Origin of the sequence: Alloalcanivorax balearicus MACL04 (assembly GCF_025532145.1) — a bacterium.
Lineage (GTDB): Bacteria > Pseudomonadota > Gammaproteobacteria > Pseudomonadales > Alcanivoracaceae > Alloalcanivorax > Alloalcanivorax balearicus.
The window spans coordinates 1-56042 of sequence record NZ_ARXS01000024.1; the positions used below are offsets into that span (position 1 = coordinate 1).

At 61.6% G+C, this 56042-nt stretch carries 56 protein-coding genes, 4 tRNA genes and 1 pseudogene; 15 read left to right on the forward strand and 46 right to left on the reverse strand.

Going from position 1 to position 56042, the window contains the following annotated elements:
- Window positions 1-139 precede the first annotated feature (139 nt).
- From MA04_RS16930 to MA04_RS16955, 6 genes are all read right to left on the reverse strand, one after another.
- Entirely contained in the window at window positions 140-400 is a 261-nt protein-coding gene (locus tag MA04_RS16930) for a bacteriocin immunity protein (RefSeq protein WP_163121504.1), read from the reverse strand.
- Between the two features lie 3 nt (window positions 401-403).
- A complete protein-coding gene (locus MA04_RS16935; protein WP_262461730.1) occupies window positions 404-643 on the reverse strand; it encodes a hypothetical protein in 240 nt (79 codons plus the stop codon).
- A gap of 577 nt (window positions 644-1220) precedes the next feature.
- A tRNA-Ser gene (locus tag MA04_RS16940) sits at window positions 1221-1308 on the reverse strand.
- Window positions 1309-1400: 92 nt separating this feature from the next.
- Entirely contained in the window at window positions 1401-1835 is a 435-nt protein-coding gene (locus MA04_RS16945) for an MAPEG family protein (protein WP_116028043.1), read from the reverse strand.
- Window positions 1832-2290: a thioesterase domain-containing protein gene (locus tag MA04_RS16950; protein WP_262461733.1), complete on the reverse strand. Its 459-nt coding sequence runs from the start codon at window positions 2288-2290 to the stop codon at window positions 1832-1834. The genes MA04_RS16945 and MA04_RS16950 overlap by 4 nt, the downstream gene beginning before the upstream one ends.
- Window positions 2283-2846, reverse strand: a complete 564-nt coding sequence (locus MA04_RS16955) for a nitroreductase family protein (protein WP_080530716.1) — start codon at window positions 2844-2846, stop codon at window positions 2283-2285. The genes MA04_RS16950 and MA04_RS16955 overlap by 8 nt, the downstream gene beginning before the upstream one ends.
- 256 nt (window positions 2847-3102) lie before the next feature.
- Between MA04_RS16955 and MA04_RS16960 the strand changes: the two genes are divergently transcribed.
- Window positions 3103-4650, forward strand: coding sequence for an adenylate/guanylate cyclase domain-containing protein (locus MA04_RS16960; protein WP_163121508.1), 1548 nt, complete (start codon window positions 3103-3105; stop codon window positions 4648-4650).
- Between the two features lie 36 nt (window positions 4651-4686).
- Window positions 4687-6171, forward strand: a complete 1485-nt coding sequence (locus MA04_RS16965; RefSeq protein ID WP_205475324.1) for an AbgT family transporter — start codon at window positions 4687-4689, stop codon at window positions 6169-6171.
- Between the two features lie 129 nt (window positions 6172-6300).
- Here MA04_RS16965 and queF read toward each other — a convergent pair whose 3' ends face one another.
- From queF to MA04_RS16990, 5 genes are all read right to left on the reverse strand, one after another.
- A complete protein-coding gene (gene queF, locus MA04_RS16970; protein WP_163121510.1) occupies window positions 6301-7122 on the reverse strand; it encodes an NADPH-dependent 7-cyano-7-deazaguanine reductase QueF in 822 nt (273 codons plus the stop codon).
- 9 nt (window positions 7123-7131) lie between these two features.
- The gene (locus tag MA04_RS16975) at window positions 7132-7905 is read right to left on the reverse strand and encodes an ABC transporter permease (RefSeq protein WP_014993947.1); all 774 of its coding nucleotides are present in this window, start codon (window positions 7903-7905) and stop codon (window positions 7132-7134) included.
- Complete coding sequence (locus MA04_RS16980; RefSeq protein ID WP_163121512.1) at window positions 7902-8843, reverse strand: ABC transporter ATP-binding protein; 942 nt, start codon at window positions 8841-8843, stop codon at window positions 7902-7904. Before MA04_RS16980 ends, MA04_RS16975 begins: the two co-directional genes overlap by 4 nt.
- Window positions 8844-8949: 106 nt before the next feature.
- Window positions 8950-9567, reverse strand: a complete 618-nt coding sequence (locus MA04_RS16985; protein ID WP_262461735.1) for a histidine phosphatase family protein — start codon at window positions 9565-9567, stop codon at window positions 8950-8952.
- 356 nt (window positions 9568-9923) lie between these two features.
- Entirely contained in the window at window positions 9924-10844 is a 921-nt protein-coding gene (locus MA04_RS16990) for a LysR family transcriptional regulator (RefSeq protein ID WP_163121516.1), read from the reverse strand.
- Between the two features lie 373 nt (window positions 10845-11217).
- Between MA04_RS16990 and MA04_RS16995 the strand changes: the two genes are divergently transcribed.
- On the forward strand, window positions 11218-11940 hold the full coding sequence (locus MA04_RS16995) for a hypothetical protein (protein ID WP_163121518.1): 723 nt from the start codon (window positions 11218-11220) through the stop codon (window positions 11938-11940).
- 56 nt (window positions 11941-11996) lie between these two features.
- On the opposite strand, the gene MA04_RS17000 is transcribed toward MA04_RS16995, so the two are convergent.
- Together MA04_RS17000 and MA04_RS17005 are read right to left on the reverse strand one after the other, a co-directional pair.
- Complete coding sequence (locus tag MA04_RS17000; RefSeq protein ID WP_262461737.1) at window positions 11997-13058, reverse strand: hypothetical protein; 1062 nt, start codon at window positions 13056-13058, stop codon at window positions 11997-11999.
- A gap of 84 nt (window positions 13059-13142) precedes the next feature.
- A complete protein-coding gene (locus MA04_RS17005; RefSeq protein WP_262461738.1) occupies window positions 13143-14069 on the reverse strand; it encodes a LysR family transcriptional regulator in 927 nt (308 codons plus the stop codon).
- 133 nt (window positions 14070-14202) lie between these two features.
- Here MA04_RS17005 and MA04_RS17010 point away from each other — a divergent pair, with 133 nt between their 5' ends.
- From MA04_RS17010 to MA04_RS17020, 3 genes are all read left to right on the forward strand, one after another.
- On the forward strand, window positions 14203-14985 hold the full coding sequence (locus tag MA04_RS17010) for an SDR family oxidoreductase (RefSeq protein ID WP_262461740.1): 783 nt from the start codon (window positions 14203-14205) through the stop codon (window positions 14983-14985).
- Window positions 14986-15139: 154 nt separating this feature from the next.
- The gene (locus MA04_RS17015; RefSeq protein WP_262461741.1) at window positions 15140-15631 is read left to right on the forward strand and encodes a DUF1097 domain-containing protein; all 492 of its coding nucleotides are present in this window, start codon (window positions 15140-15142) and stop codon (window positions 15629-15631) included.
- A gap of 17 nt (window positions 15632-15648) precedes the next feature.
- On the forward strand, window positions 15649-16218 hold the full coding sequence (locus tag MA04_RS17020; RefSeq protein WP_233918070.1) for a DoxX family protein: 570 nt from the start codon (window positions 15649-15651) through the stop codon (window positions 16216-16218).
- Window positions 16219-16338: 120 nt separating this feature from the next.
- Here the strand turns inward: MA04_RS17020 and MA04_RS17025 are convergent.
- A tRNA-Gly gene (locus tag MA04_RS17025) sits at window positions 16339-16414 on the reverse strand.
- Window positions 16415-16443: 29 nt separating this feature from the next.
- Window positions 16444-16519: transfer RNA gene (locus MA04_RS17030), tRNA-Glu, on the reverse strand.
- 308 nt (window positions 16520-16827) lie between these two features.
- Between MA04_RS17030 and MA04_RS17035 the strand changes: the two genes are divergently transcribed.
- Complete coding sequence (locus MA04_RS17035; RefSeq protein ID WP_262461743.1) at window positions 16828-17478, forward strand: glutathione S-transferase family protein; 651 nt, start codon at window positions 16828-16830, stop codon at window positions 17476-17478.
- Here the strand turns inward: MA04_RS17035 and MA04_RS17040 are convergent, their stop codons facing one another.
- The 9 genes from MA04_RS17040 to ccmA all read right to left on the reverse strand — a co-directional run bounded on the left by MA04_RS17040 (window position 17479) and on the right by ccmA (window position 24932).
- Entirely contained in the window at window positions 17479-18009 is a 531-nt protein-coding gene (locus MA04_RS17040; RefSeq protein WP_163121524.1) for a GDYXXLXY domain-containing protein, read from the reverse strand.
- On the reverse strand, window positions 18002-19246 hold the full coding sequence (locus MA04_RS17045; protein ID WP_262461745.1) for a DUF2157 domain-containing protein: 1245 nt from the start codon (window positions 19244-19246) through the stop codon (window positions 18002-18004). The genes MA04_RS17040 and MA04_RS17045 overlap by 8 nt, the downstream gene beginning before the upstream one ends.
- A gap of 274 nt (window positions 19247-19520) precedes the next feature.
- Window positions 19521-21008: a RimK family protein gene (locus MA04_RS17050; RefSeq protein ID WP_262461747.1), complete on the reverse strand. Its 1488-nt coding sequence runs from the start codon at window positions 21006-21008 to the stop codon at window positions 19521-19523.
- A gap of 105 nt (window positions 21009-21113) precedes the next feature.
- Complete coding sequence (locus MA04_RS17055) at window positions 21114-22289, reverse strand: PQQ-dependent sugar dehydrogenase (RefSeq protein ID WP_262461749.1); 1176 nt, start codon at window positions 22287-22289, stop codon at window positions 21114-21116.
- On the reverse strand, window positions 22234-22692 hold the full coding sequence (ccmE, locus tag MA04_RS17060; protein ID WP_063140130.1) for a cytochrome c maturation protein CcmE: 459 nt from the start codon (window positions 22690-22692) through the stop codon (window positions 22234-22236). The genes MA04_RS17055 and ccmE overlap by 56 nt, the downstream gene beginning before the upstream one ends.
- A complete protein-coding gene (ccmD, locus tag MA04_RS17065; protein ID WP_022993976.1) occupies window positions 22676-22873 on the reverse strand; it encodes a heme exporter protein CcmD in 198 nt (65 codons plus the stop codon). The genes ccmE and ccmD overlap by 17 nt, the downstream gene beginning before the upstream one ends.
- A complete protein-coding gene (gene ccmC / locus MA04_RS17070; protein ID WP_014993929.1) occupies window positions 22873-23622 on the reverse strand; it encodes a heme ABC transporter permease CcmC in 750 nt (249 codons plus the stop codon). Before ccmC ends, ccmD begins: the two co-directional genes overlap by 1 nt.
- Before the next feature lie 36 nt (window positions 23623-23658).
- Window positions 23659-24330, reverse strand: a complete 672-nt coding sequence (ccmB, locus tag MA04_RS17075) for a heme exporter protein CcmB (RefSeq protein ID WP_022993974.1) — start codon at window positions 24328-24330, stop codon at window positions 23659-23661.
- Window positions 24327-24932 carry a cytochrome c biogenesis heme-transporting ATPase CcmA gene (gene ccmA / locus MA04_RS17080; protein ID WP_262461753.1) on the reverse strand — a complete coding sequence of 202 codons (606 nt, stop codon included), beginning with the start codon at window positions 24930-24932 and terminating at the stop codon, window positions 24327-24329. The genes ccmB and ccmA overlap by 4 nt, the downstream gene beginning before the upstream one ends.
- A 107-nt stretch (window positions 24933-25039) precedes the next feature.
- On the opposite strand from ccmA, the gene MA04_RS17085 reads away from it, so the two are divergent.
- Both MA04_RS17085 and sugE read left to right on the forward strand, forming a co-directional pair.
- Window positions 25040-25507 carry a CYTH domain-containing protein gene (locus MA04_RS17085; protein ID WP_163121530.1) on the forward strand — a complete coding sequence of 156 codons (468 nt, stop codon included), beginning with the start codon at window positions 25040-25042 and terminating at the stop codon, window positions 25505-25507.
- 307 nt (window positions 25508-25814) lie between these two features.
- Window positions 25815-26129 carry a quaternary ammonium compound efflux SMR transporter SugE gene (gene sugE / locus MA04_RS17090; protein WP_014993925.1) on the forward strand — a complete coding sequence of 105 codons (315 nt, stop codon included), beginning with the start codon at window positions 25815-25817 and terminating at the stop codon, window positions 26127-26129.
- Here sugE and MA04_RS17095 read toward each other — a convergent pair.
- On the reverse strand, window positions 26113-27039 hold the full coding sequence (locus MA04_RS17095) for a LysR family transcriptional regulator (RefSeq protein ID WP_063140128.1): 927 nt from the start codon (window positions 27037-27039) through the stop codon (window positions 26113-26115). The genes sugE and MA04_RS17095 overlap by 17 nt on opposite strands.
- Window positions 27040-27141: 102 nt before the next feature.
- Between MA04_RS17095 and metE the strand changes: the two genes are divergently transcribed.
- Entirely contained in the window at window positions 27142-29430 is a 2289-nt protein-coding gene (gene metE, locus MA04_RS17100; RefSeq protein WP_262461756.1) for a 5-methyltetrahydropteroyltriglutamate--homocysteine S-methyltransferase, read from the forward strand.
- A 338-nt stretch (window positions 29431-29768) separates the two neighbouring features.
- On the opposite strand, the gene MA04_RS17105 is transcribed toward metE, so the two are convergent.
- The 10 genes from MA04_RS17105 to MA04_RS17150 all read right to left on the reverse strand — a co-directional run bounded on the left by MA04_RS17105 (window position 29769) and on the right by MA04_RS17150 (window position 41026).
- Window positions 29769-30929 carry a CmpA/NrtA family ABC transporter substrate-binding protein gene (locus MA04_RS17105; protein ID WP_163121536.1) on the reverse strand — a complete coding sequence of 387 codons (1161 nt, stop codon included), beginning with the start codon at window positions 30927-30929 and terminating at the stop codon, window positions 29769-29771.
- A 2-nt stretch (window positions 30930-30931) separates the two neighbouring features.
- Window positions 30932-31537 (reverse strand): ANTAR domain-containing response regulator, encoded by a 606-nt coding sequence (locus tag MA04_RS17110; RefSeq protein WP_262461758.1) that lies wholly within the window; start codon window positions 31535-31537, stop codon window positions 30932-30934.
- Window positions 31538-31679: 142 nt separating this feature from the next.
- Entirely contained in the window at window positions 31680-32516 is an 837-nt protein-coding gene (locus MA04_RS17115; RefSeq protein ID WP_163121540.1) for an ABC transporter ATP-binding protein, read from the reverse strand.
- Window positions 32517-32524: 8 nt separating this feature from the next.
- Entirely contained in the window at window positions 32525-33526 is a 1002-nt protein-coding gene (locus MA04_RS17120) for an ABC transporter permease (protein ID WP_163121542.1), read from the reverse strand.
- A 16-nt stretch (window positions 33527-33542) separates the two neighbouring features.
- On the reverse strand, window positions 33543-34871 hold the full coding sequence (locus tag MA04_RS17125; RefSeq protein ID WP_240342646.1) for a CmpA/NrtA family ABC transporter substrate-binding protein: 1329 nt from the start codon (window positions 34869-34871) through the stop codon (window positions 33543-33545).
- 511 nt (window positions 34872-35382) lie between these two features.
- A complete protein-coding gene (locus tag MA04_RS17130) occupies window positions 35383-36387 on the reverse strand; it encodes a DUF5924 family protein (RefSeq protein ID WP_262461761.1) in 1005 nt (334 codons plus the stop codon).
- Between the two features lie 45 nt (window positions 36388-36432).
- Window positions 36433-37731, reverse strand: coding sequence for a sodium ion-translocating decarboxylase subunit beta (locus tag MA04_RS17135; protein ID WP_163121546.1), 1299 nt, complete (start codon window positions 37729-37731; stop codon window positions 36433-36435).
- Between the two features lie 3 nt (window positions 37732-37734).
- Window positions 37735-39504, reverse strand: coding sequence for a sodium-extruding oxaloacetate decarboxylase subunit alpha (gene oadA / locus MA04_RS17140; RefSeq protein ID WP_163121548.1), 1770 nt, complete (start codon window positions 39502-39504; stop codon window positions 37735-37737).
- Window positions 39505-39521: 17 nt separating this feature from the next.
- Window positions 39522-39767 (reverse strand): OadG family protein, encoded by a 246-nt coding sequence (locus tag MA04_RS17145; RefSeq protein WP_163121550.1) that lies wholly within the window; start codon window positions 39765-39767, stop codon window positions 39522-39524.
- 308 nt (window positions 39768-40075) lie between these two features.
- Window positions 40076-41026 (reverse strand): SDR family oxidoreductase, encoded by a 951-nt coding sequence (locus tag MA04_RS17150; protein ID WP_163121552.1) that lies wholly within the window; start codon window positions 41024-41026, stop codon window positions 40076-40078.
- A gap of 150 nt (window positions 41027-41176) precedes the next feature.
- On the opposite strand from MA04_RS17150, the gene MA04_RS17155 reads away from it, so the two are divergent.
- Window positions 41177-42121, forward strand: a complete 945-nt coding sequence (locus MA04_RS17155) for an AraC family transcriptional regulator (protein ID WP_163121554.1) — start codon at window positions 41177-41179, stop codon at window positions 42119-42121.
- 290 nt (window positions 42122-42411) lie between these two features.
- Here MA04_RS17155 and MA04_RS17160 read toward each other — a convergent pair.
- Both MA04_RS17160 and bfr read right to left on the reverse strand, forming a co-directional pair.
- Window positions 42412-42488, reverse strand: a tRNA-Arg gene (locus MA04_RS17160).
- 95 nt (window positions 42489-42583) lie between these two features.
- Window positions 42584-43063: a bacterioferritin gene (gene bfr / locus MA04_RS17165; RefSeq protein WP_133490654.1), complete on the reverse strand. Its 480-nt coding sequence runs from the start codon at window positions 43061-43063 to the stop codon at window positions 42584-42586.
- An 85-nt stretch (window positions 43064-43148) separates the two neighbouring features.
- Between bfr and MA04_RS21835 the strand changes: the two genes are divergently transcribed.
- A complete protein-coding gene (locus MA04_RS21835; protein ID WP_449355855.1) occupies window positions 43149-43514 on the forward strand; it encodes a hypothetical protein in 366 nt (121 codons plus the stop codon).
- A gap of 213 nt (window positions 43515-43727) precedes the next feature.
- On the opposite strand, the gene MA04_RS17175 is transcribed toward MA04_RS21835, so the two are convergent.
- Entirely contained in the window at window positions 43728-44447 is a 720-nt protein-coding gene (locus tag MA04_RS17175) for a hypothetical protein (protein WP_262461766.1), read from the reverse strand.
- Window positions 44448-44867: 420 nt separating this feature from the next.
- On the opposite strand from MA04_RS17175, the gene MA04_RS17180 reads away from it, so the two are divergent.
- Window positions 44868-45170: a hypothetical protein gene (locus MA04_RS17180; RefSeq protein ID WP_262461767.1), complete on the forward strand. Its 303-nt coding sequence runs from the start codon at window positions 44868-44870 to the stop codon at window positions 45168-45170.
- 16 nt (window positions 45171-45186) lie between these two features.
- Here MA04_RS17180 and adk read toward each other — a convergent pair whose 3' ends face one another.
- The 5 genes from adk to MA04_RS17205 all read right to left on the reverse strand — a co-directional run bounded on the left by adk (window position 45187) and on the right by MA04_RS17205 (window position 50084).
- Window positions 45187-45843, reverse strand: a complete 657-nt coding sequence (gene adk, locus MA04_RS17185; RefSeq protein ID WP_022996752.1) for an adenylate kinase — start codon at window positions 45841-45843, stop codon at window positions 45187-45189.
- A 288-nt stretch (window positions 45844-46131) separates the two neighbouring features.
- Window positions 46132-47160, reverse strand: coding sequence for a tetratricopeptide repeat protein (locus tag MA04_RS17190; protein WP_262461769.1), 1029 nt, complete (start codon window positions 47158-47160; stop codon window positions 46132-46134).
- Window positions 47157-47564: a cytochrome c-type biogenesis protein gene (locus MA04_RS17195; RefSeq protein WP_262461771.1), complete on the reverse strand. Its 408-nt coding sequence runs from the start codon at window positions 47562-47564 to the stop codon at window positions 47157-47159. The genes MA04_RS17190 and MA04_RS17195 overlap by 4 nt, the downstream gene beginning before the upstream one ends.
- Window positions 47564-48142, reverse strand: coding sequence for a DsbE family thiol:disulfide interchange protein (locus MA04_RS17200; RefSeq protein WP_022996749.1), 579 nt, complete (start codon window positions 48140-48142; stop codon window positions 47564-47566). The genes MA04_RS17195 and MA04_RS17200 overlap by 1 nt, the downstream gene beginning before the upstream one ends.
- Complete coding sequence (locus MA04_RS17205) at window positions 48129-50084, reverse strand: heme lyase CcmF/NrfE family subunit (RefSeq protein ID WP_262461773.1); 1956 nt, start codon at window positions 50082-50084, stop codon at window positions 48129-48131. The genes MA04_RS17200 and MA04_RS17205 overlap by 14 nt, the downstream gene beginning before the upstream one ends.
- Before the next feature lie 564 nt (window positions 50085-50648).
- Here MA04_RS17205 and fabA point away from each other — a divergent pair.
- Both fabA and fabB read left to right on the forward strand, forming a co-directional pair.
- Window positions 50649-51218: a 3-hydroxyacyl-[acyl-carrier-protein] dehydratase FabA gene (gene fabA, locus MA04_RS17210; protein WP_262461774.1), complete on the forward strand. Its 570-nt coding sequence runs from the start codon at window positions 50649-50651 to the stop codon at window positions 51216-51218.
- Between the two features lie 8 nt (window positions 51219-51226).
- Window positions 51227-52444, forward strand: a complete 1218-nt coding sequence (gene fabB, locus MA04_RS17215; protein WP_262461776.1) for a beta-ketoacyl-ACP synthase I — start codon at window positions 51227-51229, stop codon at window positions 52442-52444.
- Between the two features lie 295 nt (window positions 52445-52739).
- Here the strand turns inward: fabB and MA04_RS21810 are convergent.
- The 3 genes and pseudogenes from MA04_RS21810 to mazG all read right to left on the reverse strand — a co-directional run bounded on the left by MA04_RS21810 (window position 52740) and on the right by mazG (window position 56009).
- A pseudogene (locus tag MA04_RS21810) lies at window positions 52740-53666 on the reverse strand (porin).
- Between the two features lie 302 nt (window positions 53667-53968).
- Complete coding sequence (locus MA04_RS17230) at window positions 53969-54997, reverse strand: porin (protein WP_262461780.1); 1029 nt, start codon at window positions 54995-54997, stop codon at window positions 53969-53971.
- Window positions 54998-55214: 217 nt separating this feature from the next.
- Window positions 55215-56009 (reverse strand): nucleoside triphosphate pyrophosphohydrolase, encoded by a 795-nt coding sequence (gene mazG, locus MA04_RS17235; RefSeq protein WP_262461781.1) that lies wholly within the window; start codon window positions 56007-56009, stop codon window positions 55215-55217.
- Between the last annotated feature and the right edge of the window lie 33 nt (window positions 56010-56042).

Genomic DNA, 56042 nt, shown 5'->3' on the forward strand with positions numbered 1-56042 from the left:
TCGAAACGGGTCTGCACGGAGGCCTTCCGGGGCCCTGTTTGACAGGAACGTCAAATAATCCCTGGCTTACACCGCCGCAGCCCTCCCCCACAGCCAGCGACTTACTGTCTGCGACTACGCGCCGGCGCTTTAAGAGTCTTTAATTCTTGAAACCAGGCAACCCCTGCTCAGTGCGCCATCTCTTCACTTCTCCAAGAATCCCTTCCGGTGAATCCTCTACTTCCGGTTCGGGATAGAAGATGACATCTGTCCCGGCAGGATGGCCAGTGACACTTACAAAATGATCAACCAGTTCCAGATGTTCCTCTTCCGTCTCCGTGTCTGAGTAAAAAATGACCCGTATCAGTTCGAGAAATTCAGACTCGGTATAGTCAGAATAGCTGGCTTTCAGACCTTTCATAGATCACCTATGTGTACCGATATGGGACTTGGGTGTCACTACGCCCATATTATCCATGTCATATACTTGACCACCTTCCGATATGGGGTGGCGATGATGAATTTCGTACTTCTCTCGTTTCCCGACAGCATCGTCCTTACGCACAAAAGGCGCGCGCCCCATGGACTGCAGCTGTTCCTCGGTGAGTGTGCCATCACCCATCCGCTGCGGGATCAGCGCCCCGATGACGACCGCGCTGAACATCGTCCCTGCGGTTGTTGCTCCTGCGCCCAATGTTCGGGCCGCCCATGTCCCCAATCCATCCAGCGCCGCCGACGATCCCACCGCGCGACCGAACACTATTGTCCCTGCCGCAGCCCCGGACGGAGCGGCCTGCTCAGCGGCCCGCCGCCATACGTTCGCGAGCCAGTTGCTTTCAAGCTAAGTGCCGCTGAAATGGGTGGCCCGTCAGCTGGGACATTCCGACACGAAGATGATCAAGCGGCACTACGGCCGATGGATTCCTGATGACACTCGGAGCATGGCGGGGATGGTTTCGGAGATGATGGGGTTTAGGGCGTCCGGCGGCGGACTGGGAAACGACGATTCTGCCCCAATTTTGCCCCAATGATCGACACAAAATGAAAAAAGCCCTGAAAAATCAGGGCTTTCTATTTGGCGGTGAGGGAGGGATTGACTCGCTGACGCTCGGGGCTTCGCCCCGTCGCCCAAGGGCGACGTCCTGCGCCGGCCAAGGCCGGCTGGTCGAACCGGAGGGGGCTCATCAAGGCCGCCCACGACCGCCAAACAAAAAACCCCGCGTTAAGCGGGGCTTTTTATTTGGCGGTGAGGGAGGGATTCGAACCCTCGATACGTTTCCGTATACACACTTTCCAGGCGTGCTCCTTCGGCCACTCGGACACCTCACCGGGGAAACTCGTTGTCGTCCCAGCCCGTAGGCTGAGGGCGCGTAGAGTACCGGAGGGGCGCGGGTTAGGCAAGGGTTCGGGGAGGCGACTGCTCAGGGTTTAATCAGATCACAGAGGACCGGGAAGGTGTCCAGCGCCAGCCAGGCCAGCAGCACCATCTGCACCAGTAAAAAGGCGAAGCGGATCTGCACCAGCCAGTGATTCACCCCGATCAGATGAATCAGGCTCTGACCGATACGGGCGGCGAGAATCCAGGGCAAGAGCTGACCGGCCAGGTCGTTGCCAACCGCCATCGCCGCACCGGCGATAACGATCACCACGCCGAGCAGTTCCAGGGTGTTCTGATAGGCGCGCGAGAGACGGCTGAGGAATTCCGCCGGCTCATAGTGATATGGCGGGAAGGCATCGGCACGTCGGCGGCCGGACACCACTTGTAACCCGCGGCCGGCAACCAGAGCAAAGAGCAGGAATAAAGCCCAGCTACCGAAGCCGAGCAGATAGAGCAACGCGGAAGTATCCAGGGTCATGGTTTCAGTATCCGGGCAAGAAAGGTGCCCTGATACTGGCAGACCGGCTGGCCCTGTTCATTGTCCGCCCGCGCCATAATGCGCAGCGAGGCCTTGCCGCGCCGTTGCAGCCGTTCGCGGAAACGTTCCCGGTCAGCGGCTTCGGATTCGGCGGTGATCACCATATCGACGTCGAGCGGCAGCAGATAGTCCAGCGAAGAGGTGACCGCCACCACGTCCACGGCCTGGTCTGGCAGGATCTGCTCGGCCAGCACCGAGGTCAGCGACCAACCGGCCAGAGTCACCAGCGCCGCCTGGCTGCCGGCGAAGAAGGTGCCCTTGTCGTTGTGGTTGGGCTCCAGTGGTGCCCGCAACCGCAGCCGCTCGCCATTGAAGTCCAGGTACTCGAAGGCCAGATGGCGGGTCAGCGGGATCGCCTCGCGAACCTTTCCGGCCAGGGCCGTGAGATCAGTCATCGGGCAACTCCCGCACATACCGATCCGGCGTTTCGTCCGGCAAGGTCTTGAGTGCGCCGGCCGGCGTGCCCAGGTAAATGAACGCTACCACCTGGTCCTTGTCGGCGAAGCCCAGGCGCCGTTTCACCGCTGCGTCCTCGGCGATGGCGCCGGTACGCCACATGGCGCCAATGCCCAACGCATGGGCGGCGAGCATGATGTTCTGAGCGGCGGCGCCGGCCGCCAGTACCTGTTCCCACACCGGTACCTTGTGGCTTTCGGTGACCTCCGCCGCCACCACGATCACCGCCGGGGCCCGCAATGCTTTATTGCGGGCATTGGAAAGGGTGCACGAGTCCGCTTCGGCAAAGGATTCGGCGGCGTGCTGTTCCATGATGTCCGCCAACCGCTCCCGCTGGTCACCGCGCAGCACGATGAATCGCCAGGGCCGCAGCATGCCGTGATCCGGCGCCCGGATCGCGGCCCGCAGCAGCAAATCGATCTGTTCATCGCTGGGGCCGGGGTCGGTGAGCCGCGGCACTGACACCCGCGTGGTCAAGGCGGTGAGGGTATCCATGCAATCTCCTTTCGATATGAGAGCGCTATTGTAGGGCCTGTTCACACTACTTGCATCGCGCCTGCCGGGTGCCCTTTTTGCCTCCAGCGGATACGACAACAGAGCGAGATCGCCTGTTGACGAAAATCATCCTTTTTTCTTATAAAACTTTCTAATAAGCTCGTCTGTTACCCTCAGGACAAGGAGTCGATCATGCGCCGTGCCACCGACGCCCTCGCGGCGTTTTCTTTCCTTCCCATCGGGGCCGTCACCGTCCATGGCTGACACTGCCCTGTCCTCGCGCCAGTACCTGGATCTGAAGGAACAGACCCGCCGGCAAACCCATCTGACCCGGATCCTGGCGTTTCTGGTGGCCAGTGGCATGCTCGGGGCCGGGATCGGATTACAGGTTTATCCGTTCTCGCTGCTCTGGGCGGTGGCGCCGCTGCTGGCCTACCCGTTACTGATCCAGTTACTGGTGATGGTGGCGGAAAAACGCGGTGTGGCGGCGGCCACGTTGTCACAGACGCTATTGCAGGCGGACGCTCTGTGCATCGGCTTCGCCTGTGCCTGCCTGTGGTTCGCGGTGGTGCCCAGTCTGGCGCTGCTGGCCATTGTTCATGCCAACGCCATGAGCCACGGCGGCTGGCGCCCCTGGCTCGGCAGCGTGGCGATGACCGCGCTGGGAGCGAGCGCCGGCGGCGCCCTGTTCTATCTGCTTGATCCCACCTTTGAGCCGGTGCCACAGGCTCCGTTGTCCCTGATCGTCCTCGCCCTGTTGGGTCTGGCGGTGTACATGGGCGCCAGCGCTTTTTTCGCGCAACGGCAGACCCGCTATCTGCGTCTGGCCCAGCAGCAGGTGCGCGAGCAGCAGCGGCAAGCCCTGAATATGTCACGCAAGCTGGCCAAATATCTGCCTCCGCAAATCTGGGGCTCTCTGTTCACCGGCAAAAGGGACGCCAAACTGGAAACCCGGCGCAAGCGCCTCACCGTGTTCTTCTCGGACATCAAGGGCTTCAGCGCGATTTCCGAAGAGCTGCCGCTGGACACCCTGACCGCCATGCTCAATACCTATCTGAGTGAAATGACCCGTATTGCCCTGCGTCACGGCGGCACCATCGACAAGTTCATCGGCGACGCGGTGATGGTGTTCTTCGGCGACCCCAAAAGCGAGGGCGCCCAGGAGGACGCCTTCCGCTGCGTGGCCATGGCCATCGAGATGCAGCGCCATATGCGTCTGCTGCGCCAGCGCTGGAAGCACGAGGGCATCGAGCAGCCGCTGGAGATCCGTATCGGCATCAATACCGGCTATGTCACGGTCGGCAACTTCGGCACCGACAGCCGCATGGACTACACCATTCTCGGCACCGATGTGAATCTGGCCAGCCGGCTGGAGTCCGCCTGCCGCCCGGGCCAGGTGCTGATTTCCGAGTCCACCCATGAACTGGTGCAGGACCGCATTCAATGCCGCAGCGTCGGTGACATCAGCGCCAAGGGCTTCAGCCGCCCGATTCCGGTCTATGAAGCCCGTGATCTGAAACGCCACGCCGGGGCCCGCAACCGCTATGTCAGTGCCGAAACCGAAGGTTTTGCACTGCATATCGACCTCGAGCGTATTCACAATTTCGACAAAAAACGCATACTCGGAACATTGGCCCGTTCGGCCACGGACTTGAAAGACAACAAACCGGTGTCCCTGGACTTCGAAGCGGAAGGCTTCGTACTGCATCTGGATTCCGGCCGTCTGCATCATCGGGAACGCCCCCGGGTACTGGAATTCATGGGGCGAGCGGCGCGTCGGGTACAGGAACAGCTTCGTCTCTGAGTACTTCGGCGGACAGGGGCACCACCGGGAGCGACTATGGCGATTTCTGCATCGGCGGGTTGGTTGAGCCGTCTGGAACGGCTGGGTAACCGGCTGCCCCACCCCACCCTTCTGTTCGTTTGGTTATGCGTGTTGATGCTGCCTCTGAGTGCGATTCTGTCCGCTCTCGGCGCCAACGCCTTTCATCCTCAGGAACAAAAGGAGATCGTGGTGCGCTCGCTGCTGGACAGTGAGGGGCTGCGTTATTTGTTCAGCCACATGGTCAGCAACTTCACCGGTTTCGCGCCGCTGGGCGTGGTGCTGGTGGCGATGCTCGGCCTGGGTATCGCCGAGCATTCCGGGCTGCTGGGCGGCAGTCTGGCGGCACTGGTACGCCGGGCCTCCCATCGCACGCTGGTGGCCACGGTGGCGTTCGCCGGGGTTATGTCCAGTATCGCCTTCGATGCCGGTTACGTGGTGCTGATCCCGCTGGCCGGCTTGCTGTTCCAACTGGCCGGCCGTTCTCCGCTGGCCGGCATCGCCACCGCGTTCGCCGCGGTGTCCGGCGGTTACAGCGCCAACCTGCTGCTCGGCCCGGTGGACGCGGTACTGGCCGGGATTTCCACCGAAGCGGCGCACATCATCGATCCGCAGCGCACCGTCAGCGCCGCCGGCAACTACTGGTTCATTATCGTGTCCACGGTGCTGGTGACCACGCTGGTGACCCTGGTGACGGTGCGCTTCGTCGAGCCTCGGCTGGCCGCCGGCGAAGCGGACGGGAGCGTCCGGGACGAACAACCGCACCTGCACCGGCGCGCGGCGATCTGGACTCTGGTCACCCTGGTGGCGGGTCTGGCGTTTCTCGCCTGGCTGGGATTGCCGGCGGACGCGCCGCTGCGTAACGCGGACACCGGCGCTCTGCTGCAATCGCCGTTCATGTCCAGCATCGTGGTGTTAATTGCCCTGGTGGCCGCCGCCTGCGGCGTGGTCTATGGCCGCGTCAGCGGGGCGTTCCGCTCCGCCGGTGACGTTATTACCGCCATGGAAACCGCCATGGCGTCCATGGCCGGTTATCTGGTGCTGATGTTCTTCGCCGCCCAGTTCGTGGCCTGGTTCAACTACAGCCAGTTGGGTCTGGTACTCGCCATTCGCGGCGCCGCCTGGCTGGGTACGCTGTCCTTACCCACCGTGCTGCTGCTATTGCTGTTCGTGTTGATGAGCACCACTATCAATCTGCTGATCGGCAGCGCCTCGGCCAAATGGTCGATCCTGGCGCCGGTGTTCATTCCCATGCTGATGCTGCTCGGTATCGATCCGGAAGCCACCCAGGCCGCCTATCGCGTGGGCGACTCCAGCACCAACATCATCACCCCGCTGATGCCCTATTTCGCCCTGGTGCTGGGCTTCGCCCGCCGCTACCAGGCGGACACCGGGGTCGGCACCCTGATCGCGCTAATGCTGCCCTACAGCCTGACCCTGCTGCTGGGCTGGTCGATTCTGCTGGGCGTCTGGATCGCGGTGGGGTGGCCGCTGGGAACGTGAGAAAAGCAGTGAATAGTGAATAGTGAATAGTGAATAGTGAATAGTGAATAGTGAATAGTGAAGGAAAGGGTGAGGGTTGCGGATACGCAAGCCCTCTTTTTTAACCGTTCACTTTTAACTCTTCACTATTCACTGTCTTATTGTGCGTCGGTTCTCCGGCGCCGCTTCGAAGTTGCTGCGGAACGGGTTGATGTCGAGACCGCCGCGGCGGGTGAAGCGGCCGAGGACGGAGAGTTTGGCGGGGGCGCATTGGCGTTGCAGGTCGACGAACATCTGCTCGACGATCTGCTCATGGAAGCCCTGGTGGTTACGCAGGGAGACCACATAGCGCAGGAAACCCTCGGGGTCGATGGGCGCGCCTTCATAGCGCACCACCACCGTGCCCCAGTCGGGCTGATTGGTGACCGGGCAATGGCTGCGTAGCAGGTGCGAGTAGAGCTCGCCTTGGTGTATCTCACCGGTGGTAGTGGTCAGCGAAGCCGGGCTGTACTCGAAGGTGTCGATGGTCAAGTCCAGCTCATCCACACAGACCCCGTCGCTATGCCAAACCGGTTGCGCCGCCGCTTCCTCGAGGGACAGAATCCGCACCGTCACAGCTTCTCCGGCCACCTTGCCCAGGTCAGCGGTGATGATCTCCCACACGGAATCGGCGTCGGCGTAACGGCTGTTGGCGAACGAGTTCAGGTAAAGCTTCAGCGATTTGGACTCAATGATGCTGTCCGAGGTGCACGGCACCCGGACTTCCACCAGCGCCACATGGGGTTTGCCGCCCTGGTCCAGCCAGGACAGCTCATAGCCGGTCCATAGATCCTCGCCCCGGAACGGCAGGGTGCCGGTCAGCGCCAGGCTTTCCCGCGCCAGTGCCCGGGGTACCGGATACAGCAGTTCCGGTGCGTATTGATCCACGTACTCACTTGTTTGCCCCAGTGGGGCGTCTTGCAAATAACTCATTGTCTTGTCTCAGGCGCGGATACCGGTGCCACGGTGCAGCAGCCACAAGGCCAGGATATAGAACCCCAGCACGAACAACGCGATAGTCCCCAGGGACGTGTACACATTGACGTCGCTGACCCCCAGAATACCGTAACGGAAGGCGTTGACCATGTAGACGATGGGGTTGGCCAGAGTCACCGTACGCCAGAAATCCGGCAGCAGTTCCAATGAATAAAACACCCCGCCCAGATAGGTCAGTGGCGTCAGCACGAAATTGGGAATAATGCTGATGTCATCGAAATTACGGGCGAACACCGCGTTGATGAAACCACCGAGGGAGAACAACGCCGCCGTCATCACCACCACTGACAGCGTGATCCAGGCATGCTGCAGGGTCAGATGGGTGAAGAACAGACTCAGCACGGTAACGATACCGCCGACCATCAGGCCGCGCGCGATACCGCCCACCATGTAACCGGTGAGAATGACGTGGGCCGGCATCGGCGACACCATCATCTCTTCGATGGAATGCTGGAACTTGGTGGAGAAGAACGAACTGACCACATTGCCGTAGCTGTTCTGGATTACGCTCATCATGATCAGACCGGGCACGATGTACTGCATGTAATCGAAGCCGCCCATATCACCGATGCGGCTCCCCACCAGGTTGCCAAAGATGACGAAATACAGGGACATGGTGATCGCCGGCGGCAGCAACGTCTGCGGCCAGATGCGCACGAAGCGCCGGATTTCCTTGGTCACCAGGGTGAGAAACGCCACCCACTGTTCAGTAAAACTCACGAGGCGGCCTCCTTGCCGGCAAGATCCGCGTTGCGTTCCACCAGTCGCACGAACAATTCCTCCAGCCGGTTGGCTTTGTTACGCATACTCAGCACCTGAATGTCCTGTTCCGCCAGGGCACCGAACAGGCGATTGAGACTCTCGGTTTTCGGCACATCCACTTCCAGGGTGGCGGCATCACGCAGGCGCACATGGAAGCCGCACAATTCCGGCGCGCTTTGCAGCGGCCGTTGCAGATCGAGCACGAAGGTCTCCACCTGCAGCTTCTCCAGCAGGGATCTCATATCGGTGTTTTCGACGATCACCCCGTGGTCGATGATGGCGATGCGCCGGCACAGCGACTCCGCCTCTTCCAGATAATGGGTGGTGAGAATGATGGTGCGCCCTTGCTCATTCAGACCGATGAGGAAATCCCACATGGAACGGCGTAATTCGATGTCGACGCCGGCGGTGGGCTCATCCAGGATCAGCAGCTCCGGTTCGTGCACCAGTGCGCGGGCGATCATCAGACGGCGCTTCATGCCACCGGAGAGCATGCGCGCGGCGGACTGGCGTTTCTCCCACAACCCGAGCTGTCGCAGATATTTCTCTGCCTGGCGTTTGGCCTCGGCGATGGGGATGCCGTAGAACCCGGCCTGGGTGACGACGATGTCGTACACTTTCTCGAATTGATTGAAATTGAATTCCTGCGGCACCACCCCGATCTTCTTTTTTGCCAGCGACCGCTCCCGGTCCAGCGAGTGGCCGAAGATCTCGACCTCTCCGCCGCTCTTGTTCACCAGAGAACTGACGATGCCGATGGTGGTGGATTTGCCGGCGCCATTGGGGCCCAGCAATGCGAAGAATTCGCCTTTTTCAACGGTCAGGTCGATGCCCTTGAGCGCCTGGACACCGTTGCCGTAGGTTTTGGTCAGATTACGAATGGTCAAGGCCGACAAAAAATCACCTCTCTTTCCGGTCTGGGGCGGAAAACGGTTTTAATCCGAGTGCTTTACCAATCGGTGCGTAGCGAACGGTAGTTAATGGGGGTAATCGAAGACAAAATCAAGCGGAGGCACGCAGCGGACGGTGGCCGCGCTCACCACGCCACACCCAGTGCATGCCACCGTCCTGGAACCAGACCCAAAGGCCTTCCATCATCCACGGCCAATCGTCCTGGTTGATGGACCGCCGCCCTTCCAGTTCCGCCACCAGCACCGCGAGAATGGTGTCATGGGTCACGTGCACCGCCAGTTCACCGCTGCCAGGTTCCCGGTCCCGCAAGTAGCCGGCCAGCTTGGCACAGCCATCCGCCGGCGACAGCATGCCCTCGAACGGATTCTGCAAATGGCGATTGAGGAATCGCATGGCGCCCATCTTCAGAAAGGTGGGTCCCACCCGATTCATGTCCTGCACATAGCACCCCGGTTCCACCAGAGTGTTATCGGTGAGCACGTCCATGGGACTGTCAATCAAACCAGCGCGCAGCGCGCCCTCGGCCATGGCCTTGGCGGTGTCCACGCAACGTCCCACCGGGCTGGAATAAAACGCCGACACCGGGCGCGCCAACTGCCCTCCCCAGTCCCGAGCCAGCTCGATGCCTTCCGGCGTCAACGGCAGCCGGTAATCCGCGAACCCGTTCTTGGCCAGTTCCCGGACCGAGTGACGGGTCAACAGATGCACCGGCCGATCCGACGGCAATAAATTAAGGGCGTGCAATAAACGCGGATGTAGTCGGGCCATGTCGGGGTTGGGGCCTTTTTCCTCACTATCCGAACCATCTTAGAGCCTGGGGGGCTTTTCTGCACCTCCGCCGGGGGTGTTATTGCATGAAGTGGCCCCGCCCGGTTGAAACGGTAACCGCAGCAGCGCCAACCGCTGTTCATGTAGAATAACTACGCCACACACCATGGAAACAGAGTTAACAGGCCCTACGAAGCCGCTGTGGGAAGCTTGCTTGCAAGCGAATGTTTTTGGCCCGGTCCAATTCGGAAGCAATGGAGAGGACCTGTCATGACATTGTCCAGGGCGCTGGATTCTCAGTGCCACAGTGGATCCTGACCGAACCACTCCGCCAGATGATCCAACAACGCCCGTAACGCCGGCGGCATATGCCGCCGTGAGCGGTAAATCGCGGAAATAGCCAGATCCTCGGGGCGCCAGTCCGGCAGCAGCGCCACCAGGCGGCCGCTTTTGATCAGCGGCGCCGCCGCGTACACCGGCTGCAGGGCGATCCCCAACCCTTCGCTGGCGGCCTCCAGCAACGCCATGGGGTCGTTCGCATTGAGGGTGCCCTCCACCGGCACCGACACCTCGCCGCCATCGCCTTCACCACCATGGCGACCATGGCGATGGAAACGCCAAAGGCTTTTGCCGAAATAGGAATAGGTCAAACAGTTGTGGTCGGCCAGCGCCTCCACCCGCTCCGGCATGCCGTGGGCGGCCAGATAGGACGGTGCCGCGCACACCACCGAAGCGCAATTGGCCAGACGGCGGGCGATCAGATTGGGATCCAGTTGGTTGGTGATGCGGATCGCCAGATCAATGCGTTCTTCCACCAGATTCACCGGGTGATACCCCACCTGGAGATCAATGGCGGTATGCCGATAGGCCTGCAGATAACCGGTCAACGCCTTGCCCAGCGCCGCCTGGGCCAGCGACGGCGTGCACGCCACCCGCAGTCGGCCGCGCGGTTGACCACCGTCGGTGCCGCCCAGGGTCTCGATGTCCTCGGCCAGTGTCAGCATTTCCCGGCATCCGCTCAGCGCCCTTTCACCCGCCGCGGTGAGGCTCAGGCGCCGGGTGCTGCGGTGCAGCAGACGGGCATCGGCCCATTGCTCCATTCGTGCCAAATAACGGGTGACTTGGGCCCGGGAAAGATCGAGCGTGCGGGCGGCGGCGGACAGACTGCCCTGCTCAACGATGCTGACAAACACCCTGGCGGCGATGAGTCGATCCATATTGTTTCCAGATTCGCAACAGTGGTGTTCATCTTACAGGGTATTTGCATCCTTTATTGCAACTTACCATGAAGGCCTGACTCAATCAGGAGATCCTTTATGTCCCTCAAATCCATGCTCATCCAGGCGCTCGGTGGCGGCCTGCTGGCGTTGAGCGCCCTCACGGCCCAGGCGGCACCGCTGCATCACAAGGCCGCTGCAGGAGCTTCGTAGCCCCTTCGGCGGGAGAGCGATCAGCGTGTAGGCGCGCCAGCGGGTTGTTCCAAAACGGTGGGGCACCCGTGCTCCACGGACCAGATGCGCCTTTTCTCTCCATTCGGACGACAGTAGTATCGCAAACACCTTCCTTGCTGACATGGATAGAGGGTGCTGCGTGCCCGATCGATTGAAACCCCACGAAGTGCGAGCGCTGCGGGAAAAGCTTCGCCGGGCAGGCACTTTCAGGCTGGTGACGACCCTTCCCTTTGTTGCTTTGTTGAGCGGTGCCGTCTTACTCATCGGCGGCTACGGGCTTCATTGGCTGTTATCTCCATCGCTGCATGTCAGCGGCCCTGGCATCGTCGTTGAAAATCCGATTGCCGCGGCCCTGGCAACGTGCGCTTTGCTCGGCGCGCTGGTTTTGGCCGGATGCCTTGCTCTGATCATCTTGTTGGATGCCAGTCCAACCACGCGAGGCGCCAGAGTCCTTCTTGGCAGTCTCCTATGCCTCTGTGTGCTGCTCTATGCCTGGTCGTTACGGCCGCATTATCGGGTTCACGCCGATCGACTTGATATCGTGTCCTGGCGCTCCAGCCGGTCCTTGCCCCTTGCCAGCATCGATGGCGCGCTCATCACCTCCAGCCTCAGCAAATACAACCGTCGATCCTATCGTTTGAGGTTCATGTCCGAGGGCCGGGAAATCGAGTCTCTTTCAATCAGGCCATCCGGCCTGACCATCGTTCTTGCGCAATTACCCCAAAATATCGATTGTCGAACCGACAGGGAGCCTGAAAACCGGTCAGACCTGCAACAAGAGCTCGGCCAAGCATTTGCCGAAGGAAGAGGCGAAAAGGGGCTTCAGTTGCCCCCTGCCTGCCTTGCCGCGTTATCGCTGTGAGTCCGGCAACGACGACGCCAGGGGACAGCGGTGGCGGCCGGAACTGACGGGACCGCTCAGCAGTCGTATTGCGGTTCCGGGATCCGCAGCGGACGGTTCAGGGTTTTACTGAGATGAGAAGCGAGATCATCCAGTGCGTCCATGTCACCGAAGGAACCGGAGATGCCGGACTCTCGCTCAGCGCCGGCCGAGGTTTGAAAGATGAGACTCAGGGAGGCTCCACCTCCACCCTTGGCGGGTCGGAGCTTTTGCAGGCGGAGCGCAACAATGCGTTCGACCGGTATGATGTGCAGTTGCCTCGCACAAACAATCAAGGCTTCGTGCTCCGACGACAAACCGATCCGGCCCAGGAAGTTGTCCTGATCGAGTGGCGGCAGGCAGACAAAATCCTGGCTGTAATCGTCAGGGGCACTGGCCCACAATGCGTCCAGCGTTGACGCCGGGACCACACCGCGCACCTCATCAAGAGGCGTAAAACGCCTGAGCCATTCTCTTTCCTGCACACTCATCGGGCGGCGATAGCCAGGCTCGATATAAATCGAGCAGGCGGTTTCCAGCCGCCGGTCCCGTTCATGGGCCGGGATGTTCCTGTTCCACTCCGAGGGTTGGCGCTTTGGCGGCCAGACGGTCAGCGAAATACGAGCCGGACCGGCACGCCAGATCGAGGAGACCGTATTGTTGCGTACCCCGATTGGAGCCGGACCCAGCAATTCAGTGATCCGACGGTGCGCATGACGAAGGTTGGCAAGAGGGTCCTTCTTGATCCAGACATTCCCGCTGAACCACAGAGGAACCTGGTTACGGGACGGTGTCCTGAATATTTGCGGAGACATGGGATAGAGCAAACCGTCGAGAGCCAACGGGCACGGCATGATCGGGCTTTGCTCCCAGTCGTAGGCGGGGTGACGAACCAGGCCGAAGCGGTCAATGAGTTCCTGGCAGCTTGCCCGCCAGGGGAAGCCGAGGCTGTCCAGCATATCCTGAATGGTGTTTTCCGCACCCGGGGCCCAGGGCAACTCGAGGTCAGTCGGACGATCCACAATCGGCGGCTTCTCTTCACGCAATCCGAAAAGTTCGCGCAGCTTGCGAAAAACGCCAGAAAATTCGGGGCTTGTCATTGAGGGCTCCTCATTCAAGGGGATACTGGCACGGCGACTACCCCTCTTTACTGTATGGACAGCACGATGGACAGGATCACATTCTTATTCACTATTATCCGGATGCCCTGTCTCACCGAATTTTTCGCGATATATGTCGCGAGCCCAATCGATGAATACGCGCACTCTGGGAGAAAGCTGCCGATGAAATGGGTAGAGCGCACTGACGGGCAGTGCGGGACAGGTCCATTCAGGCAGCACTTGGACTAGACGTCCGGCCCGCAGATGCTCTTCCAGCCGGAAACGAGGCACCTGAATCAGCCCGCAGCCGGCGAGTGCCGCGCTCGTGTAACACTCTGCATCACTCACCGAAATCCAGCCACTCGCTTCGAATTCAGCCACCTTACCGTCCACTATGACGGTGAAGGGATAACGGCTGTCATTGCCCCGGGAAAAAAAGCCGATCCCCTGGTGCTGCACCAATTCACGCGGATGTTCGGGAGTGCCGTATCGAGCCAGATACTCCGGACTGGCGCAGATGATCTCCGGCATGTCCGCCAACTTTCTGGCCACCAGCGACGAATCGCGTGGCCGGCCAGCTCGTACCACGCAGTCAATACCTTCTTTGACCAGACTTACCAGGCGGTCGCCACTGCTGATAACGACATCAATTCGAGGATAACGCGCCCTGAACTCGCCGATACGCGGCAGGATGATCATCGTCGCATGCGCCCCATGGAGATCCAGCCGTAACGTCCCGTGGGGATTGGCTATCTGGGTGCTCAGGCACGTTTCCGCCTCCTCCAGTTCAGCCAGGACGCGCCGGCTACGTTCGTAGAAAGCCTGTCCATCCAGGGTCGGTTTCACCTGACGTGTGGTGCGATCCAGCAGGCGAGCCCCCAACCGCTTCTCGAGCGCCTTGATCGTATGTGTTGCCGTGGCACGCGGGATATTCAGCACATTGGCGGCTTCGGTGAAGCTGCCGAGTTCCACAATGCGAGTGAACAGCTGCAAAGCATCGAAGCGGTCCATACCAATCCAATTGTTGATACTTCTTGAATTAAGAAGCCAATTTAACCTCATTTATTCATTAATGCTCAATCCGCACCATCGACTCCATAGCGCCCGCTATATCGTCACGCGGGATCGACGAGTGCCTATCACCATGCACATCAAGGAAACCATCATGAGTACCAGCAAGTTATCCGCCGTACCACCGCCGGTCCGGACAGCCATTATTACCGGCGCCTCCCGAGGCATCGGCCGCGCCATCGCACTGCGCCTGGCCGCCGATGGCTTCAAAATCGCCGTCAATTACTCAGGCAATGCAGCCAGGGCTCAGGAAGTCGTCTCGGCCATCGAAGCGGTGGGTGGGGAAGCGGTCGCCGTGCGGGCGGATGTATCCCAAGCGGCGGACGTACAACGACTCTTTGCCACGACGCAGGGTGCCTTCGGTGTCATCGGTGTCGTCGTCCATAGCGCTGGTGTGATGACTCTGGCCCCCATCAGTCCCGAGAGTGTCGAGACTTTCGATCGCGTTGTTGAAACCAATCTTCGCGGTGCCTTCCTGGTGCTGGGGCAGGCAGCTCAGAAATTGCAAGCCGGTGGCCGAATTCTCGCGCTGTCGACCAGCGTGATCGCCAAGGCCTTCCCTGAATACGGCCCCTACATAGCAGCTAAGGCCGGTGTCGAAGGTTTGGTTCATGTGCTGGCCAATGAATTGCGTGGCCGCGGCATTACGGTCAATGCGATCGCCCCCGGTCCCGTCGCCACCGAACTGTTTCTCAAAGGCAAGACCGACGAACAGATCGCCCAGCTCAGCAAGGCATCTCCCCTGGAGCGTCTGGGACAGCCCGAAGACATTGCCCGCGTGGTGTCGTTCCTGGTCGGCGCCGATGGGGGCTGGGTCAATTCTCAAATCGTGCGCGCCAACGGCGGGTTCGCCTGAGCGTACGCCGCTTCAACCCGCCAGGAGTCAAGCTTATGAACCTCACCATTTTGATCACCGGTGCCTCCACCAAAGGGCTCCATGATTTTGCGCACAGTGGCCGCCCTGTCACCTATATCGCCGTGCCCCGTTTATGCGCCCCGGGAGGTGCGTAATGGCCAATAACGCACTGTCTGACCATCTGAAAATAGTGATTGGCGAGTCGGTCATCGCATCATCGGCCGCCACACTGAGCGTGATGGCTTTCGAAGTCCCGGTGTGGGCCATGTTTGTCGGCTGGATTTCGTTCTTCACCCGTGGACTGAACCTGAAACAGGGAGTCATCAACCTGGCCTGCGTGCTGATCGGCGTCGCCTTGGGCATCGCCGCAGCCCAGGTCATGGCGGTTCTGACACCGGTTCTGGGAAGCTACGCCATCAGCGCGGTGGTGTTCGCCGTCACCGTAATTGCGCTGTCCCTGGCCAAGGCGCCCGTATTCAACAATCTGCTTGGTTTCTTCCTGGGCCTGGTGGCGTACTTCGCCTCGCACCAGCCCCCATCAGTCATGGCGTTCGGAATGTTGGCTCTGGCCGCGACGCTGGGTGCGGCAGCCGCCTTTACTGCGTTTTCGCTACAAAAGAAAATCCAGCGAAACGCAGCGCATTGACCGCGAAGGAGATTCACATGAAACGAATCCCAATCATTTGTTGTGCCGAGCCGGATCAACGTCCAAACACCGGACTTTACGCATCACCAACCCAATCCGAGACTGCTTCCAAAGAAACGAATAAAACTTATGAGCGCCTGTTGTTTCCACGGCTAGGCGTGCTTTATGAGCGTGCGGAACCGGTCCTGTACGCAATGCTGCGTTTTGCCTTCGGCGCCGTCCTGTTCACCCACGGCCTTCCCAAAGCCCTGGGGACATCTCACGGCTCCATGGCTGACCCGATGGCAGGCTCCGTCAACCTGATCCAGAACGTCATGGGTTTGCCATTCGCACCACAGCTGGCCTTTTTGGTCATGCTACTTGAAACCGTTGGCGCCCTCATGCTGGCTATTGGACTATGGGCTCGCCCGGTCGCGTTCATCATCACGTTGCAAATGGCGGGTATCAGCTACGCGCTCGGTCCCACCTGGCCCTGGATCGATCGCGGTATAGAGTTTCCGGTATTGATGGGGTTTCTTGCGCTCTATATTGCGGTGCGCGGTAGCGGCCATTTCGCGGTCGATCGCAAGCTCAGACTTGTCATCTAAAGGAAATTGGAGCGGGAAACGAGATTCGACCGGGCTGGCGCACCAGCTCGCGATCCCAACCAAAAAAAGCTGGGGTCACCTAGGCAACTGCGACAACGCTTTATGAATCCAGGAAAGAATTGGAGCGGGAAACGAGATTCGAACTCGCGGCCCCAACCTTGGCAAGGTTGTGCTCTACCAGCTGAGCTATTCCCGCTTGTCACTGCTTCGCCTGAACGAAAATAGTGGCGTCCCCTAGGGGAGTCGAACCCCTGTTACCGCCGTGAAAGGGCGGTGTCCTAGGCCACTAGACGAAGGGGACCCGGACTTGTCGGCCAATCCCGTTGCGGGACTGCCCTGTCAAGCGGCGCGTAGTCTAGGAATCCAGGCCGGCAGCGTCAAGGAGAAATTCCCCCGGTCGACACCGTTCGTTCATAATCCGTTCAATCTCGGCGATTCCGACGGTTTTCGCCTGACCGGGCGGTCCCCTGTTGACCCTTCCGCGACACTGCTATATACCTGTTACCCCAGCCGCCCGTCGGATTCACGGGTTGAGATCCGCCTGCCGCCGGCCCGCTTTCGAGTGGGCCGCACCAGGCTCAACATCACAATAGAGACCGGGAGATCCCAATGACCATCAAACTGTATGGCGCCATGCTGTCGCCGTTCGTGCGCAAAACCCGTGTGGTACTGGCCCTCAAAGGCTTGGAACATGAGGCTGTCAACGTGGACCCGCGCAACGCACCGGACTGGTATCGGGATCTCAACCCACTTGGGCGCATTCCCGCTCTGGATTACGACGGCCAGATTCTCGCCGATTCCGGGGTAATCTGCGCCTTCCTGGAGAAAAAACACCCCGAGCCGTCCCTCTACCCGGAGGATCCCTACGAGTACGCCCGCACCCTGTGGTTCGAGAAATTCGGCGACTACGAACTGGGCGTCAACTGTACCTTCGGTGTGTTCTTTAACCGGGTGGTACGGCGTCTGATGGGCAAGGAAGCGGATGAAGTGGCGGCGCAGAAAGCGCTGCAGGGCGCGGTGCCGCCGCTGCTCGAGTACCTGGATCGGGAGCTGGAAGGCAAGACCTACTTTGTTGGCGAACGGCTCACCGTCGCCGACATCGCCGTGGCCAGCCAGTTGGTGAACTTCCAGCATGCCGGTGAAGGGGTCGATCGGTATCCCAACCTGGCCGCCCACAAGGAACGCCTGCACGCTCTGGAGCCGTTCACCCAGACCATCGCCAAGGAAAGCGGCTTCCTCACCAAGGTCCTCGGCGGCTGATCAGGGCTGCTCTCCAGCTCCTTCGCCCGTGCCCTCCCCGGTGTCCTCCACGGACACCAGGGCGGCGCGGCCATCGGCGGCGATACGCACCCGGGCCAGACCACCCTGGCGCAGCCGCCGCTCCAGTTCCAGCGCCTTTTCCTTGGGCGCGAAATAGGCTTCGATGCCGTATTCCACGGTTACCGACCCCACCCGTACCGCACGAATATGCCCGCGAATGAAATCACCCGGCGGCGGTGAGTAACGGGTCTCCATCGCTTTCCATACCCGGCCTTGCCGACGCAACTGCACATACACCTCGCGCCCCACCCGCGGCACCCCCACCTCCGGCATCGGCGCCTCACTGATGTCGTAGCGCAGGCGGGCATAGTTACCGCGCAACAAATCACGTGGATCCACCGGCACCGTGCGCAGCACCACTTCGTTGCCAAACCAGACCGGGTACTGCGCATAGCCCAACAAGCCGAGCAGCACCAGAACCTGCAACACCAGCGCCGCCACCAGGGCGCGCAACCGCCAGCGCCTAGTCATGAGCCACCTCCGGATCGCGCTGGCGCCAGTAGCGGGCGCCAGCGTAGAGAATGCCGGCCATGACCAGGAACAACAGAGCCCCGCCCAGGTAATCACCAATCAGATCGAGGTAACGCAACATCGCCAATACCGCCACCGTGCCCAGACCGGCGAAGAAACGGCGCTGGTCGGTGCGCAACAATCCCTGGCGTATCCAGGCCATGGCCACCAGCAGGACCACCAGATTGGCCGCCACGGTCCAGTACAGGCTCTGTTCCGGCCGGCCCAGGCCATGCGCCAGCAGCACCCCGGCCAGCGCCAGCCAGGGCAGGATGCCACGGGGCTTGAGGGCGATCGCCGCCAGCAGCAACGGTAGCGCCGCCCACAACCCCGGATCCAGCCAGCCCCAGTGGCTGTGCAGATAGTTTTCCCAGAGGTCCTCGAACGTCAGCGGCAACAGCACCAGCAGCGACAACCGCCCAAGCCACGGCAAGGGTGCCCAACGCGAGTCCTCACGCCGCTCCAGCCGCTGGCAGAGCACCTGGGCGAGAACCAGCAGGGCGAGATTGAAGGTCAGGTGACCGGCCCGCCAATGGGGCCCGAAATCGGTATGGAACACCCAGGACAACATCAGGTTGAGCCACAACACCAGGGCCGCCAGCACCGGCAGCATCACCACGTTGGAATGGCGGCGCCAGGCCAGCCAGCCGGCCACACCGAGAAACACGATGCCAGCCCAGGGTGGCGAGAACGGGGTTTCCATCACCATCCACAGGGCGGTGAGCGCCACCAGCAGCAGTGTCACCAGCAGGCGCCGGGAGAAAAAGGCCACCGGCAACGTGCCGATCATCCACAACAGCACGCCGTTGGGGAAATGCTCGCCGAGGTGGTACATCTGCCCCACCAGCATGATCGAAGCGCCATAGCAGACCGCACCGAGAAACAGCCAGCCGCCCCCCTCGCCATGACGCCCCCAGCGCCACAACCCTACCCCGTTGGTGGCCACGGTGAGGGCCAGCAGACCGGCGAAGCGCACGCCCCTGGGCAGGCCGTCCCAATGGGCGGACACCACCAGCAGCAGCGCCAGACCGATGAATAACAGAGCACAGGCGGTCAGCACTCGCGCCCCCAGGGAGTCGCCACTGGCTTCCAGCCCCGTGCCATAACGGGCCAGAATGCGCCGGGCCTGATCCTCCTCGATCAGCCCCTCGGCCAGCCACTGTTGCATCTCCCGGCGCAGCGCGTCTTTACGTATCACGTTGTTCCCAATCCTTTTGGTGCGGGCTTCCAGAGCATGCTAGCACGCTGGGTGCTCAGCCTTACCGTGATCGTTCAATCCCCGCGCCAATTCGCTGCCCAGGCAGCTTCCCACAGCGGCCTCGTAGCCTGAATGTTGATTCGAAGCGAGCAGTTTCAGAGTTCGTGGAGAGGCGGCGATGGGGGTTCCAGGACCCTGCTTTTCGAGTGTCCTGGGACCCCCATCGCCGCCTCTCCTCACCGGGCAAGTGGCACTAAAATGTGCAAACAGGTGCTCAAAGCGGCAACCCCAGCCGCCGCGCCTCCATGCGGCGCAGGAATTCCAGCATCACCTGCCGGTACAGGTCCTCGCCCAGCCACAGGTCCTCGACGCCGGCATCAATGTTGGGATTGTCGTTCACCTCCATCACCACCACCTGATCGCCGGACTGCTTCAGGTCCACGCCGTACAGGCCGTTGCCCATCAGCCGGGCGGCCTTGAGCGCCACTCTCAGCACCTTCGGCGGCACTTCGCGGATCGGTACCGTGCGCGCGTTGCCGGAGGCGGTTTTGCCGCCGTCCTTGTGATGATAAATCTGCCAATGCCCCTTGCTCATGAAGTACTGGCAGGCAAACAGCGGCCGGTTGTTGAGCACGCCGATGCGCCAGTCGTAATCGGTGTACATAAAAGCCTGGGCCAGCACCACGGCGGATTGTTTCAGATAGCCATGCAGGGCGTTGCCCAGCGCCTCGCGGTCCTCCACCTTGCTAATGCCGCGGGAGAAACTGCCGTCCGGGATCTTCAGCACCATCGGCAGCCCCAGTTCCTCGATCAGGCTGTCCACCTGTTCGGCGGTGTCGCTGAACACAAAGGCGGTGGGCGGCACCGGCACGCCATTGGCCTGCATCAGTTCCGCCAAATAAATCTTGTTGGTACAGCGCAGAATCGAACGCGGATCGTCGATCACCACCATGCCTTCCTGCTCCGCCTTGCGGGCGAACTGATAGGTATGGTGGTCGATAGCGGTGGTTTCGCGAATGAACAGGCCATCGTATTCGCCCAGACGGGCGTAGGCGTCACGGCCGACGATTTCCACCTTGATGCCCAGTTGCCGGCCGGCCTGCATGAACCGCTTCAAAGCGGCGCGGTTGCTCGGCGGCATGGCTTCCTCGTCGTTCACCAGCATGGCCAGGTCATAACGTTCACCGCGGCGCCGGCGCGGGCTGCGCCAGACACGGGCATTGAACTGCTCCAAGGCACGGGCGAAGGCGTCTTCCTGGGCGCCCTTGACCTGTTTCAGACTCGGCGTCTTGATCGCTTCCAGGGTCCACCGCTCCCGGCGCCGGAACGACACCCGCAGAATCGGACACGGCAACTGATCAAAGATCTGCCGCGCCAGTTCCGCCAGCCCTTCCTGCTCGGTTTGGCCGAAGTAGATATTGAACGTCACCTTGGTGGCATCGCCGCCCTGCTTCTTCATCGCCTTGTCCAGCGCCGACTCGAAATGCTCGAAGTGCAGGCCGTACAGCGCCTTGTAGCTAAGGTCGTTGACCGTGCGTACCGAGGGCATGACGCGCTGGCCACGGGCCTCCGCCAGCAGCGAACAGTAGTAGCCGGGGGACAGATATTTGTAGCTGCGGCACAGATTGATCACCTGCACTTTCTTGTCAGTGCAGACCGGCTCGGAAGCCTGCAGGTAATCACGGGCGGACAGCAGATTGCGGGCGGGATAGTACGCCGCCCAATCCGCCGGATCGTCCACCAGGATAATGACTTGGCTCATCGGGGTTCCATTGAGAAGGCTAAAGACGCCGGACGTCCGGCGTCATAAGAATATCGCGGCTCGTGGGCCGCTCCTACAGAAACCGCCATGCCCGGTCCGAGCCGGTCAGTTGCCCTGATAGACCACGCGGTAGATGGCGCCGGCGTGATCGTCGGCGATCAGCAGGCTGCCGTCGGCGGCCTGCATGACGTCCGCCGGACGTCCCCAGCGGGTGCCGTCCCCACGCAGCCAGCCGCTGATGAATGGCTGGTACCCGGTAACCTTGTCGATGCCTTCCACGCCGACCCAGGTGACCCGGTACCCGGCCGGCGTGCTGCGGTTCCAGGAACCGTGCTCGGCGATGAAGATGTCCCCCTGGTAGTCCTCGGGAAATTGCTCGCCGGTATAGAACGTCATGCCCAGCGGCGCGTGGTGCGCCGGCATGGTCTGCATCGGCATGGCGAATTCACCGGGATCATGATCCTTGCCAAACTCCGGATCCGGCACCGTGCCACCGTGGATAAACGGATAGCCGAAGTGTTCACCGTCCTCGCGCACCCGGTTGAGTTCTTCCGGCGGGATCTCGTCGCCGAGCATGTCGCGGCCGTTGTCGGTGAACCACAGCTGCCCACTGCGCGGATGGAAATCAAACCCCACCGAATTGCGCACCCCGCGGGCCACCGTGGTCATTTCCCCCGAGTCCGGGTCATAGCGTTGGATGGTGGCGTAGGGTTCTTCCCGGTTGCAGATGTTGCACGGTGCCCCCACCGGCACGATCAGTTTCCCTTCTCGGTCGAACGCCAGATACTTCCAGCCGTGATGGGAATCGGAGGGAAATTGGTCCGTCACCAGCTCCAATGCCGGCGGATCGTCCAGATGATCGAGAATGTCCGGCAGCGCCAGAATCCGGTTCACCGCCGCCACGTAGAGGGTGCCGTCGCGATAGGCGATCCCGGAGGGCATGTTCAGCCCTTCCGCCAGCACCCAGGTGCGCTCGGCGCGGCCATCACCATCGGCATCGCGGATCGCGTAGACCTTGCCCTCGTCACGGGAGCCGGCAAACACCGTGCCGTCCTCGGCCTGGGCCAGCTGCCGGGCGTTGGGAACATCGTCGGCGAACACCGTCAGGGTGAAGCCCTCGGGCAGGGTCAGGCTGTCCACCGGCAGGGACTCGGCCATGACGGGAGCGGCAAAACCGAGTAGCAGGCCGGCCAGCCAGTGCCGGCCGTGAATGGCGGGAAGATCGCTATGAGCCCGCGGCGTCCTTCCGCGCGCCGGGGTGTCCTGCTTTTTCCAAGGCATCTTGAACCTCCGGAGGCATGTAGGTCTCATCGTGTTTGGCGAGCACTTCTTCCGCCTCGAACCGTTCCCGGCTCACCAGCGTGCCGTTGGCGACGATACCCTGCCCTTCACGGAACAGGTCCGGCAGGATGCCCTGGTAATGGACGGTGAAGGTGCCCTTGCCGTCGGTGACATCGAAAGTCACGTCCAGAGTGTCGGGGTCGCGTACCACCGATCCCTCCATAACCAGACCACCCACACGCATTTTAGTGCCCACCGGCGCTTCACCGCTGACCACCTGCTGCGGGGTGAAAAACAGATTGATGTTCTGGCGCAGGGCGTACACCGCCAAAGCAGTGGCCAGGGCCAGCCCCAGAAACACCGCCAACACCACGATCAGGCGCTGTTTACGAACCGGATTCATGCTTAACCTCCCGGGTTTCCCGTCGCCACTGGCGAGCCACGTCCTGGCGCACCCGCGCCAGCTTGCGCGCCGCCAGCACCATATTGATCACGATCAGCAGCGCACAGATACCGTAAGCGCTCCAGACATAGGGCCCGTGCCGGCCCATGGCCAGAAATTCCGCGAAGCTGTCGAAATACATCAGTGCCCCTCCACCAGTTTGCGTACCCAGCCGCTACGACGCTCCCGGCTCAGCACTTCCGCCCGAGCCCGCATCAGTACATTGGCGGCGTACAGCAGCCACATGCCCAGCATGCTGATCAGCAGCGGGTACTTCATGGCCGGGTTGATGGAGGATTCGCTGAACAGATTCAACGTCGCCCCCTGGTGCAAGGTGTTCAGCCACTCCACCGAATACTTCACGATCACCACGTTGATCACCCCGACCAGCGCCAGCAACGAGGCGGCGCGGGCGGCCTGGCGGGGATCGCGAATGGCGGACTGCAACACCATCACGCCGAGATACATGAACAGCAGGATCAGCATCGAGGTCAGGCGCGCGTCCCACTGCCAGTAGGTACCCCAGGTGGGCTTGCCCCAGATCGCGCCGCTGATCAGGGACACCGCCGCCAGCACGGCACCGAACGGCGCCAGCGCCTTGAGCATCACCTCGGCCATTTTCATCCGCCAGACCAGGCACACCAGCCCGGCCACGCCCATGGCGATGTAGCCCATCAGGGCGCCGCTGGAAGCGGGAACATGGAGATAGATGATGCGATAGCTGTCACCCTGGTAACGCTCCACCGGCGCGTAGGCCAGCCCCCATACCAGACCGATGGCCAGAATGATCAGCGCCAGCGGCCACAGCCACGGCAGCACCACATCGGCGAACCGATAAAAGTAGCGGGGCGAGCCCAATTGGTGATACCAGCGTTTCAGAGTGTTCCACATAACTTCGACTCTATTTTTTGTCGTCGGCCCCGGCGGTCAGTCCCCGGCGCTGATACGCAGGCCCATCGCCACCGCCAGTGGCCCCAGACTCAACGCCAACGCCAGCAACGCGCCCAATACCGCCAGCAACCCCTGGGTGGGAGAGCCGTCCACGGCGGCGCGCACCACACCGGCGCCGAACACCAGCACCGGAACATAAAGCGGCAGAATCAGCAGCGCCAGCAGAATGCCGCCGCGATTCAGACCCACGGTCAACGCCGCGCCGATGGCGCCAATCACCGTCAGCGTCGGCGTTCCCAGCAGCACACTGTAAGTCAGCGTCGCCAGTGCCGGCACCGGCAGCTGCATCATGTAACCCAGCAACGGTGCCATCAGCGCCAGCGGCAGGCCGGTCAGCAGCCAATGCGCCAGCAGCTTGGCCGACACCGGCAGCACCGACACCACCGGCGCGGTCAGCATCTGATCCAGGGCACCGCTTTCCTGGTCACGGCGGAACAGCCCGTCCAGCGACAGCATCACCGCCAGCAGCGCCGCCACCCAGACCACACCCGGCGCCACCAGCGCCAGCAATTCCGGCTTCGGCGACAACCCCAGCGGGAACAGGCTGACCACCACCATGAAAAAGAACAGCGGCTGCACCATATCCGCCGGGGAACGCCAGATCAGGGTCAGTTCCCGGCGCAGGGTCGCCCACCAGGGTCCGCTCATGCCGGCGCCTCCGCGCCCAGATGCAGCCGCCGCACATCATCGCCGACCCGGTGGTGGGAGGTATACAGCACTAAAGTGCCGTCGCCGGCGGCATCGCGTATGCGCTGGTCCAGGCGCGCCACGCCGTTCTGGTCGATGGCGGTGTAGGGCTCGTCCAGCACCCACACTTTTTTCGGCGCCAGCCACAACCGCGCCAGCGCCACCCGGCGCTTCTGCCCGGCGGAGAGATGCGCCGCCGGCACGTCTTCGAAGCCGTACAGGTCCACCGCGTCCAGGGCCGCGTCCACGTCCCCCGGCTGGTTGTTCAGCGCGGCACTGAAACGCAGATTCTCACGGGCGGTCAACTCTTCACGCACGCCGGGCTGATGCCCCAGATAGAGCAAATCCGGCGCCAGCGGCGAATGCCAGCGCACCTGGCCTTCATAAAAACCGTGCAGCCCTACCAGAATCCGCAACAAAGTGGTCTTGCCCGCCCCGTTGGCGCCGGTAATCTGCCAGATCTCGCCGGCGCGGGCCTGGAACGCCAGATCACGGAACAGCACGCGCTCATCCCGTTCGCACTGGAGCTGCCGGACGGTCAGACGAAGGGAGTCACTGCTCATGGGGCTCCTGATCAGGAAATAACAGGCGTTGGGCTGGGTTCGGCGGCGCAGTATAGCATGTATTTCCGCTATGATTGGTGGGACAAAACAGCATACGGGGAGAGCCCATGGGCATCGAAATCGAACGCAAATTCCTGGTCCGCGACAGTGCCTTTCTCGACGCCCTCGACGGCGAGCGATTGACCCAGGGCTATCTCAGCCACGACAAGCGGGCCACGGTGCGTGTGCGGATCAAGGGCGGCAGCGCCTGGCTCACCATCAAGGGGGAAACCCACGGCGCCAGCCGTAGCGAATTCGAATACCCGATCCCGCCGCAGGACGCCCGCGCCATGCTCGACGAACTGTGCGGCGAAGGTGTCATCGACAAAACCCGCTACCTCGTTCCCCACCAGGGCCACACCTGGGAAGTGGATGTCTTCCACGGCGACAACCAGGGCCTGATCGTCGCCGAACTGGAACTGGACCACGAAGACCAGACCTTCCCCCTGCCCCCGTGGATCGGCGACGAGGTCACCGGCGACCCGCGCTACTACAACAGCGCGCTGAGCAAAACCCCGCACAAACAAAGCAGTTAATAGTTAAAAATGAACAGTGAATAGTGCGCGAGAGGGGGCAAGCGAAACTGAAAGGCAAAGCGCCGCGTGCAACGGCTGAGCAGGTCCCTTGCCGCGGAAAACAAAATTTGAAACGTCATTTGCGAGTACGCAACCACCATTTGCGATACCGCAATCTTTCTGTTTTTTTAACTGTTCACTCTTAACTGTTCATTGTTCCCTGCCTTTTCCTTGCTCTATTATGGTGCACACCCCAAGGACGACCTCGGGGCGCGGCGTTGAGCGCCGCCTGTTCCGGGGACGACCCCGCCACGAAAAGGACCTCGTCATGGCGTGGTATCTGCTGTTCCTCGCCGGTCTGCTGGAAACCGGCTGGGCCATCGGGCTCAAATACACCGAAGGTTTCACCCGCCCGCTCCCGACCTTGCTCACCGTCACCGCCATGGCCATCAGCTTCTGGCTGTTGTCCACGGCGATGAAAACCCTGCCAGTAGGCACCGCCTACGCGGTGTGGACCGGCATCGGCGCCACCGGCGCGGTGATTCTCGGTATCGTGCTGTTCCAGGAACCGGCGACACCGGCCCGGTTGCTGTGCGTGGCCGCCATCGTCGGCGGCATCATCGGACTCAAGCTGATAGGTTGACCCGCCGGATGCCGGACAGGTTTTTGAAGCACAGTGCCTCGGCGGTCTCCATGAAGTCCTGAATAAAGGGCACCGTCTGATCCCCCTGGCGTACCGCGGCATACAGGGTGCGCCAGACCCCTTCCTCGCCCAGCCTCACGCTTTTCACCAAACCCAGATCGAGATACTCGGTCAGCGCCCAGTTCGGCAGCGCCGCCACGCCACGACCGGCGGCCACCAACTGCACCATCATCGGCGTCAGCTCAGCGGTGCGCACCGAGCCCGGCGCCACCCCGGCCGGGTCAAGGAAAGCGGTGAACACGTCCAGCCGTTCACGCTCCACCGGATAGGTGATCAAGGTCTGCTCCGCCAACGCCCCGGGCTCAATAAAGCGCCGCGCCGCCCATTCACTGTCGCGCGCCACCGCCAGCACCAGTTCGTAGCGGAACAGCGGCAGGTAGCACACCGCCGGGTCGTCCACCGGGTCCGAGGTCACCACCATGTCCAGATCGCCCCGGGTCAGCGCGGTCAGCGGCTCGAAGCCGAAGGCGGCGGACAGATCCAGCTCCACTTCCGGCCAGTCCTCGCGGAACCGGTCCAGCGCCGGCATCAGCCACTGGAAGCAGGAGTGGCATTCGATGGCGATGTGCAGGCGGCCGCTGTCACCGGCGGAGAGCCGCTTCAATTCGGTCTCGGTTTTCTTCACCAGCGGCAGGATCTGCCGGGCCAGCGCCAGCAGGCGGCTGCCGGCGGTGGTGAACCGCACCGGCCGCGTGCGCCGCACGATCAGTTCCAACCCGAGCCGGTGCTCCAGATCCTTCAACTGATGGGACAGGGCGGACTGAGTGACATGCAGCCGCTCCGAGGCTTCCACCAAGGAACCGGCGTCGTCGATGGCCTGCAGGGTGCGCAGATGGCGCAGCTCCAACATGAGAGATCCTCATATTAAAGATTAGATATTTGATTTTGTCTCAACAGACAGTCCCACCACAATAGCGCCATTGAAATCCGACCGCATTCGAAAGGACCGATCATGACCACCTTGCACAACCTGGGCTTCCCGCGCATCGGCGCCCGCCGGGAATTGAAACAGGCACAGGAAGCCTACTGGGCCGGCACCTTGCAGCAAAGCGAACTGGAACACGTTGGCCGCAGTCTGCGCGAACGGCACTGGGCCCTGCAGGCACAGGCCGGCATCGATCTGCTGCCAGTGGGCGACTTCGCCTGGTACGACCAGATTCTGGAATTCTCCTGCCTGCTCGGTGTGGTGCCGGCGCGCTTCGGCCACGACGCCGATGCCGACGTGGATCTGGACACCCTGTTTCGCATGGCCCGTGGCCGCGCGCCCACCGGCACCCCGGCGGCCGCCTGCGAAATGACCAAGTGGTTCGACACCAACTACCATTACATCGTGCCGGAACTGGCCGCCGATCAGAACTTCCGCATCGCCCGCGAAAGTCTGTTCGAGCAGGTCGAGGAAGCCAAGGCCCTCGGCCACGATCCGAAACCGGTGATCCCCGGCCCGCTGACCTACCTCTACCTGAGCAAGGGCGAGGACTTCGACGGCGCCGACGACAGCGCCAAGCTGGCTTTGCTGGATAATCTGATTCCGGTTTACCGCCGGATTCTGCAGCGGCTGGCGGATCAAGGCGTGCAATGGGTGCAGATCGACGAACCGATCCTGGTGCTGGATCTGCCCGACGCCTGGCAGCGCGCCTACCTGCGGGTCTATGACCAACTGGCCGCCGCCAGCACTGCCCGGCTGCTGCTGGCCACGTATTTCGGCGCGCTGAAGAACAACCTGTTCACCGCCCTGGAACTGCCGGTGGCCGGCCTGCACCTGGACCGGGTGCGCGGCGATGACGATCTGGAACAAGTGATCAGCCGGCTCGGTGACAAGGTGCTCTCCCTCGGCTACATCAACGGCCGTAATATCTGGCGCACCGACCTGGATGCCGCTCTGGCCACCCTGAAGCCGCTCAAGGAGGCACTTGGCGACCGTTTGTGGCTGGCGCCTTCCTGCTCCCTGCTGCACAGCCCGGTGGACCTGGACCAGGAAGACAAGCTCGATACCGAACTGAAAAGCTGGCTCAGCTTCGCCAAACAAAAGCTGGATGAACTGGCCCTGCTGGGCGGCGCGCTGGACGGCGATGCCGCCGCCGAGGCGGGCCTGCAAGCGCAACGCAAAGCACTGCGGGCACGCTCTGAATCCACCCGCATACATAACCCGGCGGTGGCCGAGCGGATCGGCGCCAGCGGCGACCTTTCCCGTGATCGTCTGAGCCCGTTCGCTGAACGTATCGCCAAACAACAGGACGCGCTGAAACTGCCGGCGTTCCCCACCACCACCATCGGCTCTTTCCCGCAGACCCGGGAAATCCGCGAAGCGCGCCGGGACTGGAAAGCCGGCAAACTCGATGACGCCGCCTACACCGAACAGATGAAGCAGGAAATCGCCCGCTGCATCCGTTATCAGGAAGAAGTGGAACTGGATGTGCTGGTGCACGGCGAAGCCGAACGCAACGACATGGTGGAGTATTTCGGTGAGCTGCTGGAGGGCTTCGCCTTCACCCGCTTCGGCTGGGTGCAGAGCTACGGTTCCCGTTGCGTGAAACCGCCGATCATTTTCGGCGACGTGCGGCGCCCTGATCCAATGACGGTGGCATGGGCCCGCTACGCCCAGTCCCTGACCGATAAGCCGGTAAAGGGTATGCTCACCGGCCCGGTGACGATTCTGCAATGGTCCTTCGTGCGCGACGATCAGCCTCGCTCGGAAACCTGCAAGCAGATCGCCCTGGCCCTGCGTGACGAAGTACAGGATCTGGAAAGCGCCGGCATCAAGGTGATTCAAATCGACGAGCCGGCCCTGCGCGAAGGCCTGCCGCTGCGCCAGGGGGACTGGCAAGCCTACCTGGACTGGGCGGTGGACTGCTTCCGCCTGGCCACCGTGGGAGTCGATGATGACACCCAGATCCACACCCACATGTGCTATTCCGAGTTCAACGACATCATCGAGGCGATCGCCGCCCTGGATGCCGACGTGATCACCATCGAGACCTCCCGGTCCAACATGGAGCTGCTGGATGCGTTCCGCGACTTCCAGTACCCCAACGACATCGGTCCGGGGGTGTATGACATCCACTCCCCTAACGAACCGGACGTGGCCTGGATGGTGGGTTTGATGGAAAAAGCCGCCGAGCGGCTGCCGAAGGAACGGCTGTGGGTCAATCCGGATTGCGGCCTGAAAACCCGCAAGTGGGAAGAGACCCAGGGCGCCCTGGCCAACATGGTGGCCGCCGCCAAGCAATTGCGCACGGCGTAAAAAAGGTTCCTCTTGGATTAACGGGACTAAGTGCCTCCATCGGGGGCACGAGGCTGTACGGAGGCCTTCCGGAGGCATAGAAAGGATTACAACGCCGCTGTGGGAGCTTGCCTGCAAGCGAATGGACTCTCGGGCCCCAAATTCGCTTGCAGGCAAGCTCCCACAGCGGCGTTGTAGCAACTCCCGAATTTATGTTTCCAAGGCCAGAAGAACACCTGCGCTTGCCGATTGCCTCGAAGCTGAGCCGCGTTACGCTTTTGCGGGACCCTGCTTCACGGCGTTCCCGCAAAAGCGTAACGCGGCTCAGCTGTCCTTGATGGAGGGTAACCCGGCCCCCCTCACTCCACCTGCAACAACCGGTCCGGCCCCAGCTCCACCGGCGCGGGATCGCCGGGTAGCCGCCACTGGCCAGCGTGCCTTTCCGCCGGCTTGTGATCCACCTCCGGCAGATTGCTCAGATCACGCACCGCGTCCCGATACAGATCCGTGCGGTAGCATTGCGCGGCGAAAGTGCTTTTCTCTTCGATGCGGCCCTGCCGCCATCGCTGCATCTCGCCGAGCAGAAATTCCGCGTCCGAGCGCCAGGGGAAATTGGCCTGGTAAGCGGAAAACACATGAAAATGATGGCGTGGGAACGGCTGACCGGTGAGCCCGCCGGGCAGGCGCTGGGAAAACGGCGCGCCGATCACTTCCGCCGGCACGCCCAGCCAGGCCGGGTGAGCCAGCCACTCGAGACACTCCTGCAGATGCTCATCGGCATGGGCCGCCGCCCGATACAGCGCGCGCAGCAGAGCACGATGGGTATCCGGATGGGCCGCCGCCCATTCACGGGTCACCGCCAGCACTTTTTCCGGCGCGTTTTCCCAGATCTGGTAGCCGGACAGAATGCAATGTCCGGCGCCGGTGAGCGCCGCCAGACTGTTCCAGGGTTCGCCCACGCAGAAACCGTCAATGTGACCCAACCGCAGGTGATCCACCATTTGCGACGGCGGCAGCACCACCAGTTTGACATCGTGGTCCGGGTCAAGACCGGCCACCGCCAGCCAGTGGCGCAATTGATAGGCGTGGCAGGAAAACGGAAACACCACCGCCAGCACCAGAGGCGCGTCACCGGCGCTGGCACGGGCCGCCACCAGCTTGTTCAGCGCCACCGCCATGTCCTGAGGCGAGGGCCCCGACGCCAGCGCACACAGACCGTGATACAGCATCGGCGACACGGTCACGCCATTACCGTTGACGCCCATGGAAAAGGCCGTGGCCAGCGGCTTCTTGATGCAACCCAGGCCGAGCGATGTGCCCAACAACATGGGCGCCAGCATCGGCGCCGCGTTCACCTGCCCCACCAGCAAGCGATCACGCAGGCTGGCCCAACTCCACTCCGGTTGCAGTTCCACCTCCAGCCCTTCATCGGCGAAATAACCGGCTTGCTGGGCCACCACCAGAGGCAGGCTGTCGGTGAGCGGCATATAGCCAATGCGGACATGCTGAGTTTGCTTCATCGTCACCCCTGGGCTTTCAACAGATCGGCGTAATCCAACACCGAACGGGCCACCAGGATCAGCGGTTGCCCGGTGTTCATGGCCTGCCGCCGCAGCATGGCGTAGGCGTCCTGCTCATTGAGGCGGCGCCGTTGCATCAACAAGCCCTTGGCGCGCTCGATCAGCTTGCGCTCCTCCAGCGCCTCCCGGGTCTTCTCCAGCTCCTCTCGAAGCGCTTGGTACTCACGGAAGCGGGCGGTGGCCACCCGCATCACGCCGCGCACCCGGGACAGGTCGGTTTCACCGGCCACATAGGCGCTGACGCCAGCGCGCAACGCGGCGACGATCAGGTCCTCGTCGTCCTGCCCGCAGAACATGACGATGGGACGGGGCATGTCGCGCTGCACCAGCGCCATACTCTCCAGCGTATCGCGGTCCGGCGCGTTCATATCGACGATCACCATGTCCGGATTGCACGCCATCACTTTCTGTGACAAACCGGCGGCGCTGGTGAGGCGGCACAGAATGACGTGCCCTTCATCTTCCAGGGCCCGCTCAAGCATCGCTGCCCGCGGCGGCTGATCGTCCACCAGCATGATCTTCAATGGCATGGGCTTGTCGGCATCCATGTTGGTTGGCTTCCCCCCGGTTGTAGCAACCGCTGTGCCAAGCGGTCATGGCCCGGTTTTCATGCCGCGCACGGACGGGGGCGCGGGAAACGCACCGATCAGGTGCAAACCCGCGCCCTGATCCGCACCGTCATGACGCCGATTACGCCTGCCGCCGCTGCTGCGGCGCCGGGTCCGGACGGCTGGGCAAGGCGGTGACCTTGTTTTGCTTTTCATACAGAAACCGCAGCACCTTTTGCCGGCAGCGGTGGTAAACGGGATCGTCCGCCAACGCCAACCGGTCCCTGGGGCGTGGCAGCGCCACTGGCAGCACTTCGCCGATGGTGGCGGACGGGCCGTTGCTCATCATCACGATGCGATCGGACAACAGTACCGCCTCGTCCACATCGTGGGTGATCATGATCACGGTGGTGCCCAGTTGCGCGTGAATCGCCATCAGTGAATCCTGCAGATGAGCACGGGTAAGCGCGTCCAGCGCGCCGAAAGGCTCATCCATGAGCAGCACGCGCGGTTGCATGGCCAGCGCCCGGGCAATGCCCACCCGCTGCTTCATGCCGCCGGAGATCTCTTGAGGGGTCTTGTCCATGGCGTGCGCCATGTGCACCAGCTCCAGGTTATACGCCACCCAGTCCCGCATTTCCTTTTTGCTTTTCTGTTTGCGGAACACCTGCCGCACCGCCAGTTCCACGTTTTCAAAGGCGGTGAGCCAGGGCAGCAGCGAGTGATTCTGGAACACCACCGCCCGTTCCGGGCCAGGCTCGGTGACTTCCCGCCGCTCCAGAATCACGCCGCCATCGGTGGCGCGCAGCAAGCCGGCGACGATGTTCAGCACGGTGGATTTGCCGCAGCCGGAGTGACCGATCAGCGACACGAATTCACCGGCGGCGATTTTCAGATTCACCCCCTTCAAGGCTTCGAAACGCCCTGTCGGTGTATCAAAGGCCATGCCTACGTTGGACAGTTCCAATAATGCCGTCATACCTTCTCCTAGCGCTGCGCGGCGCTCTTGTCCCATACCAGAAACCGTTGCAGCGCCAGCATCAACCGGTCCAACAGAAAACCGATCAACCCGATCACCAACACCGCCACCATGATGCGGCCCAGTGACTGGGAGCTGCCGTTCTGGAATTCATCCCAGACGAATTTTCCGAGGCCCGGATTCTGCGCCAGCATTTCCGCGGCGATCAGCACCATCCAGGCGATTCCCAGACTCAATCGCAGGCCGGTGAACATCATCGGCAGCGCCGAGGGCAACACAATGCGGCGCACATGCTCGAAAGCATTAAGACGCAACACCCGCGACACATTGGTCAGATCGCTGCTCACCGAGGTCACGCCCACCGCGGTGTTCAGCAAGGTGGGCCATAAACAACACAGCGTGACGGTGAACATGGAAGTGAGAAACGACTTGGCCAGCCAGGGATCACTGCTGGTGTAAACGGCGCTGACCACCATAGTCACCAGCGGCAGCCAGGCCAGCGGCGATACCGGTTTGAAAATCTGGATCAGCGGATTCATCGCCGCGTGCACGCCGGCGCTCAGGCCGACCACGATGCCCAGCGGTATGGCCAGCGCCGAGGCCAGCAGAAAGCCGCTCATCACGGTAATCAGACTGGTACCGACCTGGTCGAAAAAGGTGGGCGCGCCGGTATAGTCCCGGCGTACCGGTTGCCAGTCCGGTTGCTGCGCCAGCCGCGTCTCGATGTATTTCTCCTGACGCTCATGGAAAGCCGCTTCCTGCTGCCGCCCTTGACGATGCTCCTGATAGAGCGCCTGGGTTTGCTCCCATACGGTGGCGGGGCCGGGAAACTGCCCCAGCGAGGTTTGAATGTTCTGCGCCGCCCAATGCCATAACAGCAGGAACAGCGCGATACCCAGAAGCGGCCATACCAGTTGCCGCAACATCGCTTGTTGCTGCGCCGGCCCGGCCTTGCCGCGCATCAGATCGCGATAGGGCGCCAACCAGTCCGGTAGCGTCATCGTCACCATGGATCCTCCTCGCCGCTCAGAGGCGGTCGCCGTCCTTCAAACCAATGGGAAATTGATTCAGATAGGTGTTCGGGTGACGGCCGTCATAGGTGATGCCGTCGATGAACTCGCTTTGCGGCGGCTTGAAGCCGTCTTCGCTGTCGAAGTCGGGGAAATCGGAGGTGCCCATTTTGCCTTCATCGATCAGGGCCTTGGCGGCAGCGGCATAGACATCGGGCCGGTACACTTCTTTCGCCGTTTGCAGATACCAACTGTCCGGTTTGCTTTCGCTGATCTGTCCCCAGCGGCGCATTTGCGTCAGATACCAGATGGCATCGGAGTAGTACGGATAGGTGGCGTTGTGGCGGAAGAACACATTGAAGTCCGGCACCGGTCTGATATCACCCTTTTCATATTCGAAGGTGCCGGTCATGGAATTGGCGATCACTTCCTCGTCGGCGCCCACATAGTTGGGGCGGGCCAGGATTTTCACCGCCTCGGCGCGATTGGCGTTGTCGTTCTCGTCCAGCCACTTGGCGGCGCGAATCAACGCCTTGACCACGCGGATATGCGTGTTGGGGTACTTATCCGCCCACGCCTTGCTGACCCCGAACACCTTTTCCGGATTGTTTTTCCAGATTTCGTAATCGGTGATCACCGGCACGCCAATACCCTTGAACACCGCCTGCTGGTTCCAGGGCTCGCCGACGCAATAACCGTGAATGGTGCTCGCCTCCAGGGTCGCCGGCATCTGTGGCGGCGGCGTTACCGACAGCAGAACGTCCGCCTGTAACTGGCCGCTGGTATCGCCTTTGTGCGGCGCATAGAAACCCGGATTCAATCCGCCCGCGGCAAGCCAGTAACGCAACTCGTAGTTGTGCGTGGAAACCGGAAACACCATGCCCATGCGGAACGGCTTGCCGTCCTTGCGATAGGCTTCCACCACCGGTTTCAGAGCGTCCGCCTTGATCGGATGCAGCGGCTTACCATCCTGCTCGGGAATGGACGCTTTCATCGCTTCCCAGACGTCATTGGAAACGGTGATGCCGTTGCCGTTCAGATCCATGCTGAACGCGGTGATGATATGAGCCTGGGTGCCATAGCCAATAGTGGCGCCCAGCGGCTGTCCGGCCAGCATGTGGGCGCCGTCCAGTTGCCCGTCGATGACCCGGTCCAGCAGCACTTTCCAGTTGGCCTGGGCCTCCAGCGTCACGAACAACCCTTCTTCCTCGAAGTAGCCCTTTTCGTAGGCCACCGCCAGCGGTGCCATGTCGGTCAGTTTGATGAAGCCGAACTTCAATTCCGCCTTCTCCGGCCAGCCCACGGTCTCGGCCAGGGCCGGCATCGCCACCAGCCCCATCAGCATCGCCAGTCGGCGGCACCACCGTTGAATTCCCGTCATGCGTCATATCCCTTCTATGTTTCGGAACAAAAAAAAAGCGCCCAAGAACGATTGGCGGATATCGCCGAACGTTCTTGAGCGCCTTTGCTCGTGGTCGCGCCACCGCCGTTGGCGGCACGCCCACTGGTTTGTCATTCCGGGCAAGACAGGAGCAAACCCTGTGCCAAAAGGAAAACTTCTTTTGGCTCAGCCAGTTAGCATGGCAAGGAGAGAGAAACGGAGGACAAGGGCGTGACCAAAACAGGGAGGGCGCACCAATTCGGCGCCGATTCGGCGTACCGATTCAGGGCATGATTCTCTGGCAGAGCCATTGCCCCGGAAGGAACTATGAAGCCGCTGTGGGAGCCAGCCTTGCTGGCGAATGGGATGCCTCCGGCGACAAGAATTCGCCAGCAAGGCTGGCTCCCACAGCGGCCCTGTAGCAATCTCCCAGTGTATTCTCCAAGGCCGGAGTCGGCGCATTGAGAAGCCTGGATCAGCGCGTCACATCGAAACGCAAAACCCCGATCACCTGCCCCCGGCCGGTTCGCACTTCCACTCGCCAGCGGCCTTCGGCGTGTTCCGGGAAATGCCGTTTATGGGACCAGGTACGATAGCCTTCCTGGCGGCCACCCGTGAGCTCGAGACCGATCCGGTCCACCAGTTGGCCATCGTGGTACCAGTAATGGCTGACCGGCTGGCCCAGCCCCAGCGGGGCGCGGATCGCGGTATAAGCGTACAGCCCGCCACTCAGCTCGGAAGCGTCGAAGCGGGTCCCGGTCACCAGCGGCTCGCGGCGCTCCCGATTGAGCGTCAGCGCCATGGCCCGGTGCTCCAATGACAGGGTCAGCGGCGGCACCAGCCGGGCGCCCCACAGCGGCACACTGGCAATGGCCAGAGAAAACAGCATCAGTGCTACCCAGCGATACAGCGGTCTGGGCCCGCCCACACGCCAGAAGCTGGGCAGCGCGACCAGAGCGGTGAGAATGGCGGCGCCATCCAGGGCCAGATTGGTGGGCACCTTGACGGTCAGGGGCAACAATACCAGCAACGCCACGAACAGCGCCCAGGCGTGGTAGCCGAAATACAGAGCCCGGTGCGCCGCCAGACGGAAATACAACGGATCGACGATGCTGACCAGGGCGCTGGCCATCACCAGGCCCGTGAACAGCACATAGGCGGCGCCGCCGGACCATTGCAGCAGAATGAACGGCAGCGTGAAGAAGAAGGCTTCCTGATGCACCCCCTGGAGCATCAGTTTCAACGCCCCCTGGGACAGCTTCTGCATGGCCGGGCCGCGTAAAAATCGCGACCACAGGCCCTCGGTGAGCAGCGCCAGCCAGGTGGTCACCAGAATCACCGTCAGCACGGTGGCCAGCCAGGGTTTGCGTTCCACCAGGAAATAGCTGCTCAGACCGAGCAGAAAGCTGCCCACCGCCCACAGGTAGCGCAGGCGGTGAAAGCGGAGCATCAGGGCATCAAGCCACGTGGAGTTCATCATCAGCCGGAGTGGTTATAGGGGTGCCCCAGGATACCGATACCGATGTCAGCCCACCATGTTCAGCAGCACACCGGCGGCCACGGCCGAACCGATGACGCCGGCCACATTGGGCCCCATGGCGTGCATCAGCAGGTGGTTGTGCGGATTGGATTCCAGCCCCACCCGGTTGGCCACCCGCGCCGCCATGGGTACCGCGGAGACCCCGGCGGCGCCAATGATCGGGTTCACCGGCACTTTGCCAACGGCGTTCATCAACCGGGCCATCAGCACACCGGAGGCAGTGCCGATCACGAAAGCCGCCAACCCCAGCAGCAGGATGCCCAGGGTTTCCAACACCAGAAAGCTCTCGGCGCTGAGTTTGGCGCCCACCGCCAGCCCCAGCAGGATGGTCACCGTGTTGATCAGGGCGTTGCTGGTGGTGTCCACCAGACGGCTGACCACCCCGGCCTCGCGCATCAGGTTGCCGAAGCAGAACATGCCCAACAGCGGCGCCGCGTCCGGCAACAACAAGGCCACCAGGATCAACAGCAACACCGGGAACAGAATTTTTTCCAGACGCCCCACCGGACGCAGTTGCTCCATGCGAATTTCCCGCTCCTTGCGAGTGGTGAGCAGGCGGATCACCGGCGGCTGGATCAACGGCACCAAGGCCATATAGGAATAGGCGGCCACGGCGATGGCGCCAAGCAGATCCGGCGCCAGGCGGGCGGTGACGTAGATACTGGTGGGGCCGTCGGCGCCACCGATGATGCCGATACTGGCGGCATCGGCGAGAGAGAAATCCATGCCCACCGCGTTCAGCGCCAAAGCACCGAGCAGCGCGGCGAATATCCCGAACTGAGCGGCCGCGCCAAGCAACAAAGTGCGCGGATTGGCCAGTAGCGGGCCGAAGTCGGTCATGGCGCCGACGCCCATGAAAATCAGCAACGGAAACACGCCGGTGGTAAGACCCACGGTATAGATCAGATACAGCAGACCGTCGCTGAAATTGGCATCGGTGGCCAGGTTGTGCAGTTGCGCCTGCAGCGCCGGCGCCGCGTTGTGATAGGCCCGCATCAGAGCGTCCATGCCCGCTGCCGGGTCGACGCCAAGGGCGGAAGTCATCTGTGCCAGCAAGGCACTGTCACCAAAATGCAGTGCCTGGCTCACCGCCGACTCCGCCAACCCGGCCACCGGAATATTGGCGAGAATGCCGCCGAAACCGATCGGTACCAGTAGCAGCGGCTCGAAATTCTTGCGGATGGCCAGATACAACAACACCAGACCGACGCCGATCATCACCGCCTGCCCCCAGGTCAGGTGATACAAGCCGGTGCTGTGCCAGAGACTGAGCAGGGCTTCCATGGATCAGTCTCCTATGACCAGCAGGACGTCGCCCACCGCCACCGCGTCGCCGCTTTTGACGCAGACCTCCCGCACCATGCCGGCACGATGGGCGGACACATCGGTCTCCATCTTCATCGCTTCCAGCACCAGGACTTTCTGCCCCTGTTCGATTTTTTGTCCGGGTTTGACCAGCACCTCGAAGATGTTACCGGCCAGCGGCGCGCTCAGCGGATCGCCGCCGGTAGCGCCAGTAGAGCGCGCCGAGGATTGGCTGTCGTCATTGTCCAGCGGACGCAGGCCCTCGATGTCGCCACCATCGGCCACTGACACCACATAACGCTGCCCTTCCACGGTAACGGTATAGGTCCCCTCGCCTTTGCCATCGCCGGCCGCTTCCGGTGCGGGCTCGAAGGCCTCCGCATTGCCACGATTGGCCAGGAATTTAAGGCCCACCTGGGGAAACAGCGCATAGGTAAGCACATCGTCCAGACGCTGCTCGCCCTGCGCCAGCGTGACATTCTGCTGTTGCGCTTTCTGTTCCAGTTCCCGTTGCAACTGCGGCAGTTCGGATTCCAACAGATCCGCCGGACGGCAGGTTACCGGCTCGTCGCCTTCCAGTGCCCGTGCCTGCAATTCGGCGTTGAACGCCGCCGGCGCCAGGCCGTATTCGCCGCGCAGCACACCACGGGTTTCCTTACTCAACGCCTTGTAGCGCTCGCCGGCAAGCACGTTCAGTACCGCCTGGGTGCCAACGATCTGCGAAGTGGGCGTTACCAGTGGAATGTAGCCGAGGTCCTTGCGCACCCGGGGGATTTCTTCCAGCACCTCATCGAAACGGTCCTCCGCGTTCTGCTCACGCAGCTGGCTTTCCATATTGGTGAGCATGCCACCAGGCACCTGCGCCACCAGAATGCGTGAGTCGACACCACGCAGGCTGCCTTCGAAGCGGGCGTACTTGAGTCGCACCTGGCGAAAATAAGCGGCGATATCTTCCAGCCGCTTCAGATCCAGCCCGGGGTCCCGTTCCGTTCCCTGCAGCATCGCCACCACGGTTTCGGTGGGGCTGTGTCCGTAAGTCATCGACATGGAGGAAATCGCCGTGTCCACGTTGTCGATGCCGGCTTCCGCCGCTTTCAGCGCGGTGGCGGTGGACAACCCGGTGGTGGCGTGACAATGCAGGTGTACCGGTATGGACAAGGCCGCCTTGAGACGCTTCACCAGCTCATAAGCGACATTGGGGGTCAACAATCCGGCCATGTCCTTGATCGCCACCGAATCGGCGCCCATGGCCTCGATCCGCTTGCCCTGCTCCACCCACACCTCCAGGGTGTGCACCGGGCTGACCGTGTAAGCGATGGTGCCCTGGGCGTGCCCGCCCTGCTTGATCACCGCCGCCACCGCGCGCTCGATATTGCGCATGTCGTTCATGGCGTCAAAGATACGGAACACGTCCACGCCGTTTTTCACCGCGCGCTCGACAAAGGCGTCCACCACGTCATCACCGTAGTGGCGGTAGCCGAGCAGATTCTGCCCGCGCAGCAGCATTTGCTGCGGCGTGTTCGGCATGGCCTTTTTCAGTTCCCGAATGCGTTCCCAGGGGTCTTCCCCGAGGTAACGGATGCAGGCGTCGAAAGTGGCGCCTCCCCAGGATTCCAGAGACCAATAACCGATCTGGTCGAGCTTCTCGGCGATGGGCAGCATGTCATCCAGACGCAGGCGCGTGGCCAGCAGGGACTGATGGGCGTCACGCAGGACGACATCGGTGATGCGCAGGGGTTGGGTCGCGGTCATGGGAGGTTCCGATCGGCTCAGGGGCGGGTAGCCCGATGTTGTCGAATGGCGGCCTGAATCGCGGCCAGAACTTGCGGAGACGGTTGTTCGGCGGAGGAAGCCGGGTTGTCCGTAGCGGCGGTCGGCGCCGTGGCAGCCGGCGCGAATCGATTGATCAGCGCGGCCATGACCACCATCACGCCCACCAGAATCAGCAGGAAGGTCATCACCACTCCCATACCGAGCAGCATCAACTCCAGACCCTGGGACAGTAATGCGGTCATCAGGCGCTCCCCCTGTAGGATTCAGCGTCGGGCCTTGACGGCCTCGTCATATTTCAGCCGCCTTTTGGGCAGCGAAAGCCAACTCTTGTGCGGCGCAATGTAGCGGCATTGTCGACAACAGGCAAGATGGCGGATTGGACGATTTTTTGACGCACCGCCTGAAAGCCCTTCTTAATGGGGCTTCAGGGCTCCAGGGGTGGATTTCTTGGCGGTAGATATTGTGAAGTTGTCAACATTGAGGCGATGGCGGTCAGCTCGTGAGCGCCTTGAAGTGGCGGACGTATCGGGATCTGATAATTGAACGCTATCTACGCAATCCCCCCATTGGCGTAGACCACCTCACCATTGACCCAGTAGGCGTCATCGCCGCACAGCAGAGCAATGACGTTGGCGATGTCCTCCGGCTCGCCGATCCGTCCGTGTGGCGTGCGCTGGGCGAAAGCGGCAATCCGCGCCTCCGTCTTGCCATCGGTGAACAGCGTAGTGTTGACCACTCCGGGCGCCAGGGCGTTGACTGAAATGTTACGTTCGGCCAGTTCCTTCGCCAGCACGCTGGCATACATGTCCTGGGCTGCCTTGGACGCCGAATAAGGCCCGTAGGCCGCGGTACGGAACTTGGTGATGGTGGAGGAAAGAGTGAAGATTCGACCGCCGTCGCGAACTCGCCGGGCAGCCTCGCGTAACGTATTGAATCCACCACGGATATTGACATCGATCATGTGACTGAAGGCGTCATCCGACATCTCGGCGAAAGGCGCCAGATGCATGACGCCGGCATTGGCCACCACGATATCGACACCGCCGAAGGCGTCCTCACAGGCATCGAAGAGTTCTTTCACCGCCTTTGGCTCCCGGACATCGGCTTGCCGCCAGATTGCACGTGCTCCGCCAGCTTCGATTTCCCGCGACACTTGTGCCGCCAGCTCCCGGTTTACCTCGCAGTTGACCGTCACGCTATAACCATCGCGGCCGAGACGGCGTGCGATGGCCGCGCCAATGCCCCGGGATGAACCGGTAACGAGGGCCACCTTCGAGCCCGCGCCGGCGCCTTGCCGTGTCCCGCCCTGGCTTTGCGGCTGAGCTTTGGCAATGCCCGACACCAGTGCCGAGGACGCAAGAGCGGTGGCTCCGGCCAGAACCTGGCGACGCGAAACGCCATCAGTGCCCGACGTTTTCGGATTCTTTCTCACCTGGATTTCTCCTTCTTGAAACGAGGCGCTGAGTACCTGCCCCACTACTGTGTTTTCGGCCGATCTCATCGGTCCTTCCGTTTTTGATTCGCAGCAATTTATACCTCCCCACCAGACCAGAAACTTGTCAATGTCTACGCTGAATCTGCCTTATCCTGCGGGCCTGCTGAAATGCCGCCTCCACCGTGTTAGCTTCAGATCAATGCGCAGGAGAGTCGTATGAACTCGCTCAAACAGGCCGTTCGGACTTATGCCCGCGATCACGCCAATCATGACGGGCTGGCGTTAACGCCGGTGTCGGGTTTGCGTATGATGTGCGTCGAGGCGCCGGCCGGTGACTTGCATTCGATCTACAGGCCGCTGGTTTGTCTGGTTCTGCAAGGCGCGAAGCGCCTTGTGGTGGGAAAGGAAGAGCAGGTCTTCTCCGCCGGCCAATCCGTGATTGTCAGCGCCGACATGCCCGTCGCCGGACGGGTCGTGCGAGCAAGCCGTAGCGAGCCTTACCTTGCGGTCGCAGTCGAACTGGAAATGGCCCTCTTGCGCGAACTCGCCGTTCAGATGGGAGGGAGTGGTCCTCGGCAGCGCTCATCCCGGATAGGCACCTTGTTCGCCGAGGACACCAATGCCACGTTGACCGATTGCGCATCGCGGCTGATGCGTCTGCTGCATCATCCTGAAGCCATCCCGCTCCTGCGCCCAGGCATCATGCGGGAGCTCCATTATTGGCTGCTCCGCGGCCCTCACGGCGCCACCCTGCGGGCTCTTGCCGATCCGGACAGCCATGCGAGCCGCCTTGCCGCCGCCGTTGCGATCCTCAGAAGCGAGTATCGGTCACGCGTTCCGGTGGAGCGCCTCGCGGGAGCAGCGGCGATGAGCCTCACGGCCTTTCACAAGCACTTCAAGGGCATGACCTCACTGACGCCTGGTCAATATCAGAAACGGCTTCGCCTTGTCGAAGCCCGCCGCCTGATGTTCGACGAAGGCTTCTCAGCGACCAATGCGGCCTATCACGTGGGCTACGAGAGCGTATCGCAGTTCACGCGCGAATACGGCCAGTTGTACCAGACGCCGCCGAAACGTGACGTCCTGCGCATGCGCAACATATCCATCACCCCCGAAGCGGCCCCGGGGCCGGTACAAGCAAAACCGGTTTCCGCACGTTAGCAGGCAGGGCGGGCTGGTCGAACCGGGGGTTCTGCTGAATAACTCCCACAGTACGATACAAACAAAAACGGCTCCCTAAACGGTAGCAAGCTTAGCGGGAATGGGAAGGCATGGTGCGGGGAGGATGGGCTCACCGCCTCCGGCGGCTCGGGGCTACGCCCCGTCATCGCAAGCGATGACGCCCTGCGCCCGGCAAGCCGGGCTGGTCGAACCGGGGGGTTCTGCTGAATAACTCCCACAGTACGATACAAACAAAAACGGCTCCCTAAAGGGAGCCGCTTTTGTTTGTATGGCGCGCTGGGGAGGATTCGAACCCCCGACCTTCTGGTTCGTAGCCAGATGCTCTATCCAACTGAGCTACCAGCGCTTTAACTGTCTCCAGAGCATGTCGCCCTGAGAGGCTGCGCATTATTCCCAAAGCCCTTTTGAGAGTCAAGGGAAGAGCGGCTAAAAGTTGCGCGATCAGTCTTCCGCGGTTTCCATTTGTTTCTGCAGGTAGTTTTCCAGACCCACCTTGTCAATCAGCCCTAGCTGCGTTTCCAGCCAGTCGATATGTTCTTCCTCGCTTTCCAGGATACGGCGGAACAGATCCCGGCTGACATAATCCTGCACCGACTCACAATACGCCATGGCTTCACGCAGATCCGGTACGGCCAGGTGTTCCAGCTTGAGATCGCAGGAGAGCATTTCCTTGGTGTTTTCACCAATCATCAACTTGCCCAGATCCTGCAGGTTCGGCACCCCTTCCAGAAACAAAATACGCTCGATGAGCCAGTCCGCATGTTTCATCTCATCGATGGACTCGTGGTACTCCTTCTCATACAGAGCATGAAGTCCCCAATCCTTGTACATTTTGGCGTGCAGGAAATACTGGTTAATCGCAATCAGCTCATTACCCAGCGCCCGGTTCAGGTGCTCGATAACCTTCTTGTCGCCTTTCATGGGTGGTCTCCGTGCCGGTATTTGGGGGTGCCAATATTGTTCAGCAATAGCCCGGCACGGGCAAGGGATATCGGAAAAAATTCCAATGAATACAAGTAGTTATACAAATGAGAATCAGTCTTTGCGGACCTTGCTCATGGGATCAAGCCGGTTGCGGCCAATATTGCACCGCAACCGGCTGATCGGAGGAAACAGAGACGGAGGTCGCCGCTACCGCGCTACGGGTATCACGCAGTACCTGACGGGCGTGGCGGGCACATTTGGCACACTGACTGCCAACCCCAAGTTCCCGACGAAGATCACGCAGGCTGTCGCAGCCATTCATGGCCGCTTCCCGTATATGACCGTCAGTGATGCCGTTGCAGAGACAAACGTACATGCCACACCTACTCCTCAATCTCTGAAAGGCAGGTTAACCCTAATGCGAATTATTATCAACACGTTTCTTTGATCTAATTATTGCACAGGAATGGTGCAAAAAGGCATAGGAAGCCCTTCTGTCTCCAGGGGCGTGTTGATGCGATTCCAGGTCGGCTTTGCCGCCCGCTCGCCCCGGCTCCGGTGGCTGCCGGCTCCGGAACGGTGGTCAAAGACAGATCAGGCTCGGAAGGGAGCTCCGGTCCCCGCCATTGAGACGGGGCCGGAGTGGAGTTATCGAAGGGACTTAGCTTGCGCTGCCAGTGGCGGCTTTCTTGCGGGCCGGAGCACGACGAACGGCTTTCTTGCGCGCCGGGGTCTTACGGGTCGCGCTCTTGCGGGTCGCTGCCTTTTTGGTTTTGGCCCGGGTCGTGGTCTTCTTACCTGCGGTGGTTCTTTTCGCGGTGGACTTCTTGGCGGTGCTCTTACGAGCCGCGCGCTTCGCTTTTTGCTCCGCTTTCTTCTGCTCGGCCTTCTCTTTCTTGGCCAGCTTGCGTTGGTATTCACGCAGCTTGCTGGTCAGATTGCGCTGAGCGGTGCGCAGCTTTTTATTCTCGCGGGTCACCACTTTCTTGGCTGCCTGGATTTCCGCGCGAATCAGTTTCGCTTCACCGCGCAGGTCCTGCAGTTTCAAACGTTGGGTATTGAGTTTGCCACGAGCGGTGTCAACGGCACGCTTGGCGGCGGCAGTGGCTTTTCCTTTCGCCTTGTCGCGCTTGGCGGCCAGATCAGTGCGGAGTTTGGCCAGCTTGCCGTTCTCCGTATCCACCTTATTCTTCTGGCGATCCAGTTTGGTCTGGGCTTGGGCGACTTTCTTCTCTGCCTGGCCGACCGCTTTTTCCTGCAGTTTGGCTTTCGCTTCCGCGTTGCTTACGGACTTCGGAACCGCCGGTGCCTTGCTGGCGGTAGCGGCCTTTTTACGGGTCGCTGTTTTTTTCCGCGCTGCGGCTTTCTTTGCTTGTGCCATGATCGATCTCCTAATCCTATGACGTCACTTACTTCGACAATCGGAAAATAGCATAAAAAAAAATCACTTGGTACATTATTTAATCAGATCGATGCACGACCGCGTAAAAAGAAAACAAAAGAAGATTTCCATCGCTCTTCAGCGGCGGAAGAAACATTGGCCCTTATCACTCCGCCATCACCGACAATAACGAAAAGAAGCTTTGTTAGCGGATCGAATACCGCGCCGTCCGCATTCCATTTCCCGCCGGATTGTTGGATGGCGACAGGTCTCCTCTCTCGCCACGTTGCTTTACGGAACGCAACGAAGTGTTACCGCCGGTGGCACTAAGCGGTGGGTGAGCGGAAAAAATGGAAACAAGCGAGGGCGGTTGGGAATAAAAGAAACCAACATCCCCATCGGAATCACCGTGACACCGACATGGAAGAAACGGGAATGGAGAATGCGACAACCGCGTTGATTAACCTGGCGAGCGCCGCTGATAAGCGCCCTTATAAACACAGTCTGGCCGTTCCGCCGATCGTCATGGAACAACAGATTCGCTGCCAAGGCGGCTTCCCACAGCGGCTTCGTGGCGAAAGAAGCCCGATATCCGCAGGGCATAAAAAGATGGCCCGGAGCCATTTTTTAATGTTGCGCCGCGACCGCCCGGAGGGAGACCACCATAAACAGCGGACACAAAAAAGGAGCCTTGCGGCTCCTTTTCCAACCTCTTATGAATGAGGTTCGCGGGTGTGTATTACTTGCCCAGCGCTTTGAAGATGCTGTCCCGGATGCTTTCCACCGAGCCGACACCGGGCACGCGCACATAGGCCGGCGCCTTGCCGGCATCGCTCTTGGCCAGATCCTGGTAGAAATCCACCAGCGGGCGGGTTTGCGCCTGATACACTTCCAGACGCTTGCGCACGGTGTCTTCCTTGTCGTCATCACGTTGCACCAGTTCCTCACCGGTAACATCGTCCTTGCCCTCTTCCTTGGGCGGATTATGGGTGACGTGGTATACCCGGCCAGAGCCTGGATGCACCCGCCGCCCGCTCAGGCGATCGATGATCTCCTGGTCATCCACATCGATTTCAACCACGTAGTCGATATCGATCCCCGCATCCACCAGCGCCTGGGCCTGCGGAATAGTGCGAGGGAAGCCATCGAACAGGAACCCATTGGCGCAGTCATCCTCGGCGATGCGCTCCTTGACCAGGCCGACAATGATGTCGTCGGAAACCAGGCCACCGGCATCCATTACTTTTTTTGCTTCGAGGCCGAGTGGCGTGCCGGCCTTGACGGCGGCGCGCAGCATATCCCCGGTGGAGATTTGGGGAATGGAAAAAGCGTCCTTTATGAACTGCGCCTGAGTGCCCTTGCCTGCACCGGGCGCGCCAAGCAGGATGACACGCATAGGAATCTCCCTTCTTACCGCGAATGGGCGCCGAAAAGCGGCCCCCTTAATAAGGTGTCGAAAAAGCCAGACCGTGGCTTCTTCAAGTCCCTCTTCGCGGTCTGTTTCGCCAAGAGGAACGTGGAAAATCAACCGCTTGCGGCGTTTGATTGCGCTGACGCCCCGATGGAGACGCCAGTCCAGACCGCACTTTAACGGCCTCTCAAAGGTCGGGAACTTTACCGTGCGGGTCAGCGGCGTACAAGGGCGACCTTTGTACAGGCCGCTTCCGACCAAAGGCTTGAGCGGCTACTGCCCCAGTGTCAACTCCGCCTGCAAGGGCGAGCCGCGCAGCGGTTCCGGCGCCACCCTGAGCCCGGCCTCGTCGACGCTGGAACCCGGCGCCGGGGTATAGCGGGCACCGGCGCGCAAATCGGAAAGGTCCGCCGGATAAGACTGCAGCCAATCCTCGCGACGCAAAACCACGGTGGCCGGGAACCGCTCCACCAGCACACGACGGGCCGCCAACGGCTGCCCCCCCTGCTCGCCCTGGCGCAGGAACACGAACAAGGTGCCACCGGCGGCCACGTCGGCGGCATTGACGGTGATACGCAGATCATCCAGTTGCCGCGCTTTGGCCAATTGCCGTTCGGTATTGGCCATGCCCTGCCGCAGCAGGTCACCGGCTTCGCCCTCGCCATGGCGGGCGAGCAACGCCTGCCAGGACCGCAGCGCCAGTTCATAACGATGGGCGCGGCTGGCGGCCATGGCTTGCAGCATCCAGGCGCCGTCGTGCTGCGGATAGGCCTCCAGCACTTTCTGGATTTCCGCTTCGGCGGCGTCGGTGAGACGGCCTTCGTTGGCCTGAATCAGTGACCGTGCCAACAGCAAACGGGCGGCATCGTTGCCGGGTTCGAGAAACAGTGCCCGCCGCGCCGCTTCCTCGGCCTGGGCCGGGGCACCCAATTGATCGTAAAGCAGGCCCAGGGCGTACCAGCCGTCCATGGTCTGATGCTCGCGGACCACTTCGGATTGCAGCACCCGGGCGAAGGCGGCGGCACTCAGGTTGTCATTGTCGATTTCCGGCGGTTGCCCCTGGATCACACGGCGGGCGGCGTCGCTCAGTTCACGGCGGTCGCTCAGCCACTGGGCGGTTTCCGGATGATAGCCCAGGGTCAGGTAACCCAGCCCCCCCAGCAGCACCACCAACAGCGGCAGCGCCAGGCCGGACCAGGAAGCACGGTCGCCGTCACGGCGGGTTTCCCGCCGCCATAACAGAAACACGGCCAGCAAGGCGATCAGCAGGACGGCAGCGAGTACCGCAAGCAGGAAGGTCATTGCTCGTCATCCTCCACCCGGCGACTGGCCCGCCGGATCAATATCGCGATGGCACCGCCGCCCAGCAACAGCAGAACCGCCGGCCCCAGCCACAGCACCAGTGTCTGGGCGTTCACCGGTGGCCGGTAACTGACGAAGTCACCATAGCGGTCAACGAAATAGTCGACGATGGCCTGGTCGTCATGCCCTTCCCGGATCATTCGCGCCACCCGCTCGCGCATGTCCTGGGCAATCCCGGCATCGGAATCGGCGATGCTCTGGTTCTGGCACTTGGGGCAGCGCAATTCCTCGGTCAGCACGCGGAAACGTGTTTCCTGTTCTTCCGTGTCGAATTGGTAAACGTCAATGGCGGCCAGGGCGCCCTGCCCCAGCACCGTCAACAAGAGCAACAACAACAGACGCATTACTGTTCTCCCCCACTCCCGGCCTGGTCGAGAACGGGCTGGAATTTTTCTTCCCAGACCCGCTCGTTCAGATCGCCGGCGTGCCGCAATACCACCCGCCCTTCGGGATTCAACAGGAACGTTTCCGGTGCGCCGTAAACGCCCAGGTCGAGCCCCAACTGACCGTCCTGGTCCACCACCACTTCGCTGTAGGGGTTGCCCAGATTGGCCAGATAGTCCCGCGCCGCGTCGGTCTCGTCCTTGTAGTTGAGTCCGATGATGGGAATCCCCCGGGCCGCCAGTTGCAGCAGATAGGGGTGCTCCACGTAGCAGGTCGGGCACCAGGTGGCCCAGACGTTCAGCAACTTCCAGTTCTGATCCCGCAGGGAAGCCGGTGTGATGGTCCGTTCACCTAATAAGGAAGGCAGTTGGAACGCCGGTAACGGCTTGCCCACCAATTCCGATGGCAGCTCTTCCGGGTTACGGCCCAGGCCGCTGGCCAGCAACACCGCCAGGGCCACGAACGCCACCAACGGCAGGAACACCCACAGACTGACGCCGCGCTGATGGCGCGGCTTACCACGATCAAGCCTGTTCACGAGCCACTCCTCCCATGGGTTTGCGATAACGCCGGTCGGACAGTGCCAAGGCACCACCGAGCGCCATGACCAGGGCGCCCAGCCAGATCCAGCGCACCATCGGTTTGTGATAGATGCGTACCGCCCAGGCGTCATCGCCCAGGGGCTCGCCCAGCGCCACATAAAGATCACGCATCAGCCGGCCGTCGATGGCCGCCTCCGTCATCACCTGGCCGGAGGCCCGATAGGTGCGTTTTTCGGGGTTCATTTCGGTCACCGGACGGCCGTCCCGGCTGACCAGGAAGTGGCCTTTCTGGGACTGATAGTTCGGCCCCACCGGATCACTGAGACTCTCGAATTCGAAACGGTAGCCGCCCACTTCCGCCACATCGCCGGGACGCATGCGAACATCCCGCTCGGTCTCATGGAAGCTGACCACGGTGACGCCCGCCACCAGGACCGCCAGCCCGCAATGGGCCACGACCATACCTATATAAGAACGGGTCAGTTTGCGCAGACCGGCGAGCAGCCCCTGGTTATAGGCCAGAGCCCGGCGCACCACGTCATCCAGATGGGCGAATACCAGGAACAGCGCCAGAATCAACGCCAGGGTACCGGGCCAGGGTGTCGCGCCGGGCAACCGCGCGCCCAACCAGCCGCCGATCAAGGCCGCCGGCGCCAGCCACAACAGACGGCGCACCAGTGGCTTGCCGGCCTGGCGCTTCCAATTGCTCATCATGCCGGGGACCATCAGCAGGATCAGCAGCAGGGTCAGGGGCACGAAGAACGCGTTGAAGTATGGGCTGCGAATCGACACCTTGATGTCCATGGCCTCGCCCAGCAGGGGGAACAAGGTGCCCATCAGCACCACGAAAGTGGCGGCCAGCAGCACCAGGTTGTTGCCCAGCAGGAAGCTCTCCCGGGACATCGCCTTGAAACCGCCCTGCCCGGACAACCGGCCGGCGCGCAGAGCGAACAGAGTCAGCGCGCCGCCGGCCACCACCACCAGGAAAGCGAGAATGAAAGCCCCTCGGCTGGGGTCATTAGCGAAGGCGTGGACCGAGGTGAGTACCCCGGAGCGCACCAGGAAAGTGCCGAGCAGGCTCAACGAGAAGGTGACGATCGCCAGCAATACGGTCCAGGCGCGGAACAGGTTGCGCTTCTCGCTCACCGCCAGGGAATGGATCAGCGCGGTCCCGGCCAGCCAGGGCATCAGCGAAGCGTTTTCCACCGGGTCCCAGAACCACCAGCCGCCCCAGCCCAGTTCGTAGTAGGCCCACCAGGATCCCAGCGCGATACCAACGGTAAGGAAGCACCAGGCCACCGTGGTCCAGGGACGGGCCCAGCGCGCCCAGGCCGGATCCAGATTGCCTTCCAGCAAGCCGGCGACGGCGAAGCCGAACGCCACGGCGAAGCCCACGTAGCCCATGTACAGCATCGGCGGATGGACGATCAGGCCGGGGTCCTGCAGCAGTGGATTAAGGTCGGCGCCGTCGATAACGAACCAGGGCAGGACCCGATCGAAGGGGTTGGAGGTGAACAGCATGAAGGCCAGGAAGCCCACCGCGATCATGCCCATCACCGACAGCACCCGCACCACCATGGGCAACGGCACGCTGCGGCTCAGCAGCCCGACCAGCGCGGTCCAGCCCGCCAGCATCCAGCCCCACAACAATAGCGAGCCTTCATGGCCGCCCCAGATCGCCGACAGGCGGTAGCCCAATGGCAATTCCGAATTGCTGTGATTGGCCACGTAGTTGATGGAGAAATCGTTGATATAAAAGCTGTAGCCCAGTGCCACGATGGCCGCCGTCATGGCCATCCATTGCAGCCAGGCCAGGGGCCGTGCATAGCGTTGCCAGGCCAATACGCCACGGTGGACGCCGATCAGAGGAAAGATCGCCAGGACCAGGGATGCCGCCAACGCCACCCACAGGGAAAGATGTCCGATTTCCGCCGCCACCAGTTACCTCCTGAGACACGCCTGGGAAGGATCGGCCCGACCGGCCATCCGGGAGCCAACGGCCGCGCGCTCTGTTGTTGTTTCACGTTGCCGTTTCACGGCATCGAGGGGATTCGATGGCCGCGCCGCCCCAGGGTTCCCTGAAATCGGCCCCCTTGCCCTGTCACGGATCATTCTTTCGGCTGATCCGGTGATTGGGTCCGGGTCGGTCAGTCCCACGACCGAATGTCCGAAGATGACACCTTGAGACGACGGGGTCCTGCCCCACAATAGATTAGACTGGCGGCCGGCCTCGCGGAGGCCCGCGGCCGCCGGCACATGATCGGCACAACGCCGCCGCAATGCAAGCCCGGCGCCCGGCGCGGCGGGCCGCCAGGAGCGGCGATGCTGGACATATTTTGAGACGCTTACGTCCGTCCCGGTCATTTCGGGTCTGCTAGTATGGTGACTCTGCATGGCAAAATGTCTTAATTCTGCAGTCAAACAGTCATCGGGCATCCATATACTCGCTCAACAACATACTAGCTCAACAATAATGGACGCCGGTCTTTATCCCCCGCTGGGATGCCATTGCCGAATTGGCCTGTGTGGAGAGTCAGAGATTTGAGTAACGCTAACGTAGAAAGACAATCATCCTATCAGCGCGACGAACTGCTCGCCTGCGCCCATGGCGAACTGTTCGGCCCGGGCAACGCCCGCCTGCCGCTGCCCAACATGTTGATGGTCGACCGCATCACCCGCATTGCCGAGACCGGCGGTGCCCATGATCGCGGTGAGGTGGTCGCCGAACTGGATATCCACCCGGATATGTGGTTCTTCCAATGTCACTTCGAAACCGATCCGGTGATGCCCGGCTGTCTCGGCCTCGACGCCACCTGGCAGTTACTCGGTTTCTACCTGGGCTGGCTCGGCCACCCCGGTCGCGGCCGCGCCCTCGGTGTGGGTCAGGTCAAATTCTCCGGCCAGGTGCTGCCCACCGCCAAGAAACTGACCTACCAGATCAATATCAAGCGGGTCATCGCCCGCAAACTGACCATGGGCCTCGCCGATGCGGTGGTGTCCGTGGACGGTAAACCCATTTACCAGGCCGACGACCTGCGTGTGGGCCTGTTCACCTCGACGGAAGGTTTCTAGGAGTCATTATGCGACGCGTCGTTATTACCGGCATGGGCATCGTTTCCTGTTTGGGCAACGATACCGATACCGTCTCTCTTGCGCTGCGCGAAGGACGCTCCGGCATCCGTTTCAAGGAGGAATATCAGGCTCAGGGCATGCGCAGCCAGATCGCCGGCAGCCCCGACATTGATCTGGAAGCGCTGATCGACCGCAAAAGCCGCCGCTTCATGGGCGATGCCGCGGCCTACGCCTATGTGGCCATGCAACAGGCCATCGCCGATTCCGGCCTGGAAGACAACCAGGTCAGCAACGAGCGCACCGGTCTGATCGCCGGCTCCGGCGGCCACTCTTCCCAGAATCAGGTGGAAGCGGCGGACATTGCCCGCTCCCGCGGCGTCAAACGCATCGGTCCTTACATGGTGCCGCGCGTGATGGCGTCCACGGTCTCCGCCTGTCTGGCCACGCCGTTCAAGATCAAGGGCCTCAACTACTCCATCACTTCCGCTTGCGCCACCAGCGCCCACTGTATCGGCAATGCCGTGGAGCAAATCCAGATGGGCAAGCAGGATGTGGTGTTCGCCGGCGGTGGCGAGGAAGAGCACTGGACCCTGAGCTGCCTGTTCGACGCCATGGGCGCGCTTTCCACCAAGTACAACGACACTCCGGCAACCGCATCACGGGCCTATGACGCCAGCCGCGACGGCTTCGTCATCGCCGGCGGCGGCGGCATGGTGGTGTTGGAGGAACTGGAGCACGCCAAGGCTCGCGGCGCCCGTATCTACGCGGAAGTGGTGGGCTACGGCGCCACCAGCGACGGCTACGACATGGTCGCGCCCAGCGGCGAAGGCGCGGCGCGCTGCATGCGCCAGGCCCTGTCCACGGTGAACGCCCCGGTGGATTACATCAACGCCCACGGCACCAGCACCCCGGTGGGTGACGTGGCGGAGCTGAAAGCGATTCGCGAAGTGTTCGGCGGCGGCACCGTGCCGGGCATCAGCTCCACCAAGAGCCTGACCGGCCACAGCCTGGGCGCCACCGGCGTACAGGAAGCCATCTACTGTCTGCTGATGATGCGCGACGGCTTCACCGCCGCTTCCGCCAACATCCAGGAGCTGGATGAGCAAGCCGCTGGCCTGCCGATCCTTACCGAACGGTTGGAGCGCGCCCCGGATCTGGCGATCAGCAACAGCTTCGGTTTCGGTGGCACCAACGCCACCCTGGCGCTGCAACGCTGGCAGGGCTGATCAAAAGCGATCGCCAAACCCTTGGCTCGCTTGCGCAGCCTCGCGGACATGAAGGCAAACCAATTCGCTGGCAAGCCAGCTTCCCACAGAAGGGCCACGAAGCCGCTGTGGGAGCTGCCTTGGCAGCGAATACGGTGCGATCAGAACTTGTGCGCCAGCCCCACTGACACCAACCCGCCTTTACCGTCGTCATAACCGGCGGCGTCATCGTCCACGTCCGCATCGGACACTGACAGCAGCGTATAGGCCGTGGTCTGGGCGCCCAGCTTGTAATCCGCGCCGACGGTGCCGGTGGTCAGGGTGTACCCCAGATCGTCACTGTCGAAGCGGCCCCCTGTGCCTTCAGGGTCAGGCGCGGGCTCATGGCCAGACCGGCGCTGAGCAGGTAGGAAGTGCCGTCGAGACGGCTGGCGCCGGGATAGTCCGGATCCAGACGCAGTTCTTCAACGATCGCGCCCAGGGACAGGTTACCTACCCGCATCCCCAAGGCCCCGCGCAGCACATCCCGGTCCGCGGGCACATTCAGGCTCACCGGTGCCGGCAGCGCTCTTTCGGTATAGCCGTGCTCGTAAGCCAAGGCGGCGTAAAGGGCATCGCTATTCCAGGTGGCGGACAGCGCGTAAATATCGGCCAGGCCGTCCTTGGTCTCGTCGTAGGGCGGCGTGCCCAGTTCATCCTGTTCGCCCGGCGCGAGCTGGGCTTTCAGTACCAGGTTGCCCAGGTTCGGGCTGACCCAGTTCAAGGTATTGCTGTTGCGATATTAGCTGGTGAACACCGTCTGCATATCCGCGCCGGTGTTGTTGAACTGATCCAGTTTGCCCTCGGCCTGCTTGACCAGACTGTCATAACGACCGGCGAAAACCCGCCCCCAAGGCGTCGCCAAACCGATATAGCTGTTGCGGGTGGTGAAAGTGTCGCTGCTGTCGCCGTCGACGTCGTAGCCGGCTTCGAGCTGGTAGATCAGTGACAGACCGCCCACATCCAGGGGCACTTCATCACGCACACCCAGATAGGAGTTATAGGCTTCCACGAACCAGCCGTCGCGTAACGGCGAATCGCCCTCGTCCATGTCATCCAGTGCCGAAGCCAGAGTCCGGCTCGGATAGTCATCGGTGCCTTCCAGTGCGATATCGATGCGGCCATAAAACTGCGGCGCGGCCAGCGCCGAGGCCGGCAGAAAAACCAGCAATGCCGGAATGAGTCCGCGATGTACGGTGTTCATGATCCCTACTCCCTCACATGAAAAATGGGAGCACACTATATGACGATTTAATGACAGGACCAATGAGAGCGGTCAAAGAACCGTATCGCGGTCCGTGGATCGCTGCTGTCCCACAGCGGCTCCGTCGCTTCCTCTGTGGGAAGCTGCCTTGGCAGCGAATACGGTGCGAGTTCATATCCGCGAGGCTGTACAAACGGGCCAAGGGTTTGGCGTGTAAGCGTCAAATAAAAAAAAGCCCGCCAGGAAAGCGGGCAAGGCTGTCACTTGCTTCGAGGAAACTTCAGGACGTGAGTCCGTATTCTTTAGAACTTGTGCTCCATGCCCACACCGAAGGTGGTGTCGTCACGGTCTTCACCGGCATCCGGTTCCAGGGACACTTGGGAGAAGTAGGCGTAGACCTTGGAGGCCTTGGCCAGTTTGTAGTCAGCACCGACCGCCATCAGAGTGGCTTCGTCGTCGCTCTTGTCACCTTGAGTCATGCCGTACTGGGCTTTCAGCTTCCAGCGGTCGATTTTGTAGGCACCGCTGACCAGGAAGGAATTCTCCTCGCCCTTACCTGCATTGTTCAGGTCTTCGGATTCCTTGGCGATCTGATACAGCGCACCCAGTTCGACATTACCCGGCTTCAACATCACGGCGGCGCGGGTAATATCCAAGGTGGTGGCACCACCCACCCGCTCATTTTCCAGGATCAGCTCATCCTCGATATCGGCATCGTGGGACAAAGCTCCGTAGAAGATGCCTTGCTCCGCGATAATGGCCAGGGAGTAGGAGTCAGCCAGGTCGTTATCGTCCTTGCCATCACCATCGATATCTTCGCCTTCACCCGGGATGAAAGCACCGTGAATGGTGATCATGTCGGCCAGAGTCGGGGTGCTGTACTGAACAATGTTTCCTGCGCGGTTTTCACCGGCCATGACGTTTTTGATATCGCCTTGCAGATCGTTGAACTGATCCACTTTACCCTGGGCGACTTTGGTCGGGGTGTCGAACTTACCGGCTTTCAGCACACCGAAGTCACCGGCCAGACCACCGAAGATGTTACGCTGGCTGAACTCATCATCATCGCCATCAACGGAGATTTGGTATTCCGCCTGGTAGATCGCCTTCAGACCAGCGAAGTCCAGGTCGAAGTCACCTTTGATCCCGACGCGGGAAGCATTGCTGTTCAGAGACCAGTCGTCATCAACGCTGCCTACCTCACCGATTTCATTTTCCTGGTTTTCCAGAGAAATGTTCACTTTCCCGTACACAGTAGGACCAGCTGCCAGGGCCATACCCGGCAGAGCCACTGCCGCCCCCACAGCGATCGCGAGCAGATTCTTTTTCATCGCAGCATCTCCTATCAATCAGGCAAATTAAAAACAGCACAAGCGATGTCGAGCGGAAGCCGCGCGAACATCCTGGTTGCTTGGGGGCGGAGTATGGGGAGAGCGAATGACGGAAAAGTTGCTTTTATGTGAAGTTTTTATTTCACAGTCGCGAGGCGGGACGTGACAGACAGATGACGAAGCCCCCGAGACGCCGTCATCAGCGGCGTCAGGGGAATTACTCCTGACCCTTGGCGTGGCGCCAGAGTTGTTCCAATTGTTCCGTATTCAGCCCGGTCAGGGGTGACGAGCTGGCGGTTTCCATATGGCGGAAGCGGCGTTCGAACTTGGCGTTGGCACGACGTAACGCCTGTTCAGGATCCAGTTTCAGATGGCGGGCCAGGTTGATCAGGGAAAACAGCACATCGCCGAACTCGTCCTCCACGGCGGCGGCATCGCCACCGTCCAGAGCCTGATCCAGCTCCGCCCACTCCGCTTCCACCTGGGCCCGCACCGGCGCCGGCCCGGGCCAGTCAAACCCCACCTTAGCCGCTTTCTTTTGCAGTTTGGTGGCACGTTGCAAGGCCGGGAGCCCTTCCGGCACACCGTCGAGTGCGCTGTCATGTTCACGCCCTTTGGCCCGTCGCTCCTCGGCTTTGATCGCCTCCCAGTTGGCGTTCACCGCCTGCTCGTCAGCGGCCGGGTCGGCGCCAAACACGTGAGGATGGCGGCGGATCATTTTTTCGCTGAGGGTTCGCGTCACCTGCTCGAAGTCGAACAACTCCGCTTCCCGGGCCATCTGTGAGTGAAACACCACCTGCAACAACAGATCACCCAGTTCTTCCCTGAGCTCGCCATAATCCCGGCGGGCGATGGCTTCGGCCACCTCGAACGCTTCCTCGATGGTATAAGGCGCGATGGTGTCGAAGTTCTGCTTCAGGTCCCAGGGACAGCCGCCCTCCGGATCCCGTAACCGCGCCATGATGTCGAGCAGTTGCGCGATGGCGCTGGTCGCGTTGTTGTCCGTGCTCAAGAAAACCTCCTGGTGAAATATCGCGGGTAGGCA

Excerpts from the sequence above, each read along its gene's own strand:
- MA04_RS16930 (WP_163121504.1), bottom strand. The coding sequence starts at position 400 with ATGAAAGGTCTGAAAGCCAGCTATTCTGACTATACCGAGTCTGAATTT.
- MA04_RS16935 (WP_262461730.1), bottom strand. The coding sequence starts at position 643 with ATGTTCAGCGCGGTCGTCATCGGGGCGCTGATCCCGCAGCGGATGGGT.
- MA04_RS16945 (WP_116028043.1), bottom strand. The coding sequence starts at position 1,835 with ATGACCCTGGATACTTCCGCGTTGCTCTATCTGCTCGGCTTCGGTAGC.
- MA04_RS16950 (WP_262461733.1), bottom strand. The coding sequence starts at position 2,290 with ATGACTGATCTCACGGCCCTGGCCGGAAAGGTTCGCGAGGCGATCCCG.
- MA04_RS16955 (WP_080530716.1), bottom strand. The coding sequence starts at position 2,846 with ATGGATACCCTCACCGCCTTGACCACGCGGGTGTCAGTGCCGCGGCTC.
- MA04_RS16960 (WP_163121508.1), top strand. The coding sequence starts at position 3,103 with ATGGCTGACACTGCCCTGTCCTCGCGCCAGTACCTGGATCTGAAGGAA.
- MA04_RS16965 (WP_205475324.1), top strand. The coding sequence starts at position 4,687 with ATGGCGATTTCTGCATCGGCGGGTTGGTTGAGCCGTCTGGAACGGCTG.
- queF (WP_163121510.1), bottom strand. The coding sequence starts at position 7,122 with ATGAGTTATTTGCAAGACGCCCCACTGGGGCAAACAAGTGAGTACGTG.
- MA04_RS16990 (WP_163121516.1), bottom strand. The coding sequence starts at position 10,844 with ATGGATCGACTCATCGCCGCCAGGGTGTTTGTCAGCATCGTTGAGCAG.
- MA04_RS17000 (WP_262461737.1), bottom strand. The coding sequence starts at position 13,058 with ATGACAAGCCCCGAATTTTCTGGCGTTTTTCGCAAGCTGCGCGAACTT.
- MA04_RS17005 (WP_262461738.1), bottom strand. The coding sequence starts at position 14,069 with ATGGACCGCTTCGATGCTTTGCAGCTGTTCACTCGCATTGTGGAACTC.
- MA04_RS17010 (WP_262461740.1), top strand. The coding sequence starts at position 14,203 with ATGCACATCAAGGAAACCATCATGAGTACCAGCAAGTTATCCGCCGTA.
- MA04_RS17015 (WP_262461741.1), top strand. The coding sequence starts at position 15,140 with ATGGCCAATAACGCACTGTCTGACCATCTGAAAATAGTGATTGGCGAG.
- MA04_RS17020 (WP_233918070.1), top strand. The coding sequence starts at position 15,649 with ATGAAACGAATCCCAATCATTTGTTGTGCCGAGCCGGATCAACGTCCA.
- MA04_RS17035 (WP_262461743.1), top strand. The coding sequence starts at position 16,828 with ATGACCATCAAACTGTATGGCGCCATGCTGTCGCCGTTCGTGCGCAAA.
- MA04_RS17040 (WP_163121524.1), bottom strand. The coding sequence starts at position 18,009 with ATGACTAGGCGCTGGCGGTTGCGCGCCCTGGTGGCGGCGCTGGTGTTG.
- MA04_RS17050 (WP_262461747.1), bottom strand. The coding sequence starts at position 21,008 with ATGAGCCAAGTCATTATCCTGGTGGACGATCCGGCGGATTGGGCGGCG.
- MA04_RS17055 (WP_262461749.1), bottom strand. The coding sequence starts at position 22,289 with ATGCCTTGGAAAAAGCAGGACACCCCGGCGCGCGGAAGGACGCCGCGG.
- ccmE (WP_063140130.1), bottom strand. The coding sequence starts at position 22,692 with ATGAATCCGGTTCGTAAACAGCGCCTGATCGTGGTGTTGGCGGTGTTT.
- ccmD (WP_022993976.1), bottom strand. The coding sequence starts at position 22,873 with ATGTATTTCGACAGCTTCGCGGAATTTCTGGCCATGGGCCGGCACGGG.
- ccmC (WP_014993929.1), bottom strand. The coding sequence starts at position 23,622 with ATGTGGAACACTCTGAAACGCTGGTATCACCAATTGGGCTCGCCCCGC.
- ccmB (WP_022993974.1), bottom strand. The coding sequence starts at position 24,330 with ATGAGCGGACCCTGGTGGGCGACCCTGCGCCGGGAACTGACCCTGATC.
- ccmA (WP_262461753.1), bottom strand. The coding sequence starts at position 24,932 with ATGAGCAGTGACTCCCTTCGTCTGACCGTCCGGCAGCTCCAGTGCGAA.
- MA04_RS17085 (WP_163121530.1), top strand. The coding sequence starts at position 25,040 with ATGGGCATCGAAATCGAACGCAAATTCCTGGTCCGCGACAGTGCCTTT.
- sugE (WP_014993925.1), top strand. The coding sequence starts at position 25,815 with ATGGCGTGGTATCTGCTGTTCCTCGCCGGTCTGCTGGAAACCGGCTGG.
- MA04_RS17095 (WP_063140128.1), bottom strand. The coding sequence starts at position 27,039 with ATGTTGGAGCTGCGCCATCTGCGCACCCTGCAGGCCATCGACGACGCC.
- metE (WP_262461756.1), top strand. The coding sequence starts at position 27,142 with ATGACCACCTTGCACAACCTGGGCTTCCCGCGCATCGGCGCCCGCCGG.
- MA04_RS17105 (WP_163121536.1), bottom strand. The coding sequence starts at position 30,929 with ATGAAGCAAACTCAGCATGTCCGCATTGGCTATATGCCGCTCACCGAC.
- MA04_RS17110 (WP_262461758.1), bottom strand. The coding sequence starts at position 31,537 with ATGGATGCCGACAAGCCCATGCCATTGAAGATCATGCTGGTGGACGAT.
- MA04_RS17115 (WP_163121540.1), bottom strand. The coding sequence starts at position 32,516 with ATGACGGCATTATTGGAACTGTCCAACGTAGGCATGGCCTTTGATACA.
- MA04_RS17120 (WP_163121542.1), bottom strand. The coding sequence starts at position 33,526 with ATGGTGACGATGACGCTACCGGACTGGTTGGCGCCCTATCGCGATCTG.
- MA04_RS17125 (WP_240342646.1), bottom strand. The coding sequence starts at position 34,871 with ATGCTGATGGGGCTGGTGGCGATGCCGGCCCTGGCCGAGACCGTGGGC.
- MA04_RS17130 (WP_262461761.1), bottom strand. The coding sequence starts at position 36,387 with ATGATGAACTCCACGTGGCTTGATGCCCTGATGCTCCGCTTTCACCGC.
- MA04_RS17135 (WP_163121546.1), bottom strand. The coding sequence starts at position 37,731 with ATGGAAGCCCTGCTCAGTCTCTGGCACAGCACCGGCTTGTATCACCTG.
- oadA (WP_163121548.1), bottom strand. The coding sequence starts at position 39,504 with ATGACCGCGACCCAACCCCTGCGCATCACCGATGTCGTCCTGCGTGAC.
- MA04_RS17145 (WP_163121550.1), bottom strand. The coding sequence starts at position 39,767 with ATGACCGCATTACTGTCCCAGGGTCTGGAGTTGATGCTGCTCGGTATG.
- MA04_RS17150 (WP_163121552.1), bottom strand. The coding sequence starts at position 41,026 with ATGAGATCGGCCGAAAACACAGTAGTGGGGCAGGTACTCAGCGCCTCG.
- MA04_RS17155 (WP_163121554.1), top strand. The coding sequence starts at position 41,177 with ATGAACTCGCTCAAACAGGCCGTTCGGACTTATGCCCGCGATCACGCC.
- bfr (WP_133490654.1), bottom strand. The coding sequence starts at position 43,063 with ATGAAAGGCGACAAGAAGGTTATCGAGCACCTGAACCGGGCGCTGGGT.
- MA04_RS21835 (WP_449355855.1), top strand. The coding sequence starts at position 43,149 with ATGAATACAAGTAGTTATACAAATGAGAATCAGTCTTTGCGGACCTTG.
- MA04_RS17175 (WP_262461766.1), bottom strand. The coding sequence starts at position 44,447 with ATGGCACAAGCAAAGAAAGCCGCAGCGCGGAAAAAAACAGCGACCCGT.
- MA04_RS17180 (WP_262461767.1), top strand. The coding sequence starts at position 44,868 with ATGGAAGAAACGGGAATGGAGAATGCGACAACCGCGTTGATTAACCTG.
- adk (WP_022996752.1), bottom strand. The coding sequence starts at position 45,843 with ATGCGTGTCATCCTGCTTGGCGCGCCCGGTGCAGGCAAGGGCACTCAG.
- MA04_RS17190 (WP_262461769.1), bottom strand. The coding sequence starts at position 47,160 with ATGACCTTCCTGCTTGCGGTACTCGCTGCCGTCCTGCTGATCGCCTTG.
- MA04_RS17195 (WP_262461771.1), bottom strand. The coding sequence starts at position 47,564 with ATGCGTCTGTTGTTGTTGCTCTTGTTGACGGTGCTGGGGCAGGGCGCC.
- fabA (WP_262461774.1), top strand. The coding sequence starts at position 50,649 with ATGCCATTGCCGAATTGGCCTGTGTGGAGAGTCAGAGATTTGAGTAAC.
- fabB (WP_262461776.1), top strand. The coding sequence starts at position 51,227 with ATGCGACGCGTCGTTATTACCGGCATGGGCATCGTTTCCTGTTTGGGC.
- MA04_RS17230 (WP_262461780.1), bottom strand. The coding sequence starts at position 54,997 with ATGAAAAAGAATCTGCTCGCGATCGCTGTGGGGGCGGCAGTGGCTCTG.